General features: G+C 64.2%; 56 protein-coding genes (1 of these 56 running past the window's edge). 20 read left to right on the top strand and 36 right to left on the bottom strand.

The features are described from left to right. Window positions 1-515: 515 nt before the first annotated feature. The 8 genes from CKW40_RS07710 to CKW40_RS07675 all read left to right on the top strand — a co-directional run bounded on the left by CKW40_RS07710 (window position 516) and on the right by CKW40_RS07675 (window position 8,927). Window positions 516-2,297, top strand: coding sequence for a chloride channel protein (locus CKW40_RS07710; protein WP_095199358.1), 1,782 nt, complete (start codon window positions 516-518; stop codon window positions 2,295-2,297). A 171-nt stretch (window positions 2,298-2,468) separates the two neighbouring features. Further along, window positions 2,469-3,128: a helix-turn-helix domain-containing protein gene (locus tag CKW40_RS07705; protein WP_095199357.1), complete on the top strand. Its 660-nt coding sequence runs from the start codon at window positions 2,469-2,471 to the stop codon at window positions 3,126-3,128. Window positions 3,129-3,169: 41 nt separating this feature from the next. After that, window positions 3,170-4,246, top strand: a complete 1,077-nt coding sequence (locus CKW40_RS07700; RefSeq protein WP_095199356.1) for an extracellular solute-binding protein — start codon at window positions 3,170-3,172, stop codon at window positions 4,244-4,246. Window positions 4,247-4,268: 22 nt separating this feature from the next. Then, entirely contained in the window at window positions 4,269-5,141 is an 873-nt protein-coding gene (locus CKW40_RS07695) for an ABC transporter permease (protein ID WP_095199355.1), read from the top strand. Beyond that, the gene (locus CKW40_RS07690; protein ID WP_095199354.1) at window positions 5,141-5,938 is read left to right on the top strand and encodes an ABC transporter permease; all 798 of its coding nucleotides are present in this window, start codon (window positions 5,141-5,143) and stop codon (window positions 5,936-5,938) included. Before CKW40_RS07695 ends, CKW40_RS07690 begins: the two co-directional genes overlap by 1 nt. Continuing rightward, the gene (locus CKW40_RS07685) at window positions 5,935-7,050 is read left to right on the top strand and encodes an ABC transporter ATP-binding protein (protein WP_095199353.1); all 1,116 of its coding nucleotides are present in this window, start codon (window positions 5,935-5,937) and stop codon (window positions 7,048-7,050) included. Before CKW40_RS07690 ends, CKW40_RS07685 begins: the two co-directional genes overlap by 4 nt. 27 nt (window positions 7,051-7,077) lie before the next feature. Beyond that, the gene (locus tag CKW40_RS07680) at window positions 7,078-8,463 is read left to right on the top strand and encodes an NAD(P)/FAD-dependent oxidoreductase (RefSeq protein ID WP_095199352.1); all 1,386 of its coding nucleotides are present in this window, start codon (window positions 7,078-7,080) and stop codon (window positions 8,461-8,463) included. 95 nt (window positions 8,464-8,558) lie between these two features. Beyond that, window positions 8,559-8,927: a cupin domain-containing protein gene (locus tag CKW40_RS07675; protein WP_095199351.1), complete on the top strand. Its 369-nt coding sequence runs from the start codon at window positions 8,559-8,561 to the stop codon at window positions 8,925-8,927. A gap of 25 nt (window positions 8,928-8,952) precedes the next feature. On the opposite strand, the gene CKW40_RS07670 is transcribed toward CKW40_RS07675, so the two are convergent. The 32 genes from CKW40_RS07670 to CKW40_RS07515 all read right to left on the bottom strand — a co-directional run bounded on the left by CKW40_RS07670 (window position 8,953) and on the right by CKW40_RS07515 (window position 39,067). After that, a complete protein-coding gene (locus CKW40_RS07670; protein ID WP_095199350.1) occupies window positions 8,953-10,596 on the bottom strand; it encodes an MFS transporter in 1,644 nt (547 codons plus the stop codon). Window positions 10,597-10,758: 162 nt separating this feature from the next. Beyond that, entirely contained in the window at window positions 10,759-12,627 is a 1,869-nt protein-coding gene (asnB, locus tag CKW40_RS07665; protein WP_095199349.1) for an asparagine synthase (glutamine-hydrolyzing), read from the bottom strand. A 176-nt stretch (window positions 12,628-12,803) separates the two neighbouring features. Next, on the bottom strand, window positions 12,804-13,070 hold the full coding sequence (fliQ, locus tag CKW40_RS07660) for a flagellar biosynthesis protein FliQ (protein ID WP_010911298.1): 267 nt from the start codon (window positions 13,068-13,070) through the stop codon (window positions 12,804-12,806). Between the two features lie 13 nt (window positions 13,071-13,083). Further along, window positions 13,084-13,491, bottom strand: coding sequence for a flagellar hook assembly protein FlgD (flgD, locus tag CKW40_RS07655; RefSeq protein WP_095199348.1), 408 nt, complete (start codon window positions 13,489-13,491; stop codon window positions 13,084-13,086). After that, window positions 13,491-13,934 (bottom strand): flagellar biosynthesis repressor FlbT, encoded by a 444-nt coding sequence (gene flbT, locus CKW40_RS07650; protein WP_095199347.1) that lies wholly within the window; start codon window positions 13,932-13,934, stop codon window positions 13,491-13,493. Before flbT ends, flgD begins: the two co-directional genes overlap by 1 nt. Beyond that, window positions 13,931-14,278 carry a flagellar biosynthesis regulator FlaF gene (gene flaF, locus CKW40_RS07645; protein WP_095199346.1) on the bottom strand — a complete coding sequence of 116 codons (348 nt, stop codon included), beginning with the start codon at window positions 14,276-14,278 and terminating at the stop codon, window positions 13,931-13,933. Before flaF ends, flbT begins: the two co-directional genes overlap by 4 nt. Before the next feature lie 29 nt (window positions 14,279-14,307). After that, a complete protein-coding gene (locus tag CKW40_RS07640) occupies window positions 14,308-15,351 on the bottom strand; it encodes a flagellar hook-associated family protein (RefSeq protein WP_095199345.1) in 1,044 nt (347 codons plus the stop codon). A 3-nt stretch (window positions 15,352-15,354) separates the two neighbouring features. Next, window positions 15,355-16,809 (bottom strand): flagellar hook-associated protein FlgK, encoded by a 1,455-nt coding sequence (gene flgK / locus CKW40_RS07635; RefSeq protein ID WP_095199344.1) that lies wholly within the window; start codon window positions 16,807-16,809, stop codon window positions 15,355-15,357. Between the two features lie 27 nt (window positions 16,810-16,836). Continuing rightward, entirely contained in the window at window positions 16,837-18,096 is a 1,260-nt protein-coding gene (locus tag CKW40_RS07630; protein ID WP_095199343.1) for a flagellar hook protein FlgE, read from the bottom strand. Between the two features lie 79 nt (window positions 18,097-18,175). Beyond that, window positions 18,176-18,844 carry a response regulator transcription factor gene (locus CKW40_RS07625; protein WP_010911291.1) on the bottom strand — a complete coding sequence of 223 codons (669 nt, stop codon included), beginning with the start codon at window positions 18,842-18,844 and terminating at the stop codon, window positions 18,176-18,178. A 224-nt stretch (window positions 18,845-19,068) separates the two neighbouring features. Continuing rightward, a complete protein-coding gene (locus CKW40_RS07620) occupies window positions 19,069-19,656 on the bottom strand; it encodes a transglycosylase SLT domain-containing protein (RefSeq protein ID WP_179297873.1) in 588 nt (195 codons plus the stop codon). Continuing rightward, window positions 19,586-20,947 carry a flagellar hook-length control protein FliK gene (gene fliK / locus CKW40_RS07615; RefSeq protein ID WP_095199342.1) on the bottom strand — a complete coding sequence of 454 codons (1,362 nt, stop codon included), beginning with the start codon at window positions 20,945-20,947 and terminating at the stop codon, window positions 19,586-19,588. The genes CKW40_RS07620 and fliK overlap by 71 nt, the downstream gene beginning before the upstream one ends. Beyond that, window positions 20,944-22,314: a MotC family chemotaxis protein gene (locus tag CKW40_RS07610; protein ID WP_095199341.1), complete on the bottom strand. Its 1,371-nt coding sequence runs from the start codon at window positions 22,312-22,314 to the stop codon at window positions 20,944-20,946. Before CKW40_RS07610 ends, fliK begins: the two co-directional genes overlap by 4 nt. Continuing rightward, window positions 22,311-23,690, bottom strand: a complete 1,380-nt coding sequence (locus tag CKW40_RS07605) for a MotB family protein (protein WP_095199340.1) — start codon at window positions 23,688-23,690, stop codon at window positions 22,311-22,313. The genes CKW40_RS07610 and CKW40_RS07605 overlap by 4 nt, the downstream gene beginning before the upstream one ends. Further along, window positions 23,687-24,307, bottom strand: coding sequence for a hypothetical protein (locus tag CKW40_RS07600; protein ID WP_095199339.1), 621 nt, complete (start codon window positions 24,305-24,307; stop codon window positions 23,687-23,689). The genes CKW40_RS07605 and CKW40_RS07600 overlap by 4 nt, the downstream gene beginning before the upstream one ends. Window positions 24,308-24,310: 3 nt before the next feature. Continuing rightward, window positions 24,311-25,960 (bottom strand): flagellar basal-body MS-ring/collar protein FliF, encoded by a 1,650-nt coding sequence (gene fliF / locus CKW40_RS07595; protein WP_095199338.1) that lies wholly within the window; start codon window positions 25,958-25,960, stop codon window positions 24,311-24,313. A gap of 131 nt (window positions 25,961-26,091) precedes the next feature. After that, a complete protein-coding gene (locus CKW40_RS07590) occupies window positions 26,092-27,162 on the bottom strand; it encodes a flagellin N-terminal helical domain-containing protein (protein ID WP_095199337.1) in 1,071 nt (356 codons plus the stop codon). Window positions 27,163-27,438: 276 nt separating this feature from the next. Then, a complete protein-coding gene (locus CKW40_RS07585; RefSeq protein ID WP_095199336.1) occupies window positions 27,439-28,425 on the bottom strand; it encodes a flagellin N-terminal helical domain-containing protein in 987 nt (328 codons plus the stop codon). Window positions 28,426-28,670: 245 nt separating this feature from the next. Further along, the gene (fliP, locus tag CKW40_RS07580; RefSeq protein WP_095199335.1) at window positions 28,671-29,402 is read right to left on the bottom strand and encodes a flagellar type III secretion system pore protein FliP; all 732 of its coding nucleotides are present in this window, start codon (window positions 29,400-29,402) and stop codon (window positions 28,671-28,673) included. Then, complete coding sequence (locus CKW40_RS07575) at window positions 29,399-29,893, bottom strand: flagellar basal body-associated FliL family protein (protein WP_095199334.1); 495 nt, start codon at window positions 29,891-29,893, stop codon at window positions 29,399-29,401. The genes fliP and CKW40_RS07575 overlap by 4 nt, the downstream gene beginning before the upstream one ends. A 20-nt stretch (window positions 29,894-29,913) precedes the next feature. Then, window positions 29,914-30,621: a flagellar basal body L-ring protein FlgH gene (gene flgH / locus CKW40_RS07570; RefSeq protein ID WP_095199333.1), complete on the bottom strand. Its 708-nt coding sequence runs from the start codon at window positions 30,619-30,621 to the stop codon at window positions 29,914-29,916. After that, window positions 30,618-31,202, bottom strand: coding sequence for a MotE family protein (locus CKW40_RS07565; protein WP_179297871.1), 585 nt, complete (start codon window positions 31,200-31,202; stop codon window positions 30,618-30,620). The genes flgH and CKW40_RS07565 overlap by 4 nt, the downstream gene beginning before the upstream one ends. A gap of 3 nt (window positions 31,203-31,205) precedes the next feature. Then, window positions 31,206-32,447: a flagellar basal body P-ring protein FlgI gene (locus tag CKW40_RS07560; RefSeq protein ID WP_095199332.1), complete on the bottom strand. Its 1,242-nt coding sequence runs from the start codon at window positions 32,445-32,447 to the stop codon at window positions 31,206-31,208. After that, on the bottom strand, window positions 32,444-32,968 hold the full coding sequence (flgA, locus tag CKW40_RS07555) for a flagellar basal body P-ring formation chaperone FlgA (protein ID WP_179297870.1): 525 nt from the start codon (window positions 32,966-32,968) through the stop codon (window positions 32,444-32,446). The genes CKW40_RS07560 and flgA overlap by 4 nt, the downstream gene beginning before the upstream one ends. 6 nt (window positions 32,969-32,974) lie before the next feature. Continuing rightward, a complete protein-coding gene (flgG, locus tag CKW40_RS07550) occupies window positions 32,975-33,763 on the bottom strand; it encodes a flagellar basal-body rod protein FlgG (protein ID WP_095199330.1) in 789 nt (262 codons plus the stop codon). A gap of 11 nt (window positions 33,764-33,774) precedes the next feature. Continuing rightward, the gene (gene fliE, locus CKW40_RS07545) at window positions 33,775-34,098 is read right to left on the bottom strand and encodes a flagellar hook-basal body complex protein FliE (protein ID WP_179297869.1); all 324 of its coding nucleotides are present in this window, start codon (window positions 34,096-34,098) and stop codon (window positions 33,775-33,777) included. Then, a complete protein-coding gene (gene flgC / locus CKW40_RS07540) occupies window positions 34,095-34,511 on the bottom strand; it encodes a flagellar basal body rod protein FlgC (RefSeq protein WP_095199329.1) in 417 nt (138 codons plus the stop codon). Before flgC ends, fliE begins: the two co-directional genes overlap by 4 nt. A 2-nt stretch (window positions 34,512-34,513) precedes the next feature. Beyond that, window positions 34,514-34,894: a flagellar basal body rod protein FlgB gene (gene flgB, locus CKW40_RS07535; protein ID WP_019860948.1), complete on the bottom strand. Its 381-nt coding sequence runs from the start codon at window positions 34,892-34,894 to the stop codon at window positions 34,514-34,516. A gap of 86 nt (window positions 34,895-34,980) precedes the next feature. Then, window positions 34,981-35,814, bottom strand: coding sequence for a hypothetical protein (locus tag CKW40_RS07530; protein ID WP_095199328.1), 834 nt, complete (start codon window positions 35,812-35,814; stop codon window positions 34,981-34,983). Next, window positions 35,795-37,210, bottom strand: coding sequence for a flagellar protein export ATPase FliI (gene fliI / locus CKW40_RS07525; RefSeq protein WP_095199327.1), 1,416 nt, complete (start codon window positions 37,208-37,210; stop codon window positions 35,795-35,797). Before fliI ends, CKW40_RS07530 begins: the two co-directional genes overlap by 20 nt. 1 nt (window position 37,211) lies before the next feature. Further along, the gene (gene flgF / locus CKW40_RS07520; protein WP_019860945.1) at window positions 37,212-37,937 is read right to left on the bottom strand and encodes a flagellar basal-body rod protein FlgF; all 726 of its coding nucleotides are present in this window, start codon (window positions 37,935-37,937) and stop codon (window positions 37,212-37,214) included. A 2-nt stretch (window positions 37,938-37,939) separates the two neighbouring features. After that, on the bottom strand, window positions 37,940-39,067 hold the full coding sequence (locus CKW40_RS07515) for a DUF1217 domain-containing protein (protein ID WP_439330969.1): 1,128 nt from the start codon (window positions 39,065-39,067) through the stop codon (window positions 37,940-37,942). A gap of 156 nt (window positions 39,068-39,223) precedes the next feature. Here CKW40_RS07515 and motA point away from each other — a divergent pair, with 156 nt between their 5' ends. The 6 genes from motA to CKW40_RS07485 are packed head-to-tail and all read left to right on the top strand — an operon-like array spanning window position 39,224 to window position 44,057. Then, a complete protein-coding gene (gene motA / locus CKW40_RS07510; RefSeq protein ID WP_095199326.1) occupies window positions 39,224-40,099 on the top strand; it encodes a flagellar motor stator protein MotA in 876 nt (291 codons plus the stop codon). A gap of 32 nt (window positions 40,100-40,131) precedes the next feature. Then, on the top strand, window positions 40,132-41,079 hold the full coding sequence (locus CKW40_RS07505) for a FliM/FliN family flagellar motor switch protein (RefSeq protein ID WP_095199325.1): 948 nt from the start codon (window positions 40,132-40,134) through the stop codon (window positions 41,077-41,079). A gap of 17 nt (window positions 41,080-41,096) precedes the next feature. Next, window positions 41,097-41,483 carry a flagellar motor switch protein FliN gene (fliN, locus tag CKW40_RS07500; protein WP_010911266.1) on the top strand — a complete coding sequence of 129 codons (387 nt, stop codon included), beginning with the start codon at window positions 41,097-41,099 and terminating at the stop codon, window positions 41,481-41,483. Window positions 41,484-41,529: 46 nt separating this feature from the next. Beyond that, window positions 41,530-42,540: a flagellar motor switch protein FliG gene (locus CKW40_RS07495; protein ID WP_095199324.1), complete on the top strand. Its 1,011-nt coding sequence runs from the start codon at window positions 41,530-41,532 to the stop codon at window positions 42,538-42,540. 3 nt (window positions 42,541-42,543) lie between these two features. After that, window positions 42,544-43,626, top strand: a complete 1,083-nt coding sequence (flhB, locus tag CKW40_RS07490) for a flagellar biosynthesis protein FlhB (RefSeq protein WP_095199323.1) — start codon at window positions 42,544-42,546, stop codon at window positions 43,624-43,626. Next, the gene (locus CKW40_RS07485) at window positions 43,623-44,057 is read left to right on the top strand and encodes a BspJ family T4SS effector nucleomodulin (RefSeq protein WP_095199322.1); all 435 of its coding nucleotides are present in this window, start codon (window positions 43,623-43,625) and stop codon (window positions 44,055-44,057) included. The genes flhB and CKW40_RS07485 overlap by 4 nt, the downstream gene beginning before the upstream one ends. Window positions 44,058-44,081: 24 nt before the next feature. Here the strand turns inward: CKW40_RS07485 and CKW40_RS07480 are convergent, their stop codons facing one another. Next, window positions 44,082-44,852 carry a helix-turn-helix transcriptional regulator gene (locus CKW40_RS07480; protein WP_095199321.1) on the bottom strand — a complete coding sequence of 257 codons (771 nt, stop codon included), beginning with the start codon at window positions 44,850-44,852 and terminating at the stop codon, window positions 44,082-44,084. Then, window positions 44,849-45,559, bottom strand: coding sequence for a helix-turn-helix transcriptional regulator (locus CKW40_RS07475; protein WP_095199320.1), 711 nt, complete (start codon window positions 45,557-45,559; stop codon window positions 44,849-44,851). The genes CKW40_RS07480 and CKW40_RS07475 overlap by 4 nt, the downstream gene beginning before the upstream one ends. Before the next feature lie 521 nt (window positions 45,560-46,080). Here CKW40_RS07475 and CKW40_RS07470 point away from each other — a divergent pair. Both CKW40_RS07470 and CKW40_RS07465 read left to right on the top strand, forming a co-directional pair. After that, window positions 46,081-48,984, top strand: a complete 2,904-nt coding sequence (locus tag CKW40_RS07470; RefSeq protein ID WP_095199319.1) for a M16 family metallopeptidase — start codon at window positions 46,081-46,083, stop codon at window positions 48,982-48,984. A 71-nt stretch (window positions 48,985-49,055) separates the two neighbouring features. Next, complete coding sequence (locus CKW40_RS07465) at window positions 49,056-50,252, top strand: TMEM43 family protein (protein WP_095199318.1); 1,197 nt, start codon at window positions 49,056-49,058, stop codon at window positions 50,250-50,252. 65 nt (window positions 50,253-50,317) lie between these two features. Here the strand turns inward: CKW40_RS07465 and CKW40_RS07460 are convergent, their stop codons facing one another. Together CKW40_RS07460 and CKW40_RS07455 are read right to left on the bottom strand one after the other, a co-directional pair. Beyond that, window positions 50,318-51,349, bottom strand: coding sequence for a histone deacetylase family protein (locus CKW40_RS07460; RefSeq protein WP_095199317.1), 1,032 nt, complete (start codon window positions 51,347-51,349; stop codon window positions 50,318-50,320). 23 nt (window positions 51,350-51,372) lie between these two features. After that, window positions 51,373-52,026 (bottom strand): TetR/AcrR family transcriptional regulator, encoded by a 654-nt coding sequence (locus CKW40_RS07455; RefSeq protein WP_095199316.1) that lies wholly within the window; start codon window positions 52,024-52,026, stop codon window positions 51,373-51,375. Window positions 52,027-52,286: 260 nt separating this feature from the next. Here CKW40_RS07455 and CKW40_RS07450 point away from each other — a divergent pair, with 260 nt between their 5' ends. The 4 genes from CKW40_RS07450 to CKW40_RS07435 all read left to right on the top strand — a co-directional run. Beyond that, a complete protein-coding gene (locus tag CKW40_RS07450) occupies window positions 52,287-53,966 on the top strand; it encodes an amidohydrolase (RefSeq protein WP_095199315.1) in 1,680 nt (559 codons plus the stop codon). Between the two features lie 140 nt (window positions 53,967-54,106). Further along, on the top strand, window positions 54,107-55,201 hold the full coding sequence (locus CKW40_RS07445; RefSeq protein WP_095199314.1) for an ABC transporter ATP-binding protein: 1,095 nt from the start codon (window positions 54,107-54,109) through the stop codon (window positions 55,199-55,201). Next, on the top strand, window positions 55,201-56,121 hold the full coding sequence (locus CKW40_RS07440; protein WP_056578204.1) for an ABC transporter permease: 921 nt from the start codon (window positions 55,201-55,203) through the stop codon (window positions 56,119-56,121). The genes CKW40_RS07445 and CKW40_RS07440 overlap by 1 nt, the downstream gene beginning before the upstream one ends. After that, window positions 56,114-56,148, top strand: the 5' portion of a protein-coding gene (locus CKW40_RS07435; protein ID WP_095199313.1) for an ABC transporter permease. Its footprint extends 766 nt past the window's final position; 35 of the gene's 801 nt are visible here — the first part of the coding sequence; the start codon lies at window positions 56,114-56,116; its stop codon lies beyond the right edge, outside the window. Before CKW40_RS07440 ends, CKW40_RS07435 begins: the two co-directional genes overlap by 8 nt.

Raw genomic sequence — 56,148 nt, 5'->3', positions numbered from 1 at the left:
CATGTTTGTTGAATTGCGGTACCAAGGATAACCGCCAGGGCAGCAGACATCCTGCTGCGCAGTCCGAAGAAGTTCTTCTGTCGGCCGGCTCTGTTGTTCAGTATTACCTCCCGACAAAAGAGATATGGAGTATGAAATATTCTGCTTAACTGGCATATCTATGCTTGAGTGGCTTATTGCAGACGAACTCAAAAAAATCGTGCAAACAGCCAACGAAAACAACCCCCGCGCACTCATGTTTTCCTCCTTGAGGGAAATAGAGACGGCCCAAAATACCACTTCTCATGCGGTGCGTCGATTGCGCGGGCAAACTGGAGCAGGGGCATCGCTGCGAATCCGTTGTCGGATTTCGGACGGCCGACGGACTTGTGTCGCTTGGGCTCGGGTCTTGATCAAAAGAAGCCTCTAAACCGTGCGAAACGATCCCCACAGGGGTAGCCGGTATCGCGGTTGCCATGCCGTATCGCTGGGCGTATCAGCCTTCACGTCCCTTTTGATATCGGCGAGCCGCCCGGGTGCTTTCCAGAAACCAGCCACAAGTCTACGCCCGCCGGCTGCGCGCGGTGCTGCTGAGATCAATTCCGCTGCTCGAGGCGCGCGGCATCGCCGTGGTCATCCTGGCGGGCGTCGTCGGGGTCATGGCGGGCATACTGGTCACGGCGATGAGCCAGATCGTGCAGGATCTGCACAGGCTGTTGTTCGGCGTTCAGCCCGGCGGCCGGCTCTCCGGCATGTTCTCGCTCGCCAATCCCATGCAGGCGCTGATACCGGCGGTCGGCGGTGCCCTGCTCGGGTTGACGGTGATCTGGCTGCGGCTGCGTAAATTCCGCACCCCGGTCGATCCGATCGAAGCCAACGCGCTCTATGGCGGGCGCATGTCGCTGACCGACACCTTCATCATCGTCGGCCAGACGATGATCTCCAGCGGCTTCGGCGCCTCGGTCGGCCTGGAAGCCGGCTACACGCAGGTCGGATCCGGCCTGGCATCGCGGCTGGCGCGCATCTTCAGGCTGCGCCGCAACGATGTCCGCATCCTGGTCGGCTGTGGTGCCGCCGGCGCTATCGCCGCCGCCTTCGATGCGCCGCTGACCGGTGCCTTCTACGGTTTCGAACTGGTCATCGGCATCTACTCTGTCGCCAATGTCGCGCCGGTGATGACAGCGGCGATCTCGGCCTCGCTGACGGCGGAGATGTTCGGCGGCGTGCCGTTTCCGCTGGAGCTTTCAGGGCTGCCAGCGCTGACGCCCAGCCAGTACGTGCCGTTCCTGTTGCTCGGGCTGCTGGGCGGTGCGGCTTCGATCGCCATCATGCAACTGGTGACGCTGATCGAACGTGGTTTCAACAGGCTGTCGGTCGATGCCTCGCTGCGCCCCGTCATCGGCGGCGTCCTCGTCGGCCTGCTGGGGTTGATCACGCCGCAGGTCCTGTCCAGCGGCCATGGCGCGCTGCATCGCGAATTCGCCATGAATTATGGGCTGACCGTGGTGGCCAGCGTCTTCGTGCTCAAGCTCGCGGCGTCGGCCATCTCGCTGGGCTCGGGCTTTCGCGGCGGCCTGTTCTTTGCTTCGCTGTTCCTCGGCGCGCTGCTTGGCAAGGCCTTCGCCGGCGTGATGGCGCTGGTCTCGCCGGCGACCGGCATCGACCCTTCGGTCGCCGCCGTCGTCGGCATGACGTCACTTGCCGTCGGTGTCGTCGGCGGCCCGCTGACCATGACTTTTCTGGCGCTGGAATCGACGCGCGACCTGACGCTCACCGGCGTCGTTCTGGCCGCCTCGATCATGGCGGCGATCCTGGTGCGCGAAACCTTCGGCTATTCGTTCTCAACCTGGCGCTTCCATCTGCGCGGCGAAACGATCCGCAGCGCCCATGATGTCGGCTGGATGCGCAGCCTCACCGTCGGCTCGATGATGCGCAAGGACATCAAGACCATCGATGCCTCGACGACGCTGGCCGACTTCCGCATGCAGATCCCGTTGGGTTCGGCCCAGCGCGTCATCGCCGTCGATCCGGGGGATCAGTATGTCGGCGTGCTGATCGTGGCCGAACTGCACAGCGACCCCACCGGCGGCGAGGTGCCGGTGCGCGATCTCGCCCAGTACAAGGATGCCGTCCTGGTGCCGAGCATGAACGTGCAGGCCGCCGCCGCGACATTCCAGCGCGCCGGCGCCGAGGAACTGGCCGTCGTCGAGGATTTCACCGACCATATCGTGCTCGGACTGCTGACCGAGGGCCATCTGATGCGGCGCTATGCCGAAGAACTCGAAAAGGCGCGCCGGGATTTGTCGGGCGAGGGGTAGAGGATTCTCCTCCACGTTCCCTTTGTCGACCGGCAGGCACGGCCTGCTCCCATGGACACACCCTCTGATTTGAGCAAGCCGCCCGGGTATTGGCGCGCTCCTGGCGCCGTGCGCGGCTTGCCAGATGTACAGTGGTACTGTACATAGTGTTAAGTGCGGTGAGGAGACGGCATGCGCAAGGGGTCCGACCAGGCTTCCGTAAAGACCGGTGAAGTACCGGCCGCGACGCATGCGCATCAGGTTCTGGGCATGCGCCTCAAGAGCCTTCGCCTCGCCCGCCGGCTGTCCTTGCGGGAGCTTGCGGAGGCGACCGGGACGAGCGCCAGTTTCATCAGCCAGCTTGAACGCGGCCTGACCGGGGCCAGCACCGCCTCGCTCAACCAGATGGCTTCGGCGCTCGGCGTCAGCGTCGCCATGCTGTTCGAGGAAAGCAAAGCGCAAAACCATGGTGTTCTCAGACGAAGCGAGCGGCCGAGCCTGCCGCCCAGCGACGGCTGCCGCAAGATGCTGTTGTCGCGTCCGCCGCTGAGCGACATGGAAGTCTATGTCGGGGAATTCGACATTGGCGGTTCGACTGGGCCCGATCGCTACACCCATGGCGACGCGCACGAGATGCTGGTCGTGCTGCGCGGGATCGTCGAGGTCTCGCTCGGCGAGGCGCGCCACGTGCTCGAAGAGGGCGACAGCATCGAATACACGACGTCGACACCGCATCGCTCAGAGAACATCGGCAGTGGCCGAGCCGAAGTGATGTGGATCATCGCGCCGCCGACCTCGGTGCGCGCCGAGCTCGATCAATACACGGCCTGGAAACCGCTCGCGGCCAGGTAGGTCCTATCCAAAACGCGGGCATGAATGGGAGAGTTAGCGTGATGTTTAAATCGAGATTTGCAGGCCTTGGCGCCATTCTGGCGCTTGGCGTTGTGGCCGGCGCGGCCTTTGCGCAGGAGAAGCCGGTCGCCGGCGAGGTGAAGGAAGGCTCGCTCAAGGGCAAGACCCTGACGTTCGTCTCCTATGGCGGCATCTACCAGGACGGCCAGGCGGCCGCGCTGAAGGAGTTCGTCGACAAGTCCGGCGTCAAGCTGCTTAATGACGGCCCGACCGAGATCGCCAAGCTGCAGGCGCAGGTCGAGTCCGGCAATGTCACCTGGGACGTCGTCGATACCGACGACCTGCCGCCTTACGTCTATTGCGGCAAGCTGTTCCAGAAGCTGGATCTGACGAAGCTCGACGTCTCGAAAATCCCGGAAGGTCAGGTCGGCGAGTGCTCGGTGCCGGCGATGAACTACGGCGTCGTGCTGATGTACAACAAGGAGAAATACAAGGACAATCCGCCCAAGAGCTGGGCCGACTTCTTCGATACGGCAAAGTTCCCGGGCGTGCGCGGGATCGACGGCTCCGGCAGCCCGACGGGCGGCCTGCTCGAACAGGCGTTCAAGGTTGCCGGCGGCGACCCGAAGGCGATGACGGTGGCCGATATCGACAAGGCCATCGATGTGGTCCGCAAGCTCGGCCCCGATACCATCTTCTGGAAGACGGGTGCTGAATCGCAGCAGCTCGCCGAATCCGGCGAGGCCGACATGCTGATGATGTGGACCGGCCGCGCCATGACCGCGGTCAAGAACGGCGCCAAATACGCGCCGGCCTGGCAGGACTGGCTGGTGGTGATGGACCAGATGACGATCCCCGTCGGCGTCAAGGATACGGACGCATCCTACGCGCTGCTCAATGCCTATCTCGGCAAACAGTCGCAGGAAATCCTGGCGGAGAAGACCTCCTACACGCCGATCAACGGCGACGCGCAGCCCAAGGTCGACGCTTCCGTCGCCGCCTTCCTGACCAACACGCCGGATCGCCAGAAGCAGGGCTACAAGCAGAACTTCAAGTTCTGGGTGCCGAACTTCGCGGTGGCGCAGGAGAAGTGGTCGGCGCTGATGGCCGGCAACTGAACCAGCGAACGAGAGGCAGATCGTGAGCGCGTCCGAGCTTCCGACCCAACCCGCCGCCGATGTGCGGCCGGGACGGGCATGGCGGCCGTTCGCGCTCACGGCGCCGGCGCTGATCCTGCTCGTCGCGGTGATCGGCTATCCGCTGTTCACCATAGTGCTGCGCAGTCTGTCGGAGCCGGAATGGGGCGTGCAGAACTACGTCTGGTTCTTCGGCGCGCCCATCAATCTCACGGTGCTCCAGCGCACTTTCACCATCTCGGCCTGGGTAACGATCGTCTGCGTGATCTGCGCATATCCTTACGCCTATCTGATGACCGCCGTCGGGCCGCGCGTGCGGCTCGTCCTGGTGCTCTGCGTGCTCATCCCGTTCTGGGTGAGCGGGGTGGTGCGCACGCTCTCCTGGGTGATCCTGCTGCAGGATTCGGGCGTCATCAATTCGCTGCTGAGGTTGGCCGGTTTTGACGGCATCCGGCTGATCCGGACCCAGACCGGCGTGGTGATCGGCATGGCGCAGGTGCTTCTGCCCTTCATGATCCTGCCGCTCTATTCGGTGATGAAGGGCATCGACCTCAGGCTGATGCGGGCTGCGCAAAGCCTGGGCGCACGACCTTCGCGCGCGTTCTTCACCGTCTACCTGCCGCTGTCGCTGCCAGGCGTCTATGCCGGCGCGATCATCGTGTTCATCCTGGCGCTGGGCTTCTACATTACGCCGGCGCTGCTCGGCGGACCGCGCTCGACCATGCTGTCGACGCTGGTGCAGACGCAGGTGCTCAGCCTGCTGCAATGGGGTCGTGGCGGCGCCATGGGCGTGGTGCTGCTCGTCACCACATTTGTGCTTCTGGCGCTCGCAGCACCCGTGATGCGCTCGCGGTACCGGGAAGCGGGGCGGCGCTGATGGAGATCAAGCCGCTCACCCGCGTGATCCTCGGCCTCGTTTGCCTGCTGGTGGCGATATGGCTGGTGGCGCCGACGCTGGTCGTCGTGCCGATGTCGTTCAACGAGAACAAGTCGCTCGCCTTTCCGCCGCAAGGCTTCTCTTGGCAGTGGTACCAGAACTTCTTCACCAATCCGGACTGGTCGTCGAGCTTCCTCAACTCGCTTAAGGTCGCCTCGGTGGTGGCGGTGCTGGCGACGGTGCTCGGCACGCTCGCGGCCTTCGGCCTTGACCGCATGAAGGCCGGGTCGGCCAATCTTTTGCGGATGCTGATGCTGACGCCGATGGTGGTGCCGGGCGTGGTGCTGGCGATCGGCATCTATGCCGTCTATCTCGACACCCACCTCGTCGGCACGCTGCTGGGCTTCGTGCTTGCCCACACCATCCTGGCACTTCCCTTCGTGCTGATCGCGGTCTCGGCCAGTCTCGAAGTGTTCGACAGGCGCCTCGAGACGGCGGCGGCGAGCCTCGGCGCCGGAGCGCTGACCGCGTTCCGCACGGTGACGCTGCCGTTGATCCTGCCCGGCATCCTGTCCGGCCTGCTGTTCGCCTTCGCCACCTCTTTCGACGAGATCGTCGTGTCGCTGTTCATCACCAACCCCTACCTCAAGACCTTGCCCGTGCAGATATTCTCCTCCATCACCCGCGACGCCGACCCGACGGTGGCCGCGGTCGGCACCATCCTGTTGTTCGCCACCACGATCCTGATCGGCGGCGGCATGCTGCTTCTTGGTCGCGAGCGGAAAGGACGCCAATGAAGCCGGCACAGCAGAGCAAGGGTGCGGCGATCGATCTCGAATCGGTCAGCAAGGCCTATGGCGGCTTCAAGGCGCTGGACGGCGTTTCGTTGCGGATCGAGCCCGGCGAGTTCATGACGCTGCTCGGCCCGAGCGGCTCCGGCAAGACCACGACGCTGAATGTCGTGGCCGGCTTCACCGATCTGACGAGCGGCAAGCTGCTGGTCGGCGGCAAGAACGTGGTTGGCGTGCCGGCGCACAAGCGCAATATCGGTGTCGTCTTCCAGCACTACGCGCTGTTCCCGCATATGAGCGTCGGCCGCAACGTCGCCTATCCGCTGACGCTGCGCGGCGTCGACCAGGCGACGCGGCAAGCGCGTGTCGCAAGGGCGCTCGACATGGTCAAGATGGGCGACTTCGCGCATCGTTATCCCAGCGAACTGTCGGGCGGCCAGCAGCAGCGCGTGGCGCTCGCCCGTGCCATCGTCTTCGACCCGCCGCTGCTTTTGATGGACGAGCCGCTCGGCGCACTCGACAAGAAGCTGCGCGAATGGCTGCAACTCGAGATCAAGCGCATCCACCGCGAGCTTGGCACCACCTTCGTCTATGTGACGCACGACCAGGAGGAGGCGCTGGTGCTGTCGGACCGGATCGCGGTGTTCAATCGCGGGCGGATAGAGCAGGTCGGCACCGGCCGCCAGCTCTATGACGAACCGGCGACGCTGTTCGTCGGCCGCTTCATCGGCGACTCCACCGTGTTGCGTGGCGAGGCGCGAAGCGATGGCACAAGCACCGCACTTACCATAGCCGGCGAGACGGTAACGGCATCGACGCGCATCAATGGGGATGCCAGGCCGGTGATGCTGCTGCGTCCTGAAAAGCTCGCCATCCGCCGGCCCGGCCAAAGTGCTGCCGATGGCGCCAACCGCCTGTCGGGGACGATCGCCGAGGCCATCTATCTCGGCTCGGAATCGAAATATGAAGTGAAGTTGGCCGATGGCTCCGCCGCAATCGTGCGCTCACCGCTGACCGGCGAAAGTTTTGGCCTGGGCGAACCAGTGGAGCTTTGCTTTCACGGCGCCGACGCCAAGCTGCTGGCCGACGACAGCACCGCCGACACCACGCTCACTTGATCCCGCTCCCCATCTGAAAGTCATCCCATGCAAGCCAAGCGAAACGGCGACATATCGTTCTGGGATGCGGATCTGGGCGGGGTCCCCGCGCCCCGGCCGCCTTTGCCCGGCGACATCGAGGCCGATGTCGCGATCGTCGGCGCCGGCTATACCGGGCTGTGGACCGCCTATTATCTGAAGAAGGCCAGGCCTTCGCTGCGCATCGCGGTGATCGAGCGCGAATTTGCCGGCTTCGGCGCTTCGGGCCGCAATGGTGGCTGGCTGTCGGGTGGTTTCTCCTGGTCGCGCGAAAAATATCTCAAGACGTCGAGCCGGCAAGGTGTCAGCGCCATGCAGGCGGCGATGGCGGGCTGCGTCGACGAGGTAATCCGCGTGGCGACGGAAGAAGGCATCGACGCCGATATCCGCCGCGTCGACAATCTGACGGTGGCCACCAACCCAGCGCAACTCGAACGCGCGCGTGAGGAGTGCGAAGCGATCCGCGCCTGGGATGTCGATCCGGACCGCGTCGAAATGCTGGATCAAGCGGCGACGCGGGCACGCATCAATATCCGCAATGTCATGGGCGGCTTCGTCGTCCACGGCCAGGCGCGGGTGCAGCCGGCCAAGCTGGTGCGCGGGCTTGCGGCCACCGTCGAGCGCCTGGGCGTGCCGATCTACGAACAGACGACGGTGACGTCTATCACCAAGGGCAGCGTGACGACGAACCGCGGCACGGTGCGGGCGGAAACCATCATCCGCGCGACGGAGGGTTTTACTGCAGGCATTCCCGGCGAGGAGCGGACCTGGCTGGCGCTCAACAGCGCGCAGATCGTGACCGAGCCGCTGTCGGAGGCGCTTTGGCGCCAGATCGGCTGGGAGGGGCATGAGCTTCTCGGCAACGCCGCCCACGCCTATTGCTATGCCCAGCGCACGCGCGAGGGGCGCATCACCATGGGTGGCCGCGGTGTTCCCTATCGCTACGGCTCGCGCACCGATATCAACGGGCAGACGCAGCAGGCGACGATCGACCAGCTGCATCAGATCCTGACGACGCTGCTGCCGCAGACGGCGAACTGCCGCATCGAGCACGCCTGGTGCGGCGTGCTCGGCGTGCCGCGCGACTGGTGCACGACCGTCGGCCTCGATCCCGCGACCCGTATCGGCTGGGCCGGCGGCTATGTCGGGCTTGGCGTGTCGAGCTCCAATCTTTCCGGGCGCACGCTGGCCGATCTGGTCCTTGGCCAGGACACCGAGCTGACGAAGCTACCCTGGGTCAACCGCAAGGTCAGGCCATGGGAGCCGGAGCCGTTCCGCTGGCTCGGCGTGCATTCGATGTACCAGCTTTATCGCATCGCTGACGGGCGCGAAGCCGCAGGCCTTGCGCATACGTCGAAACTGGCCGCGCTCGCCGACAGCATCACGGGCCACTGAAGCGGTTCAGCGTTCGCTGAACCGCTCCAGCAATTTGTATTTACGCAATTCCGGACGGAAAACCGCTGGACACTTTTCCTGGAATTGCTTTGTTCATGGAGACCAATTTGATCGACCTTTCGACCTTCCACGACCTCGCCAAGGCTGATATCGGCGCGTTCTCACCCAAGCCGACTTCCATCGAGGGAAATCAGGTCGAGGCGGTGCGCTCGTTCTTCCAGTCGCCGGACGGAACCGTCGATATCGGCATCTGGGAATGCACGCCCGGCCGCTTCACCGCTGACCGCACGGGGTCGTCGGAGATATGCCACATCATTTCGGGGCGGGTGGAGGTGAGCCGCGCCGATGGCGAGGCGCGCGAGCTGGGGCCGGGCGACCTCCTCGTGCTGCCGCAGGGATGGAAAGGCGAATGGCGCATCCGCGAGACCACGCGTAAGCTCTACATGATCCAGTCGGCCGGCTGACAGGCGACGATCGGCTCTGACGAAATCAGTGCTCGATCGGCCCCTTGGCCATCACCAGCGCGGTGCCGGCGGTGGTCGGGCGCTCAATGACGCGACGCACGCGCGGCGGCTCGTCGCCGCTGTGCAGCGCCCGCAAGCGGTCGCCGACCATGGCATCAGCATGGGTGATGCGGCCATTGTGCCTGACATATTCGAGCCAGGTCGGCGTGTGGTAGTGCTCGATCCAGATCGTCGGATTTTCGAGATCGCGCGCCAATGTCCAGTTGCGGGCGCCGTCGCGGCGGCGGATGCGGCCGCGCTCAGCCATGGTGGCGAGGAATTCCGTCTCGTCCTCGTGGCGGATGATGTATTCGATCATGATGGCAATGGGACCGCTGCGCGGCTTCAGGTCGAGCGCGAGGTGTGGCTCCTTGAAACGGTTGAGCGGGTCGAGGTTGAGCACCTGCTGCTGCGGCAGCGGCAGTATGAGGCCGATGGCGCCGCCGGCCAGCATGGCGATGGCGGCGGCGATCAGCGCCGTCTCGGCGCCATGCGCATCGGCGACGACGCCCCAGATCCAGCTGCCCAGCGCGATGCCGCCGAAGGTCGCGGTCTGGTAGACTGACAGCACCCGGCCGACCACCCAGCGCGGCGTCGCCATCTGCACGGTGACGTTGAAGTGCGAGAGCGCGATCACCCAGCAGGCACCGCCGACCAGCAGGCCGAGCGAGGTCTGCCAGGAGTGATGGCTGAGCGCGGCATTGAAGGCGCAGACGGAGAAGCCGGCGAAGGCACAGCGCACCATCGTCTCGCTGGAGAGCAATTGCCGCAGTCGCACGCTGATCAGCGCGCCGCCGACGGCACCGATGCCGAAGGCGCCCAGCATGATGCCGTAGGTCAACGCATCGCCCTTGACGACGTCGCGCGCCACCAGCGGCAAGAGTGCCAGCACCGCGCCGGCGCTGAAGCCGAAGGCCGCCCCCCTGACCAGCACCTTGCCGATGTTGGGCGACATGGCGACATACCGCAGGCCGGCGCCCATGGCCGCGCCGAGCGATTCGCGCGGCAAGGTCGATACCGGCACGTCGCGCTTCCAGCGCGCCATCACGATGATGAGGCCGATATAGCTGACCGCGTTCGCCGCGAAGGCGGCCGCGGCACCGGCAGCCGCGACGATGATGCCGCCGATCGCCGGACCGACGCTGCGTGTCAGGTTGAAGCCCATGGAGTTCAGCGCAACGGCCGCCGGCACCTTGTTGCGGGGAACCATGTCGCCGACGGACGCCTGCCAGGACGGGCTGTTGAGCGCGGTGCCGCTGTCGATCAGGAAAGTGAAGGCCAGCAGCGTCCAGGGCGTGAGCAGATTGTAGTAGGTGAACACGGTCAGAAGCAGCGAAACGACCAGCATGAAGGTCTGCGCGACCAGCATCACCTTGCGCCGGTCGAAACTGTCGGCGATGGCGCCGGCGACGAGCGCGAACAGCATGATCGGCAAGGTGGTGGAGGCCTGGACCAGGGCGACCTGATAGGGCGAAGTTGCGATCGTCGTCATCATCCAGGCGGCGCCGACACCTTGGATAAGGCCACCGAAATTGGAAACGAGACTTGCGGCCCAGACGGCACGGAAAATGCCATGCCGGAACGGCGCCAGCGCCGAAACGCCTTCGCTGTCCGGTTTCTCGTCAATCATGGATGGATTCCTGCCACGGCGTGCTGATCCTTGCGGTTTCTCCGCATCGTTAGCCGAAACTATAGCATCGCGCCGCAAAGGGCGAATGTCATGCACGCAAGATCATGGGCCAACGAGGGGATAGAAGAGGGCCACGTCTGTATTGGCCCGGCCGACATGGCTTCAGCGCGCATCCCTCGCGGCGGCATGCAGCGCTTCGGTGAGGTGGCCGGTGGTCTGGCCGTCGGCGTGCAGGCGAAGGAAAAGCTCCATGCCGACCAGCCGCAACCGCGACGGCTGGTCCCGCCTTGCGAGATCGATCAGGTCTTCGACGGAAGCGGCCGGCCATTTCATCACGTCGCGCAGCAAGCCTGCGCGCAGCAGACCCTCTGTGCCCGCGGTGAAGTTGGCCGATACCTGGAAGCCGTTCTTGCGGGCGTTCACGTTCTGAAGCGGAATGTGTTTTTCCGCGACTTTCTTCAAAAGCCATTTTCCTTGGCTGTGGCGGTATTTGTGCCGCCTCGGCAGGTGGATGGCGAAGTCGATCAGCCGGTTTTCGAGGAACGGCACCCTGAGCTCCACCGAAGCCGCCAAGCTGAGCCGGTCATGCCTGTTCAAGAGATCCTGGAGATGCGCATACAGGTCGTGAAGGCAGCAGCCTAGGAAGGCGCGGTCGCTGAGCGACGCGACCGGCTCGAGCCGGTCGAAGATCTTGGTCTGAAGGAAATTCAGTTCCGGCGACAGCGCCCTGAGCACGATGTTGCGGTCCCAGCCATGGCCACCGGCGATCGATGTCCGGAAGGGGGCATGGCGCTGGCGCTCGAACCTTCGGGCAAGCCGGGCCTTGGAGCGGAACAGCCGTCCCGGCCATGCCCAAGGCCGCCACGGCCGCATGCTGGCTTCCTGCCAGTCGTAGCCGCCAAACAACTCGTCGGCGCCTTCACCGGTCAACAGCACCTTGATGCCGTCAGCCCGGCATTGCTCGGCAAGCGCCAGCAGGCAGGCATGGCTTGCGTGCCAGCCATCGCTTTCCAGGTGCCAGATGGCTCTTGGCCAGAGTTCGAGGAACCGGTTCTTGTCGACGGGCACCCTGTTCAGCGGCACACAGGCATGGCGGGCGGTGCGTGCGGCGTCTTCCGCCTCGCTGTGACCGAGGCGCGGATCGACGACATAGGCTGTCATCTCCGGCCGGAACCGTTTCGCCAGTGTCGTGACGAGACCGGAATCGACGCCGCCACTGCAAGCCGCTGCCAGCCTGGTGTCGGCAATGCAGTGCAGCCTGACACTGTCTTCGATCAGCGCTTCCAGCGACGCCATGTGCTCGGCGTCGGTGGCGGTGTCGCCGGCGATGCGGGCGGCGTCGAGTACATCGAGGACATGCCAGAAACAGCGCTTCTCGATGCCGGCGTCGGTGACCTTCCACAGGCCCGCGGGCGGCAGCCGCTCTATGCCCGCGAACAGGCTGGAGCTGGAGTCACGGCTTTGCCAGGCAAAACGCAAGGTGATCTCGCGCGCATCGATGGTCCGCGCGAGACTGTCGCAAGCCAGGATCGCCTTGTCCTCTGAGGCGAAGAGGATTCGCTCACTCGTCTCGGCCACCGACATCGGCTTGATGCCGAGGCGATCGCGCGCCAGCCAGAGCGCTCCGGCTCGTGCATCGAAATAGGCGAGCGAGAACATGCCGTCGAACAACGGAATGGCCATGTCCGGCCCCCAGTGATGCAAGGCCTCGAGGACCACTTCGGCATCCGAGACCGTACGGAACCGCCTGCCTTCAGCCTCAAGTGTCGCGCGCAAGGATTGATAGTTGTAGACCTCGCCATTGTAGACCAGCACGCCCTGGCCACAGGCGGTGAGCATGGGCTCGCGCGCCTGCGCCGAACGGTCGATGATCGACAGCCGCCGGTGACCGAGCGCCAGCCGGCTGTCATTCCAGCTGGCATGATCGTCGGGGCCGCGATGCGCCAGTGCCTGCATCATGCGGCCGACATCGGCGAGATCGCCGCCGCCGATCGGGTTCCGCTTGCGCCAAACGCCGGCTATGCCACACATGGTCCGCCGGTCGGTCTGGGTTGGTTCAGGGGATTTCGACAGGCCATTGGGACAGAAGGATCGCCAGGCCGGGAGTGGCCTGCACGGCAATCTAGCCGGAACCGGGTCAACCGCAAGCAGGCCGCTGGTTTCGGGCAATTCCGGATGGAAGCCGCCGCGCGCTCCCTCGCTGGGTTTCAGAACCCGTTCTGGATGCGCTGGAAGATGACGTTGGTGAAGGCCGATATCTGGCCGCCGATGAACGGGCCGGTGAGCGCCACCACCAACATGATGGCGACGATCTTCGGCACGAAGGTCAAGGTGATTTCCTGGATCTGCGTCAGCGCCTGGATGAGGGCGATGCCGATGCCGACCGCCATGGCGACCAGCACCACCGGAGCGGACGCGGTCAGCACCGTCCACACCGCATACTGGACGATGTCGAGTGCGTCGGCCTCGTTCATGTCGGAGGTTGGCCTAGCTTGCCGGCTTGATCGACACGCCTGCGCCGACGGGGACCTGCGTGCCATCCTGCAGCACCGCGATCAGTCCGCTGCTGGCGAGCGTCACCGAAGCCACTGTTCCGGTGGTCTTGCCGTCGGCCGACGTGATCGTTCGGCCGATAATAGCATCGGCCTGCGACAGCGCCGAGGACTGCATGATCTGGTCGAGCTTGGTGTTGGTCTGCACCGACTGCTCGACCTGCGAGAAGGTGGCGAGTTGGGCGACGTATTGCGTCGAATCCATCGGCTTGGTCGGATCCTGGTTCTTCATCTCGGCGATCAGAAGCTTCAGGAAGGACTGGTAGTCGACAGCGGTCTTGGAGGTCGACGTGGTGGTCGAGTTGGCGCCAACCGGTATCGTCGTCGTCATATCCACGGTCATTAGTAGCGTGCTCCCACGGCCAGCGGGCGCGGTGCGCCCGGAACATCGTCATTGCCGCCAAGCGCGCGGCGTTCGAGAGGATAGAGCGAACGGATCGCCTTCAATGCCTCGTATATATGATCCTCGCCGACCATGCGGTCGATCTGCTTCAGTGCGCTGCAGATCTCGGCGTCCTCGAAACTGGCAATGAGCAGCGGCAGCGAGCGGCGGAACATTTCGCGGGCCTCATCGGCGCCAGCCGGATTGATCAGCATGACCTGCACGATGAAGTAGAGCTGCCTGAGCGGCGTCGATGCCTGGTCGGCCTGGATCACATGGCTTTCGAGCAGGAACTGCACGTCGTTCATCAGTTCGATGGTGACCTTGCGGTCGACGCGGATGACGGCGCCGTTGATGTAGATCTTCTCGTTAGGCTTCAGCGATATCTTCAGCGTGTTGGTCATTGAATGCCGTCGCGGATGATCTGGGACACTTCGATCAGCCCTTCGAAATTGTTGGTGCGGCCCTGGCGGATGTCCTCCGCCTCGCGCAGCAGCCACAGGCCGATGGAAATCAGGTTGGCGCGCAATTCCTTGGGAAGCGCATTGTCGCTGGAGCCGAGATCCTCGACGAAGACGGTCCAGACGCGGTTGGTGAAATTAAGCGCCTCCACGGCCTCCATCGAATCCTGGCCGGCCGCGGCGGCCGCCGCCAGCATGTCGATCGAGCGGGTCAGGAGTTCGCGCTCACGGTCCTTGGCGTCCGAGACGGAGGTGCTTTGGACGTCGGCGTAGGAGAATTGGTACATCGTCGGCTCTACCGTTCCGCTGGAAGTTGTCAGGTCAGGTAATTCAACAGGCTGAGCTGTTGCAGGCGCGCTGTCAGAGCGAAGGACGTCTCGATATGCTGCGTCAGGTCCGCGACCTTGGTGGCGGCCGTAGCCGGATCGACGGCTTCGAGATCGAGGATATGGCGTTCGAACAGGTCGATCTGCGTCTTCATGCGGTCGCTGGCATCGGAGACGCGCTTCTGGACGATGCCGGTTTCGGACTGAACCTGGGCGATGCCGCTCAGCGCCTCGCCGACCAGTGTCTGCGAGTGGCTGACGATGCTGTCCTTGGCCGCCTGGCTGATGTTGGTGGACATCAGGCTTGAGACCATTGCGGCGGCCATGGCGAGCTTCTTGATGCCGTCGCTGTTGGCGCTGGTCGACGTCTCGGTGGTTTCGTTGAGCGCGATGCGGCTGACGATCTGCTGGTCGGTGGCGTTCGACATGTTGGTCTGCCAGCCCGTGCCGAGGAACTGCGGCGTGACATAGTTGGTGATGAAATCGTCCATCTGGGCGGTGGTGATGTTGGCCGCGGCCGGGTCGCTGGGCGTGAAGCCGAATTTGGCGACGAAGGAGGCGTCGAAGGCGGCCTTGGCCGGTGAGCCGGCGGCGGTGAAATCGTTGATCGGCTTGACGTCAGTGTTGGTGCCGGCAAACAAATATTCGCCGTTGACGCTGGTGTTGAGGATCGAGGTAAGCTGCTGGATGGTCGTCTGGCCGGTCGATTGGGTCAGGCTGTCGGAGTTGTCGCCCGACGACGCGGTGGTCAGGGCGGACAGGAAGGTCTGCGCCACGCCGGAGAGCTGGCCGAGCGAGGTCTGGGTCGACGCTAACCTTGCGGTGACCAGCCCGTTGGAATCGACAATGACGTTCAGCCGGTCGAGGTCGCGCTGGAAGGTGACGGACTGGGCGGTGCGTCCCCCCAGCGCCAGGCCGACATCGGCGACCTTGCCGGTCGAGGATTCCTTCGTGGCTTTGACGAGGTCGGCCTGCATGCGCATCTGTTGATAGCGCATGGCGTTGGTGAGGGCGGCCGAAGAGACTGAAGTCATGGATTATCCCACCGCGTTCAACAGGGCCGTCATCATGTCGTCGACGGTCTTCATCATCCGGGCCGATGCCTGATAGGTATGTTCGAGGTCGAGCATCAGCGACATTTCCTGGTCGACATTGACGCCGGTCGCGTTGGACAGCGCCTCGGAGCTGCGCTGTGCCAGCGCTTCCTTGGCGTCGGCGGCGGTCGAAGCCTGCTGGCGCATGCCCTGGAGCCAGCCGATCGAATTGGCGGCGTAGTCGGAAACGCTGGACGTTGCCGAAATCCCGGCTGCGGGGTCGAACGTCATCGGCTGGTCGAGCCGGTCGCCATAGGCAACGAGAAGGTTGGAATAGGAAGCGCCGCCGGTGGTGTTGGCGACGTAGGCAGCGCCATTGGCGCCGCCGTCGCGCAACAATGTCGGATTGCCGCCGGCGCTTGGATCCATCGCCGTATTGATGCTGATCGTGCCGGCCAGGCCATTGACCAGCGTGCCTGCGGCCGGCACCGCCGGGGCGCCGGACCAGGTGAACAGACCGGCGGCGTTGGGCATTGAGGGCGCGGTCTCGGCAAAGGCCGTGATGAGGCCGCGCGCGGTCTCGTCGAGCTGGCTCTGCATGGTCGAGGCGACGCCGTCGCGCAACTGCAGCAGGCCGGCAAGCTTGCCGCTGGCGGTGGTGTTGCCGCCGCTTCCCGCCGAGACCGGCACGTTGTCGATATAGACGGTGTTGCCGGCGGCGCCGGCGGCATAGCCGGCCGATGGCGTGAAGCTCACCGTGCGCGGTATCGTCTCGAACAGCGTGGTGCCGTCACCGGTGGTGATGACCATGTCATTGTCGCCGCGCGTGAAGGTCGATATCGGAACGTAGTCCGCGATCTTCTTCAGCAGCGCGTCGCGCTGGTCGAGTGCATCGGAAACATCGGTGCCGGAACGGGTGCCGGAAATGACCGCCTGGTTGGCGTCCTGGAATTGGCCGAGCAGCGAGTTGAGGTCCTTGACCGCCGTGTCGATCTGGCCGTCGGTCTGGGTGCGGAAATCCTGAATGGCCTGGGAGCCTTCATTCAGGGAGCGCACGACCTGCTTGGCGGCGTCGATGACGCTGGAGCCGAGATTCTGGTTGGACGGCGAGGTGGCGTAGAGCTGCAGCGCCTGCTGCAGATTGGCGATTGCCGTCGAGGGCGAGGAGGCGTTGTCGACGCCGTTGACCGAGACGTCCAGCTGATCCATGCCGCTGTAGAGCGCGTTCTGGCCGCTATAGGCCGACAAGGCGCTGAGATTCTGCCGGAACAGCAGGTCGTTGGTGACGCGCTGGATATCAACTGAACGCGCGCCGGGCGCCGTGCTGGTGACGGCGGCGATGCGGCGCGTATAGTCCGGATTGGAAGCGTCTGAGACGTTTCGCGTGACAACGCTGGTCTGCCGCGCCGTACTCATAAGCGCTGATTGGGCGATGCTCAATGCGGAAGATAACGACATGCTGGTCTTTCACGGGCCACGCCCGGTTTATCTCTTCAGGTTGACAAGGACGTCCATCAGGTCGGAACCGGTCTGGAAGACTTTCGAATTGGCGGTGTAGCTGCGCTGCGCCGCGATCATGTCGGTCAATTCCTCGGCGATATCGACGTTGGAATTTTCGAGCGCGCCGGAGATGATCGAACCGGCCTTGCCTTCATTGGCAAAGCCGACACGGACCGCGCCGGATTCGGTGCCTTGCGCGTAGACGTTGCCGGGCAGGGCCTTGAGCTGGTCCGGGCTCTGCACGTCGGCCAGCGGGATCTTGTAGAGCGGCTTGGTGGACCCGTCCTTGTACTGGGCGTAGATGGTGCCATCCTTGCTGATCTGCACCTTGTCAATGGTGCTCGGCGCGTTGCCGTTGACTTGCGCGTCGGTAACGGTGAAGCCGGTGCCGAGCTGGGTCAGTGTCGACAGGTCGAGATTGAGGCTGGCGCCCCCTGGCACGGTAAATGAAACGCTGGTGGGCGTGCCAGTGAGTTTGCCGGTCGTGGTGTCGAAAGTCAGGTTGGCCGTGCCGAGTGAGCCGCCGGCGGCGTAGGGGAACGATGTTCCGGCCGTGGCCTTCGACTGATCGAAGACCGATACCTCCCAGGTGCCGGTGCCGGTGTTGGTGAAATAGACGTCGAGCAGCTTCTTGTTGCCGAGATTGTCGTAGGCGACCATCGAGGATTTCGAGGTGTATTGCGCGCCTGCCGAGTTGGTGGAGGGCAGGTTGGCGGCGACGACCGGTGTCGCACCTGCCGGCAGATTGCCGCTGAAACTACCCGTCGTGCTCGGGGTCGCGGTCAATCCCTGGTCGGAGATGACAACCGGCTCCAGGCCTTCGAAGCCGTTGACCGTCGCCGCCGGCGTGCCATTGGCGTAGCTGTAGGCCATCAGCTGGAAGCCAGCCGCGTTGACCAGCCTGCCCTGTGCATCTGGAACAAAGGCGCCGGCGCGGGTCAGGAAAGGTGTGCCGCTCGGGTCCTGGACGACGAAGAAGCCGTCACCGCTGACGGCGAGGTCGGACACCGAGGTGGTGTATTGCAGTACGCCCGGATCGCTGACCGCCTGCCGGATCGTCGTGGTGACGCCGCCGGAATTGTAGGCGCCACCCGTCGACGGCATGATCAGCGTCGAGAATTCGGCGGAGGACCGCTTGTAACCGGTGGTGTCGGAATTGGCGATGTTATCGGCGGTTGTCGACAGGCGGTTGGCCTGGGCGTTCATGCCGGAAACGCCGGTCCGCATCATTCCGTAGAGGCTCATCGAGATGTCTCCGCAATATCCATGCCACTGGCAGCGAGGCTACGCGTCCTGTCTTGCGCGAGGCTGGCGCGGCGCGGCATTAGAAGACGAGCCGGTAGCCGAGGAAGCGTTTGGAATCGATCGGGTCTGTGCCCAACTTCTCGCGCAATTTCTTGCGCAATTTGCTGATGTGGCTTTCCACCACGTTCTCTTCGACCTCTTCGTCGAAAATGCCGTAGATGGCGTTGAAGACCTGGGTCTTGGTGACGCGGCGGCCGCGGTTGCTCGCCAGATATTCGAGGATGCGGCGCTCGCGGCGCGGCAAGGGCAGTGGCTGGCCGTCGATCTCGGGGTCGCGGCCATCCATGAAGATGCGCATGGCGCCGATCTCGGTGTAGGCGACATCCTCATGGGCGCGACGGCGGATGGCGGTGATGCGGGCCAGGATCTCTCTGATATGGACGGGCTTGCGGATGACGTCATCGACGCCGCTCTCGAACAACCGCAATGTGTTCTCCAGGGAATGCTGCTCGCTGAGCGCAATGACCGGAGCGCCGGTGCGGTCGCGGATCTGGCGCGGAGAGATGGCGCCGTCGCGGCAGTCGCCGATCAGGAAGGCGCGCACTGAACGCAAATCGGTGTCGGCGGCGGAGTTCACCCACTCGCCGAATTCGCCGGGGGCGAAGCCCGCGCAGGCGACGCCCTCGCGATCAAAAAGTGAGTTGTATCCCTCAGTTACGAGCTCTCGCTCGTCAACGATCACGATCATCGGCCCCGCCTTCCGAATCAGCACATCTGCCCCGTGGGGAAAGGCGTAACCGCTGGTGAGAATCCTGAACAACCGTCATTTCTTGTAACTAGTTTCTTGGGAGTCTGGAATCGTACCGGTTGCATTAGCGTGCAGCCAGATATGCTTGGCGTGGGAAGTTCTGGGCAAGTCGAACCGGCAACTCCAAAGCAGCGCGATGAGCGTATTAGAAGCAGAAAATACGCTTACGGGTTGCAGAAGGCGCGGGCGTTGGTTGTCCACTTGCCGAAACCGGTGGCGATCATGTTGGCAATCACCCGGCAGACATAGACCTTCTGCGCCGGGTCGTTGTCGGGACCGGCATGATAGCGGGCGACAGCCATCGACCAGGTCTCGTGGCGGGCATGGAGACTGGCCAGGAAACGCGCCGCGTAGTCGACATTCTGGCGCGGGTCGAGCATGTCCTCGACGCTGCGGAAGTGCGAAGAATGATAGTGATGGTTGATCTGCATGCAGCCGAGATCGATCAGCGTCTTGCCCTCGCGCTGCGCATTGGCGAAGGTGGCAAGCGCCTCGGCGCGGCTTTTTGGGAAGACGGCTTTTCCTTCTATATTCAATGCGTTGGGCTGAAGGCTGCCTTTGTTGCCAGTCTCTGTCAGGCCGACGGCATAAAGGATGCCGGCGGGCACGCCATAGCGGTCGGCGGCGCGCAGGATCTCGGGCTCGCAGGGATTGGTGGCGGCAGCCGCGGTGTTGGCGAGGCTAGATAAACATATCGCCGCCAGCGCGCTCGCGAGAAGGCGAAGCGGCGCGGCCGAGTGCTTGCGCGTCATCATGGTTGCCCCTTGCGGACTGCTGGCCTGGTTGCTGACCGCCGGCTCCGCTGTTGCCGCCGCTGGAGTTTCCGGGCTGAAAGGCAGACTGGTCGCGGCCAGGTGCGGTGGAGAGAGTGGCGGTTGCATCCGTCCGGGTTGTAGCCGGAACGGCCACTGACGGTTGCATGATGGTAACCTTATCAACCTCGAAGCCCAGCCCGCGCAGCGACTTGACGATTGCTTCGCTGTCGCTGGAAAGCCGGCGGTAGGCATCGTGTGTTTCGGGCTTAAGTTCAATCGAGAGTTGTTCTCCGGAGAGGCGAAGATGGGCCGTGACCATGCCCAGTTCGGCCGGGTGAAGTTCGATCTTCAACACATGTGTCGGAACGGCAACAGGGCCGGCCAGCTGGCTGGTCGCGGAGGCGGTCGAAAACGCCTGCTGAGGGCTAACATCGGCCGCTACGGCATTGATTACGTTGAGTGCTGCCTGGCTGATCGGTGCCTGCGGCGGGGCAGGGAAGCTGCGCTCGGAAACCACGTCGACGCGCGCCTGCGCCGAGGGCGGTTTTCCTGGCTCCGACCGCAACGAGGACTGGACGTCGGCGATGGAGTTCAGCTGCGGCGCCGCCTGCTTCGGTTCAACGCCCGGCACCTCGGCGGCCGACGTCTCGGGCAGCGGGCTGGCGGCGATAGCATTGTCACGCCGCGGCGTGCCTGCGCCGGCGTCGCGGACGGACTCGAGCTTCGTCAGCGGCCCGTCGACGAGCGAGACCCGCTCGGGCTTCGACATCGGTTCGAGGTCGTCCTGCCCGGCGGCGGATGTCGCCCGATAGGCCTTCGGCAGGACCTGCCCGCCGAGCACCGGTTCCTGTCCGGCTTCGCCTGCATCGGCTGATTTGGCCGATGTCGAGAAATGACGCAAATCATGAAACGCCATCAGCAAAGGCAGATGGTCGTCGAGCGGCGTTGCGCCGGTTGCCGGCGTTTCGGTATCGATGTCCTCGTCCGCCCCAACGTCCTTGCCGTCCTTCGTGGACTTCGCAGCCGTCAATCCGGTCGGTGTGGTCCTCGTCTTGCCGGCCGGCAGCGGTTCGTCCTCGCCTGCCTGTGCCGCAAGACCGGCGGCTAGCTTGCTCCAGCGCGGATCGCGCCCACCGGCCTCGGTGGTCGGCTGCTTTTCCGCCTGGCTCGCGCCGCCATGCACCATCTTGCCGAAACCGGAATCATCCTTCTTGCCGGGCGTGGCCGGCTGCTCCGCCGTACGCGCGGCGGTAAATCCTGGCAGGGCCGGGCCGAGGCTGGGGGTCATTTCGGGGCGGCTCCAAGCATCTGGTCGATCAGGTCGAGCTGTCGACGGGTTTTCATCATGGCGGCGTCGGTCGGATCGGTCGTGTTGGGACCCGCAGAGGTCGCCGGCGCCGATGCCGGCAGGACCGTCGCCGAATCGGCTGTAGGCGCCGGCGCGTTCGGCGCAGCGGCCGCTGTCCCGCCGGACGGCGCGACGGCAGGCTGTTCGGCGACGGCGCCCTCGACGGGCGGCAATCCGGCCTCGTCGGCCGCCTGTGCGGCGGCGACCTCGGGTTTGGGCTGTGGTGCAGTGTCCGCAGACGCCGGACTTGCGGCTGGAAGGGAAGCCGGCGGCGCCACCACCTCGCCGGCGATCGCCTGGGCGGCATCGAGCAGGGCACGGTCACCGTCCGACAGTTTGCTGCGGTCGATCTTGCCGAGCTTGGTGCGCACGTCCTCGATCGTACCGGAAGTCACCGTGGACAGGCTGGAGTAAAGCTCGGCGCGCGGATCGCCCTGGTTGGTGTTGCCATCGCGGCCGTGCTCGGCCCGAGCCGAGGCGAAGGCCGACAAGTCGCTGAGACCGTCGATCGCGGCGCGGCGGGCGATGCGCAGATAGATCACCTTCTCGCGCTCGGGATCCATCATCGCGGTGATATCGGCCAGCTTGTCCTGGCTGATCGACATGTGCAGCGTGATGACGCCGGAGACGAAGGAATCGGCGAACTGGCTGGCATAGGGCGAATAGAGGTAGCGCTCGACATACTGGGTGGAGGCAAGCGCGAACCGTGCCGCGTCGCCTTGCGCCACGGCGATGCCGACCGAGCGCCGCAGGGCGGCTTCCTCGACCAATGTGCCAGGACTGAGCAGCTTGGCCTCGTCGAGCAGCGTCAGCGCCGCCGCCGGCTGATCACCGGCAAGCAGCGACCCTTTGACCAGGGCAAGGAACGCGCCGAGATCGGCGGGCAGTGTCATCGGATCGATCGGCCTCAGGGCTTCGATCGCTTCGCCGGGCCGGCCGTTCAGATAGTCGATCACACTCTTGGCGATGGCAAGGCTGCCCGGATCCGTGGTGGCGCGCGACACCGCCGCTTCGACGGTCACCGGATTGCCGCCGCTCATGCCGTAGACCAGCAGCGCGCGAAAATTCTTGGGGTCCTTGAAGTCCTCCGCATCCGCTTCGCGTAGGCGCGTATCGGTCATCTCAAGCAGCTTGGCCTGCATCGGCATCGCGGCGTGATCGCCGGCGGCGATGCGGTCCTGGACGAGCTGCAGCGAGCGCACCAGCTGGTAAGGCTGCAGCGTGTCCTGGGCGAAGCCGGCCGACGGATATCCGGCGGCCAGCAGCAACAGGCCCATTAGCCGGCTGGTGACGGCCGCCCGCATCATCCGCCGCTCGTCATCAGGATCTCGATGCGGCGGTTGGCCGCCGACATGGGGTCGGCCGGATCCTTCGGCTGGCGGTCGGCGAAGCCGGCGACCTCGGTGATGCGGCGTTCGTCGACGCCGCCGCGCACGAGCATGTAGTAGGCGGAATGCGCGCGCGCCGTCGACAGCCGCCAATTGTCGTAGCTGGCGCTGCGGAACGGGCGCGCATCGGTGTGGCCGTTGATGCTGATGGTGCCTTTCTGGCTGTTGACGATGCGGCCGATCTTTTCCATCGCCAGCACCAGTTCGCGGCTCGGCACCGCCGACCCGACTTCGAACATGCCGAAGTCGAGCTGATCGGTAATCGAAATGACGACACCCTTGTCGGTGGCTTCGACCGAGACGCCGTCGTGCAGCTTGTCGCCGGGCTTGAAGGCATCGGCCAGCTGCCGCTTGACGTCGGCCGCCGCCTTCACGGCTGCGGCGGTCGGCGGCTTCTCCGCGGCTTCAGGCGGGGTCGTCTCTTGCGCAGCTGCGGCGGCATCCGCCTTGGCGGCAGCCGCGGCCTTGCCGTCTCCAGCCTTGGCCTCATTGGCCTTGGCATCGCTGGCTTTGGTTTCGCCGGCCTTGGCCATCGTCGCGGCGGCGGTCTTGGCATCCTTCGCCAGAGGCTCGAGCGGTGCGTCGGTGACTGGCGGTGCCGGCGGCACGGCCTTGACCTTGGCGACCTGCGTCTCCGCAGCCTTGTCACCTGATTTGAGCGGGTCGCCCTCGATCTTGGGGCGCTGGGCACTCGCCTCGGCGGCGGGTGCCGCGATCTGCTGCGACCAGAAATCCGGCTCGAAGGGATCGCGGTAGGACGCGCCGCCGGAGGCGCCCGTCGCCGGACCGGCGTTCTGCGTGCCGCCATCGCCCTTCTGGCTGACATTCTGCATGACGCCGGTGTCGGTGGCGATTTCGGAGAGCACGGCATAAGGGTCGGCGAACAGATGCTCATCCGACTGCTCAGCCTTGTTCGGCTCCTGCTTGTCCTGCTTGCGGTTGGATGAACCAGCCGCGCCGATGCCGTCCTGTCCGGACTTTTTTGTCGCCTCCTGCGGGTCGTCGGCCGTCATCCCGGTCGCGCGCGGCCCATTGCCGAGATCCTCCAGGCCCTTGCGGCTCGACTCACGGTCGACGAGCTTGACCGGGTTGAAGTAGCTGGCGACGGCCGCCTTGGTCTGTTCGTTGGCCGCGTTGATCAGCCACATGACCAGGAAGAAGCACATCATAGCGGTCATGAAGTCGGCGAAGGCGATCTTCCAGACGCCGCCATGATGGGCTTCGTCATGGTCGTCATGAGCCCGCCGCACGATGATGATCTCGTGCCTGCCGTGATCGGCCTCGGCGACACTCATGACAGGACCTCGGAAAGAGTTGCCGACCATTCGGCGATCCGTGTCTCGAACACGGCCTCGTCAATGGTTACCGTCAGATCGAAGCCGGGCGCCTCGATGAAGTCGAGATTTGCAATGCGTGGTCCAAGCGATGTCTTCAGCGTTTCGAACAGCGACAGCGGCCCACGGATGGCGATGCGCACCGCTTCACCATCGCCGACGGCCTCGCGAATTGCGCCGGCGAGCGCCTCGAGCGAGCGCTTCTGCAGATCGTCGCTGACAACGCCGCCGATGATGCGGGCGACCGTGGCGGCGACGAGGTCCGTCACGCGCGTCTCCATGGCGTCGATGCGCAGCGAGACCGCCTTGCCGATATCGCCGCCGAAGCTTTCGAGAAAGCTCCTTGCTTCCTCGGCATTCGCCTGACGCTCCGCTTCCAGCGCCGCGTCGTGGGCGGCGACAAGCCGTTCCGCCAGCGTTGCCTCCGCCTGGGCAACCGCCTCGGCGATCAGAGTGCCGATATCGGCCGGCGGTGCGGATGCTTCCGTTCTGTGCTCGGACGCGGCCTGCGGCTGGCTGACGCGTGGCGCGCGCGTACCGAAATCAGGGAGAAGATCGAAAAGGGCTGCGGAGGCCATGGTTTACGCCGCGACTTCCTGGGCCGCCCATTTGCGCAGGATCTGCGCGGTGCGCTCCTCATTGAGGTCGACCATGCGGGCGAGCCGCTCCTGTGGCGCTGGCCTGATCTTCTGGCGAAGATCATCGAGCGGCGTGATGCCGGGCCGCGAGCCGGGCAAGGCGCCGATGGCGGCACCCGCATCGGTGGAAGCGGCTGCCTCCGGTGTCGGCAGCGAACGCTGGACTTCATCGAAATTGGGGCCCGACAAAGCGGGCGTCGCTCTTGCCGTCAGCGCCGCCGCCATCGGCCGCAGGCCGAAGAAGGCCACCAGGAACACCACGACGATGAAAGCGCCGGCGTTGATCAGCGTGCCGGCGTGCTGGCCGATGGAATCCAGCATCCCAGCCTGCGGGATCGCCTCGCCGTCCAGCCCGTCGATGAATTCGACGGCCGAGACGTCGATGACGTCGCCGCGCTTGTCGTCGAGGCCGGTGGCGGAACTTACCATCTTCTGGATCTCGGCGACGCGCTTGGCGATCTGCTCCGGGGTTGCGTCCTTGCCCAGGATCGTCTTCAGCCGGTCCTGATTGACGACGACGGCGATCGACATCTTGGTGACGGTGTAGCCGTTGGAGACCGTGGCGATCTTCTTGGAGTTGATCTCGTAATTGGTGATCTCTTCCTTGCGGTCGTTCGCAGAAGTGGTCTGCGGACCCTCGGTGCTGGTCGCCTGGGTCTCCGGCAGGTTCTGTTCGACGCTTGCCGGGGTCGAAGCCTGCTTCTGGTTGCTGTTTTCATTGGCACGCACCGACTGCACCGAGCGCTCGACACGTGAATTCGGATCGAAAATGGTTTCTTCAGTCTGGCGGGTGTCGGTGTTGACCTCGGCCTTCACGCTGGCGCGGAAATTGTCGGGCCCGAGATAGGGGGTGAGCGCGCGGCGGATGTTGTCGCCGATCTGCGCCTCCACGGTCTGCTCGACACCGAGCGTGCGGGCCGCGCTGGTGTTGGAGGGATCATCGCCCGCGGCCAAGAGGTTGCCGTTGGAATCGAGCACCGTCACCTTGTCGGCCGACAGGCCGGGCACGGCGGCGGCAACGAGATGGCGGATCGACTGGGCGCTCTTCTCGGCGTCGATGCCGGCATAGCGGATGACCACCGATGCCGAGGGCTGCTGTTCGTCGCGGCGGAAATTGGCGCGCTCGGACATGACGATGTGGACGCGCGCCGCCTTGATGCCAGATATGGACTGGATGGTGCGGGCGATCTCGCCTTCCAGCGCACGCACGCGGGTGATCTGCTGCATGAACGAGGTCAGGCCCATCGCGCCGACATTGTCGAACAGCTCGTAGCCGGCATTGGCGCTGGTCGGCAGACCCTTTTCGGCAAGCAGCATGCGCGCTTGCGCCGTGGTGCCGGCCGGCACCAGCACGGAGGTTCCGTCGGCGCCGACGTCGAAGCCGATGCCGGCCTCGCCCAGCACCAGGCCGATCTGGTTCACGTCGGAACGGTCGAGGCCGACATAGAGCGTGTCGTAGGCCGGGCGGTTGAGGTAGACCGAGGCGATGCCGATGACGCCCATCACCAGAACGGCGATGCCCGCCAGCATGGCGAGGCGCTTCACACCAAAACCGCGGAGATTCGAGATGATGCTCTGGATCTGTTCCGGCACGATAGAGCGACTCCCAGCATGATTGTCCGCCGGAACATTAGCCCTCGAAGCTTGTGCGAAAATGAAATCGGGCCGCGCTTGCGGCGCGGCCCGTGAATTGAAAGGAGGGGTATCTGTCCGCTACGGCTGGATTAGCCGTTCTTGAACAGCGACAGGATCGACTGCGAGGAGCTGTTGGCGATCGACAGCGACTGGATGCCGAGCTGCTGCTGCACCTGCAGGGCCTGCAGGCGGGTCGATTCCTTGTTCATGTCGGCATCGACGAGCTGGCCGACGCCGCGGTCGATGGAGTCCATCAGGCTCTGCGTGAAGGTCTTCTGCAGGTCGATGGAGCTCTTGGCGGCGCCGAGGATGGTGGCCTGGTCGGTCAGCTGGCTCATGACCTTGTCGATCTTGCCGATCATCTGGGTGATGATGTCGTCGGTCACGCCCGCTGCCGTGATGTCGAGATTGAAGGCGGAAACGTTGTCGATCCTGGGGACCACCGCGCCCGCGGCCGTCTGGCCAGCGGTGTTGGCGGCGATGTCCGTGCCACCACCGGCGATCGAGGTCGCATAGGCATTGTCGTAAAGGGTCTGGGCGGCCGCTGTCGCGTATACGGACGTCTGGCGGTCGAGTGTGCCCTGGTTTTTGACGGCGGTCGCGAGACCGTTGTCGAACAGTTTCGTGCTCTCGACGTCGATGTCGATCGTTCCGAGCGAGATGGCGCCCGAGGAGGAGCGGTTGAAGGACGAGACGATCTTGGCGTCGGCTTGAACGCCGTCATTGGGGGCCGCGACTTGCGTCGACGTCACCGAAAGATAGTTCGAGCCCGAGAAGGTGGCGGCATCGGCAAAGGACTTCATCTGCGCCTGAAGCGTGGTGATTTCCGTCTGCGTCTTTGCCTTGGCCGCGGCCGTCTGGCCAATGGTGGAGAGCAGCTTGGTCTTGAGCTGGCCGATCGACGTCAGAACATTGTTCATGCCGGTATAGGCGGTGTCGACCTTCGAGGCGCCGAGGCCGAGCGCGTCCTGCACCGTCGACAAGGCTGCGTTGTCGGAGCGCATCGTCGTGGCGATCGACCAGTAGGCGGCGTTGTCGGAGGCCTGGGAGACCCTGTAGCCCGTCGAGATGCGGGCCTGTGTCTGCTCAAGCGATTTGTTGGTGGCGTTGAGGCTTTGAAGTGCAGTCAACGCCGCAGCGTTTGTCATGATGCTCGCCAAGAAACTCGCTCCTTTTTCCGGGCCGGTCTTTCTCAAAAACCGGCATTGCCCTCGCGAGCCAGTCGCCCGCCCATCGATTGCCGTCGTCCCGACCGGGCCGTTTCGCCAATCCGTTGTAAGCTATGGTTAACCATGACTAGCTCGTTATGGTTAACGGCCTGTTAAAGGCTCGCTTTCGAGGGTTAAGAAACGAGGGTTGCGCGGGGCTGGAGCAAACGCAAAACGGGCCGCGCTTTTGGCGCGGCCCGTTTGTCTGATGTAGCCGTTTGAGAGCGATCAGCCGCGGAAGAGCGACAGGATCGACTGCGACGAGCCGTTGGCGATCGACAGCGCCTGGACGCCGAGCTGCTGCTGGACCTGCAGCGCCTGGAGGCGGGTCGATTCCTTGTTCATGTCGGCGTCGACGAGCTGGCCAACGCCGCGGTCGATGGAGTCCATCAGGCTCTGCGTGAAGGTCTTCTGCAGGTCGATGGAGCTCTTGGCGGCGCCGAGCTTGGTGGCGGCGGTCGTCATATCCTTGAGCGCGGCGTCGACGACGTTCATCATCTGCGAGATCTGAGCGTCGCTGGCGGCCGTGGTGCCCGAGAAGATCGACAGGCTGGCGACCGAATACGTGTCGCCGGCCGCGGGAGCAGCACCCAGGGTCGGGACCTGTGCCGTGGCGGTCGTAGCGCCGGTGGTGCCGAGGCGAGCCGCATCAAGGATGCCCTTGGCGGTCGGCGCGGCGCCGGAGTCATAGAGCTTGATGCTCTCCACGTTGACGTCGATCGTCGAGAGCGAAACGGCGCCGGTGGAGCTGCGGTTGAAGGCCGAAACGACCTTGACGTCGGCGGCCGTGCCAGAAGCGGTGGACACCGACAGCATGTTGGTGCCGGAGAAGGTGGCGGAGTCGGCGTAACCCTTCAGCTGTGCCTGAAGGGCGGCGATTTCGACCTGGGTCTTTTCCTTGGCGGCGTCGGTCTGACCATAGGAGCCGGTCAGCTTCTGCTGGATCGCGTTGATGGTGGTGATCGCGCTGTTCATGCCGGTGTAGGCGGTGTCGACCTTCGAAGCGCCGAGGCCGAGCGAGTCCGAAACGGTGGACATGGCCTGATTGTCGGAGCGCATGGTGGTGGCGATCGACCAATAGGCGGCGTTGTCCGAAGCCTGGGAGACGCGATAGCCCGTCGAGATGCGGGCCTGGGTGGTCGAGAGGTTGTTCTGGGTGGCGTTAAGGCTCTGCAGGGCCGTCAATGCGGCGCTGTTGGTCATGATACTGGCCATGGCTACTCGTACCTTGCTTTTACAGGTGTTTTTTTGACATACCGGTTTGTCCGGTATGACGGAGCGGCATCATGCCAATGACCGTTGCGTTTGGGTCACCCGCCATCTGCGAGCGACTATGGCGGCGAGTTCCTACCAAAGACCTAAACTGGACGGTTAAGCAAAAATAATTGGAGAAAAAATCGACGCCTCGCGCACTGCGCGATCCTTGCGGGCAATCGTCGCTTCGGGCCGAGACGGCGAGGTCAGTTGAAGGATCGCACCAGGCTGCCGACGAGCAGGTTCCAGCCGTCGATCAGGACAAAGAAAAGGATCTTGAACGGCAGCGACACCACCGTGGGCGGCAGCATCATCATGCCCATCGCCATGGTGATGGTGGCGACGATCAGGTCTATGACCAGGAAGGGCAGCACGATCAGGAAGCCGATCTCGAAGCCGCGGCGGATCTCGGAGATCATGAAGGCGGGAACCAGGATGCGCAGGTCGACCGTCTCTTTGGCAACGACCTGGCCGCGCTCGCGGGCGAGATCGGCGAAAAGGTCGAAGTCCTTGTCGCGCACATTGTGCAGCATGAAGGTGCGGAACGGGTCCGAAATCTTCTCGAACGCCTCGGTCTGGCTGATCTGGTTGTCCATCAGCGGCTTGACGCCGGTGTTCCAGGCCTGATCGAAGGTCGGAGCCATGACATAGAAGGTCATGAACAGCGACAGCGAAATCAGGATGAGGTTTGCCGGCGTCGACTGCAGGCCGATGCCGGCGCGCAGGATCGAGAAGGCGATGACGAAACGGGTGAAGCTCGTCACCATGATCAGCAGCCCGGGCGCCACCGACAGCACGGTCAGCAGGCCGAACATCTGGATGATGTAGCCGACGGTGGTGCCGTCGGCCTTGCCGATGCCGCCCAGGTCCAGCTGCTGCGCCGCCGCGACGGAGGTGGCGGCGCCGATCAGCGCCGCGGCGAGAAGGAACTTCTTCATTCGAGCAGCAATGTCCTGATGAGAACTTGTTTGGCGTGCCCCTGGCTGCGGATCGAGGCGCGTTCCTCGATATCGGCTTTCAGGTGCTGATAACCGCTGGCGCCCTCGACCTGATGCATCTTCAGCGTGCGCACGAAGGCCAGAAGGTCCTGATGGATGTCCTCCGTCATCGCCGGTGGCTGCGGCGCGTCATAGACCACGGATACTTCCATCCTGATCCAGGTGTCGGCGGGGGATGCGATGTTGGTGGTGATCGGCGCCAGCGCGACAAGCGTCGGCCCCATGCCAGGCTGTTGCGCGGCAGCGGGTTCGGTGACCTTGCCCTCATTTTCAGGCGCAGCCGGCACCGATGACGGTGCGCCGACGCCCTTGAGATAGCCGCCGGACATCCAGCCCATGCCGATGGCGGCGGCCGTCACCACCAGCAGCGCGGCGCCTTGCACGACAAGGGAAGGACCCTTGCGAGGCTGAAGCTGTTCGACATTGGCCACGGCGCTCTGTTCCCCAATCCCTAGAACGGAAGAACCTGGTCGAGAACCTGCTGGCCGTAGGCCGGCTGCTGGATCTCGGTGATGCGGCCGCGTCCGCCGTAGGAAATGCGTGCCTCGGCGATGCGTTCGTAGGGGATCGTGTTCTCGGCGCCGATATCGGCCGGCCGCACGATGCCGGCGATGGTCAGCACCCTGAGCTCGGCGTTGACGCGCACTTCCTGCGACCCTGTGATCATCAGATTGCCGTTCGGCAAGACATCGGCGACTATCGCCGCGACATTGAGCTCAAGCGTTTCCGATCGCTTGATCTCGCCATCGGCCGTTGTATCCGTGGCGGAGTTGAGCGCTCCAGCACCCTTGCCGGCGGTGCTCCACTTGTCCCATTGCGCGCTGAGGTCGAAGCCGAGCTTGCGGTTGGCGGTGCGGCTTCTGTCATTCTGGTTCTTGAAATTGGCGCGGTCGTTGATCTTGATCTTGACGGTCAGGATGTCGCCCTGCGAGAGCGCCCGGGGATCGGTGAAGAGGCGGCTCTGGCGATCGTCCCACAGCGAGAATTTCTTCACCGGTGCCCGAGGTGGCTCGGGGTATTTGTAGAGGGCCGATGTGTTGCCGCCGTCGATGCCGGAACCGACCGGAGACATCGCCGGATCCTTGCCGACCTCCCTGAGGTTGGTGCCGCAGCCGGACAGCGCCGCGACCGCGCACAGGATGAGCATTCTGCGGATCATGACGGATCTACCCTTCGGGCTGCGCTGGCCATGATGCCGGTGAGCGTCGCCGCCGCCTTCTGGTCCATTTCGTTGAGAATGACACTGGCCTTGCGTGAATCGAGCTTCATCAAGATGGCCGCGGCCAGGTCGGCATTGACGATTGCCAGGCGTTCGGCCGCGGCGTCCGGCTTCATGCCGGCATAGATCTTGACGACGCCGTCCTCGGCCCGGGCCAGAAACACCTCGCGCCGCTTCAGCCAGGTCTCGTATTCGGCCTTTTTCGCGTCCAGCGCTTTCATGCGCTCGTCGATGCCGGCCTGCAGCTGCTTCAACTCCTCGGCCTGCAAGGCATAGCGGCGATCGCGGGCGGCGTCGGCGATGTTGGAGCAGAAGCGCTCGATCTCGCTCTGGTCCGGCGCCTTTTCCCGGGTCAACTGTTGCGGTGCCACCGCGGGCTGCGCTCCGGGCAGAACCTGGCGAACGACATCCTCGCCATGTGCGTTGCCGGAAACGGCCATGGCCGCGAGAGCCGCGGCCGCCAACAGGATTGCGCGGGGAGGGCGTCTTTCATGGGATGAGGGGGAAGAGATCATCGGCATCGCCTATTGGAGAACCAGATCGGCTTGCAGGGCGCCGGCCGACTTGATGCCTTGCAGGATGGCAATGATGCCGTCCGGCTTGACGCCGAGGCGGTTGAGGCCGGAAACGAGGGTTTGCAGGTCTGGCCCGTCGAGCACGGCGACGCGGCCATTGGGCCGGCTGGCGTCGATGGCGGTGAACGGCTCGACGGCGGTTTCGCCCTTGGAGAAGGGTTCGGGCTGCACGACGCGCGGCGCTTCCGTTATGCGCACCGTCAGCGTGCCGTGGCTGATGGCGACGCGCGAGATCTTGACATCGTTGCCAATGACGATGGTGCCGGTGCGCTCGTCGATGACGACGCGGGCCGGCGTATCGGATTCTACTACCAGGTTTTCGATCTCGGCATAGAAGCGCGCGGCCGAAACGCCCTTCGGCCTTCTGATCTGCACCGTGCGGGAATCGCGCTCGCCCGCCACGCGCATGCCGAAGCGCTGGCTGGTGTAATCGTTGATCGCGTCGGCGATGCGGATGGCGGTCGAAAAATCGGGATTGCGCAATTGTAGCGTCAGCGTCGACTGGTCGTCGAATTCGGCCTTCACCGAACGCTCGACAATGGCGCCGTTCGGCACCCGGCCGGCGGTCGGCACGCCTTGCGTCAATTGCTGGGCCTGACCCTGGGCGATGAAGCCGGAAACGATGACCGCGCCCTGGCCGACGGCATAGATTTCACCGTCCGCCGCCTTCAGCGGCGTCATGATCAGCGTGCCGCCGGCAAGCGAGGTGGCGTCGCCCATCGAGGAGACGTCGATGTCGATGCGGGCGCCCGATTGCACATAGGGCGGCATGTTGGCGGTGACGATAACGGCGGCGACGTTCTTGGCGCGCGCACTGCCGCCTTCGGTGGCGATGCCGAGGTTTTCGAGCATGGCGCGGATCGACTGCTCGGTGAACGGCGAATTGCGCAGGCTGTCGCCCGAGCCGGCGAGGCCGATGACCAGGCCGTAGCCGACCAACTGGTTGTCGCGCGAACTCTGCAGCTGGGCGATGTCCTTGATGCGCGAGGCGACCTGGCCGGGCGGCAGCGAGCTTGGCCCGGGCGAAACGCGGAACATGCGGGTGGTGGTGGCCGGATCATATTCCGGATCATTGTCGACGCCGCCGTTCCTGGCGGCGAGCTCGCGCTTGGCCTTGGGCGTCAGGCCGTCGGCCAGGGCCGGCTGCAGGCCGAGCGTGGCCGCGAGCAGAAGGGCAAGCAGGCGCATCATGAAGCGCTAACCTGGATGGTTCCGTCGGCCATCACGGTGCCGGAGAGGATCTTGCCGCTGTCGCTGTTGCGAACCTTGATGAGGTCGCCGGCCGAACCTGGCTGCAAGGTCACCGCAGTCGCCGATATCGTCAGTCCACCGGCGATGAAGAACACCTGCACGGCAGCACCCTGCTCGACCAGCCAGGCTTCGCGGATGGCGGTGGAGGGAATGTAACGGCCGGGCAGCAGCGTGCGCTTGGCGACCTTGCCCTGGAGTTCTTCGGCACGGGTCGCCATGGCGTCAGGCTTGTGCTTGCCCGGGATGAGGGTCACCTGCTTCAGGGCGGTGAGTTCGATGGTCTCGCCGGGATAGATGACGCGGTTGGGGATCAGCACAACCTCGCCGGCGGGCTGATTGCTGGCGATCTGCGTTGCTGACTGATTTGCCGATTCCTGGGCGAAAGCCGGCATGCCGCCGGCCACCAGCGCAAGGATCAGCGCGGTGCGGCGGAATGCGGAGCAGGAGATCGGCATGGCCATCATCCCTTACCTGATGTTCTTGGAGACGACCGAGGCCATGTCGTCGGCGGCCTGGATTACCTTGGAATTCATCTCATAGGCGCGCTGCGCCGAGATCAGTTCGGTGATTTCCTTGACCGGGTCGACGTTGGAAGCCTCGAGATAGCCCTGCTGGATGGTGGCGAAGCCGGGGTCGCCGGGCACGCCGACATTGGCCGGGCCGGAGGCCGTGGTTTCCTGGAAGAGATTGTCGCCGAGCGGCGCGAGGCCTGCCTCATTGGCGAAGTTGGCGATCTGAAGCTGGCCGAGGCTCTGCATGGCTGTCTGGCCGTCGATGCGGGCAAAAACCTCGCCGGTCTTGTTGACGATGACCTCAACGGCATTGACAGGTACCGTGATGGCCGGAATGACACTGGCGCCATCCACCGTCACCAGCTGGCCGGTGGCGTTGGTGTTGAAGGCGCCGGCGCGGGTGTAGAGCGTGCCGCCATCGGCCCCTTCGATCTGGAACCAGCCCCTGCCGGTCAATGCCATGTCGAAACTGTTGCCGGTGCTGGTGAGTTCGCCCTGGGTGTGCACATTGCGCACGGCCGTCGTCTTGACGCCGAGGCCGATCGAAACGCCCTCCGGCACCAGCGAGGCATTGGAGCGGTTGGGCACGCCTTGCGTGCGGTCGACCTGGTAGAGCAGGTCGGAGAATTCGGCGCGCGCCCGCTTGTAGCCGGTGGTGTTGATGTTGGCGATGTTGTTGGCGATGACTTCCAGATTTGTCTGCTGGGCATTCATGCCGGTGGCGGCGATGGCAAGTGCTTTCATGCCCTAACTCCTCAAATACCCATTCGACTGACTTCGAGATAGGCCGAAACGACCTTGTCGCGGATGGCGACGGCGGTCTGAAGCGCCTGCTGAGCGCTCATCACGGCATCGACGACCTGGCGCGTGTCGGCATCGCCCTTGAGCGCCTGGAGCGACACCTGCTCGGCATTCTGCAGCGTGTTGACGGTCTTGGAGGCTGCCTGGCTCACCGCTTCGGCGAAGGAGGTGCCAAGGTTGCCGGCTGTCGCCGGCGCGACACCGCCCTGAAGCATGTCGGTCGCCGTATCGCCCAGCCCGGGCTTCAGGTTAAGCGCGCCGATGCCACTCACGATCATTGGTTCCTCATCAGGTCGATGGTCATTGAAATGAGGTCGCGCGCCTGCTTCACGACTTGCAGGTTGGCCTCGTAGGAGCGGTTGGCCTCGGTCATGTCGGCCATTTCGATCAGCACGTTGACGTTGGGCATCTTGACGTAGCCCTTCTCGTCGGCGGCTTCGTTGCCGGGCTGAAATTCGACGGGAAAGATACTCGGATCGCGGTCGATCGAGTTCACTTCAACCGTCGAGCTGCCGGAGGCCCGGTCGAGCTCGGAGACGAAGCTGATGGTCTTGCGGCGATAGGGGTCGGCGCCGGGCGTGGTGCCGGTCGACTGGGCATTGGCGAGGTTTTCCGAAACCACACGCAGGCGCTCGGACTGGGCGCCGAGGCCGGATGCTGCGACTTTCAGTGCTGCGGTCAGTGCGTCCATGGTCAGCTCTTCACCGCCATCATCATCATCGAGTGGAAGGCTTTGACGATCGCCGTGTTGAGCTCGAAGGAGCGGCGCACCTCGCCGGCCTTGAGAAGCTGGTCCTCAAGCACGACAGTGTTCTTGGACGGCATAACCACGCCGTCATCTTCCTGCGGCTTGATGGTGAAGCCGGCATTGGTCGCCGCGCTGCCGAGATGGCCGGCCTCGGTGGTTTGCAGCGACACCGCGGTACGGTCGAGCACCTTTTCGAAGGGCTCGACATCGTTTGCCGTGTAGCCCGGCGTGTTGGCGTTGGCGATGTTGCCGGCGATCGCCGACTGGCGCACGGAAAGCCACTGCGCTTGCTTGGCGGCGAGATCGAAAAGGGAAACAGGCTCCATGGGAATCTCCGGGCATGTGCCCAAAGACTAGGCCGCCAGTCTTGCGCGGACCTTGCGGGCGACCGCAAGGCCGTACCGCGACGACCTTACCTGGAAAGCTGAATCACCTGGTTGGCACTGGTCAGCATGACCCATTTGCCGTTGCGCTGCTCGATCGACGACACCGTGCTTGAATCCGGCAGCGTCGAGCCGCGCTGGACGATCCACAGGCCGGTGTCGTCCTCGATCATGGCGCGGCCGTTGGCGACATGGACCATGCGGAATTTCGCGACATCGGCGGGGAAGGGCTGGTCGCCGGGTGGCTGTGCCGGGGGGGCGTCATCCTGCACCGTTCCGGTGGCGAACAGGTCGATGCTGGTGTTGGGAAGGTCCTTGGCCGTCAGCGGCGCGCTGCGCGAGGCGACCACGCCGCCGCCCTCGCGTCCAGAATTGGTACCGGTGCCGCCAAACTTGATCGCCTGAACGCCGAACTGCTCCTGGTTGAAGAAGATATACCAGGGAAACAGCGCGCAGATCAGGCCGAGCGTGACGCCGAGCGCGGCGATGACGAAGTCGCTGCGCCGGTCTGGCTTCTTGCTCAATTTTGGAAATTGCGCCTTTGGCGGTTGCGGCCATTCGGTGACCGGAAAAAGGTCGTCGATCATTAATTCGCGGCTTGCCTGCGTTGTCCCGGCTGCCTCGACACCGGGAGCCAAAGGCATGGTGGGCACGGCAGCCCGAGCCACAGGCTCGGATCGGGGTAGAACCGGCTTGGCGGCCCTGGCCAGAACAGCCGCGGTCTTGGCAGCTATGGCGCTGGCGGCCTTTGCCTTGGCGGCCCTCTCCTCCGCGGCCCGGGCTTCCTCGGCGGCGTTCGCCTCGGCGATCATCTCGTTCAGGATGCGCTCGGTATATTGGCGTTCAGTCTCCTGATTCGGCATTCAGCTTTCCCTTGAGATGGCGGGCGAGATCGGAGAACGGATCGGCCGACGGGCGGTCCCTGGGCGATTGCGTCAGCGCCTCGTAGATCAGCGGCACCTGGCGCACGGCAATGTCGAGCTCGGCGTCGGCGCCGCCCTGATAGGCGCCGAGCAGTCGGATGTCGCGCGTGTCCTCGAAGCGGGCGATCATCGACTTCAGCCGCGTCACCAAAGCGCGCTGTTCGACACTCCAGGCCTTGCCTGCCAGGCGCGATATGGACGACAGCGGATTGACCGGCGGATAGCGGCCCTGTTCGGCGATCGCGCGGTCGAGCACGACGTGGCCGTCGAGGATGCCGCGCACGGAATCGGCGACGGGATCGTTGTGGTCGTCGCCGTCGACCAGCACCGAAATGATGGCGGTGATCGAGCCCTTACCTTCAACCCCGGGGCCCTCCACGCCCGGCCCGGCGCGTTCGAGCAGCTTGGGCAGTTCGGTGAAAACCGAGGCGGGATAGCCGCGGGCGACCGGCGGCTCGCCGGTTCCCGTCGCCACCTCGCGCAACGCATGGGCGAAGCGGGTGATCGAATCCAGCACCAGGAGCACACGGTGGCCCTGGTCGCGAAAGTGCTCGGCGACGCGCATGGCGGTGTCGGGCGCGCGCCGGCGCATCATGGCGCTCTCGTCGCTGGTGGCGACGACGGCCACGGTCTTGGCCATGCTGTCGCCGATCGTGTCCTCGAGGAATTCGCGGACCTCGCGGCCGCGTTCGCCGATCAGCGCCACGACGACGGTGTCGAACGCGTCGGCGCCGGCCAGCATGGCGAGCAGCGTCGACTTGCCGACGCCCGAACCGGCAAAGACGCCCATGCGCTGGCCGAAGCACAGCGGCGTGAAGATGTCGATGACCTTGACGCCGGTCATGAAGGCAGTACCGACGCGTTGCCGTGCCATGGCACCGGGCGTCGTGGCACTGCCCGACAGGTCGTCGCCCCTGATCAGCGGCGGACCGCCATCGATCGCCCGGGTGAGCGCGTCGATGGTGCGGCCGCGCCATGAGCCGTGCGGCGCGACCGCGAGCGGTCCCCGGCGGAACACGGCGTCACCGATACCGGCATCGGCGCTGCGTTCGAAGGGCGCGACGACGATCTCGTCACGGCTGATCTTGACGATCTCGCCGCGGCGCGCGCCGGCCTGGCCGCGCTGTTCGACCATGTCGCCCAGCCTGGCGAAATCGGAAAGGCCGCGCACCTTGTAGTGCGTGGGCGTGACTTCGGTAACGAGACCGCCACGCTTGACCAGCCCATCGGCGTTGCTGAAGCGCCTGATAACCCGTTCCAACGCGGCCAGCCGATCTTCCGGCGCCGGCTGGATCTGTCTTTCAGGTGCACGGATGGAGGACCGGCCTGATGACATGCTACGACTTCGAGCCGAGCGTCTTGATCGCCTCGTCGGTGGAGGAATCCGTCTGCCGCATCAGGGCGGCGGTGTTCTCGAAGGCACGCTGGACCATGATCAGCCGGGTCATCTCCAGCACCGGATTGACGTTGGATTCTTCGACGAAGCCCTGGGCGATGCCGACATCGGAACGATCGGTGACCGGCTCGGGGGTGCGCGCAGGCACGATGCCGGAATTGCCGTAGCGCACGAAATTCTCGCCCGGATCGAAATTGTAGAGGCCGATCGAGCCGACAAGCTGGTCGTTCTGGCGCAGCGAGCCGTCGGCGCCGGCCTTGGGCGGGCCGTTGCGGGGATCGAGCTGGATCGGCGCGCCGCCGGCATCGAGCACCGGATGGCCTTCGATCGACATCAGCTCGCCATTCTCGTTCATCGAGAAGCGGCCGTCGCGGGTCATGACGGTGCCGGCCGGCGTGTCGATGGCGAACCAGGCGTCGCCCTGGATGGCGAAATCGAATGGATTGCCGGTCTCGGTCAGGGAGCCATGGGCGCCGGAAAGATAGGTCTTGCCCGACGAGGCGAAGGACACCGATTTCTGCCCGGTGCCCGACACCATGTCCTCGAATTTCACGCCGGTGGCGCGAAAGCCGACGGTGTTGGCGTTCGCGACATTGTCGGCGATCGTGTCGAGCCGGCGCTCGAGCGCCATCTGCGCGGAAAGGGCGACATAGAGACTGTCTTGCATGATCAGAACTTCAACTTCTGCATGGCCATCATCAGGTCAGTGGAAATGCCCACCGTGACCGGCTGAGCGAAGAGCACGCTGACCGACGTCACGGCCGTCGAGGTTGGGTTGTTGATCTCGTACATGCTGGTGAAGCGGGTCAGGAACTTGGTGAGCTTCGCGGGATCGGTGAAATCCGTGAGGTCGAGTTTCTGCTCGAACAATTGCGCCTGCTTGTCGATGTCGGCGGTGGCGAAGGAATCAGGCAGCCCCAGAGCGGTGCGCACGACGCTTGCAAGGGCCGTGTCGGCCAGCACGTCGTACCAGCTGGTGATGTCGGGCGCCTTGCGCTGGAAATAAAGCGCCAGCCGCACGCCCTCATTGGTCTGACCGGCATCCTCCTCAAGGGTCTGGCGCAGGTACTTATCGACGGTCGGCTGCTGCGCAGGATTGATGGTGGTGGCGTTCTCGCCATTGGCTTCGAAATTGAAGGCCAAAGCCAGTCCCGCGTAAGCTGGGTTGGTCTGCTTGTTGGCGACGCTGTCAGGGTCGCTCACCTTACTTTGCAGGACCTGCTTGATCAGGTCCTTGTCCTCGGTCGCCGAGTCCAGACCGTATGCGGCCAGGGCATAGGTGTAGAGCCGGCTGTTCGACATCAGGTCGTCGACGGACTTCACCTTGGTGATGTTGGCGAGGTAGTAGGTCGTCTCGCCCTTTACATAGTCGGAGTTCGGATCGAGGCCGGCGATTTGCGCCTGCGTCGCGTAATTCTTCGTCACCAGCTGCTGCGCCTTGTTGTAGATTGTGGCGTCGGCGCCGTTGGCGGCGAAATTGAAGGCGCTGACGAACGCGGCATAGCGCTTGTCGGTCAGCTTGTTGGCGAAGCTGTTGGAATCCGAAACGCCTTCCTTGAGCGCTTTGACCATGAAGGCCTTGGCGTAATCCATGTCCTCCAGCCCGTAGGCCTTCATGGCATATTTGAACAGCCGGTCATTGTTGACGAAATCGTCGATCGATTTCACCTTGGTGATGTTGGCGAGATAGTATTGGGTATCGCGATCGACCGTCGGCTGCTGCTCGATGCGGTCGATAGACTTGGCGATGTCCTTGGTGATCAACTGATAGCTGGTAAAGGTACTGAGCAACGTCATGCCTCCGGCCGAAGCTTAATGTCGCGACAATAACCTCACTTCCTTGCGCGAAACTGAATCGCCCAACATTCGGTTCCATGGCAGCCCGGATTCAAGCCTCACACAAGGCACGGGGACTATCCCTTGCAGCTGACGTGAAATGCGGAAGGACCTGCCGTGGGCATTCTCATTGGACTTGTGGTGACGCTCGGCTGCGTCCTTGGCGGCTTCATGGCCATGGGCGGGCATCTGCACGTGCTGGTCCAGCCTTGGGAAGCCGTGGTCATCTGCGGCGCCGCACTGGGCACCTTCCTGGTGGCCAACCCGATGAAGACGGTCAAGGATACCGGCAAGGGCATCCTCGAGGCTTTCAAGCAGGCGGTGCCGAAGGAACAGGATTATCTCGAAACGCTCGGCGTGCTGCACAGCCTGATGCGCGAATTGCGCTCGAAGTCGCGCAGCGAGGTCGAGGCGCATATCGACAATCCGGAAGAATCAGCCATCTTCCAGGCCTTTCCGACGGTGCTCAAGAATCACGATCTGATGAATTTCATCTCCGACTACTGCCGCATCATCATCATCGGCAATGCCCGCTCGCACGAGATCGAGGCGCTGATGGACGAGGAGATCCAGACCATCCGCTCCGACAAGATGAAGGCCTATCACGCGCTGGTCGCGGTCGGCGACGGCCTGCCGGCGCTTGGCATCGTCGCCGCCGTGCTTGGCGTGGTCAAGGCGATGGGCGCTCTCGACCAGTCGCCGGAAATCCTCGGCGGCCTGATCGGCGCGGCACTTGTGGGCACCTTTCTCGGCATCTTCCTGTCCTACGCCGTAGTCGGGCCCGTCGCCACCAAGATCAAGACGGTGCGCGAGAAGAAGAACCGCCTCTACATCATCGTCAAGCAGACGCTGCTCGCCTACATGAACGGTGCGCTGCCGCAGGTGGCGATCGAATTCGGCCGCAAGACCATCTCATCCTATGAGCGGCCGACCATCGACGCCGTCGAGCAGAGCACGATGAACACCGGCAGCGCCGAGAAGAAGGCCGCTTGAGCGATGCACGACAGATCGGTGCCGACACTGTCATGACCAGTCCAGGCAGCCCCGCGCAAGCGCGCTCGTTGATCATCGAGCGTCTGGTCGGCGACAGCGGCGAGGCCGCCCAGGTCATCGGTACTGGCCGGGCCATGGCCGAGCGCGCCGCGCCGCTGTTGCAAAAGAGCCTGACCAGTGAGCTCGGCGTTCCGGTCACCGTCGATCTCAGGGCCGTCGAGGTCAGCCGCGTCGCGGAGGCGCGCTCGCGTGCCGGCGATACGTTTGCCATGACCATCGTGGCATCATCCACGTCCTCCGATGCCATGACCCTAGTGATCGATGCGCCGGCGATAGCGATCATGGTCTGCACGCTGTTCGGCGGCGACCCGGAGACGCCGGCATCACCGATCGAGCGCGAGCTGTCGCAGATCGAGGTTGATGTCTCGACCATGCTGTTTCAGCAGGTCGCGCAGGCCCTGAACGGATCGGGGCGGCGCTCGCTCGACCTGCGTCTGCCCATACCGCGCGCTATGTCGGGCACCGAAGCCAAGCGGCACGTTTTGCGGGATGGCGCGGCACTGCGCATCGTTCTTGGCATCTCGACGCCAGCCGATAGCGGCACAGTCACGGTGACGATGCCGCAGCGCATCGTGCTGGCCAGCCGCGACAGCGCCGCGAGCACCGGCGGGGATGACCACGGCCCGAGCTGGCGGGAGCGCTTCTCGGAAGAGGTGATGCGCTCGACGGTGGCGCTCGAAGCCACCATGCCGCTGGCGCGGCTGACGCTTGGCGACCTCGCCAATCTCGAAGTGGGCCAGGTCATCGACTTCGACGAAACGGCGCAATCACGAGCGCGCCTCAGCGCACGCGGCCAGACGCTGTTCGTATGCGAGTTCGGCAAACTGGGGCAGAATTACACCGTCCGAATCAGGCATCCTTTCGATGCCGGGCAGGATTTCATCGATGGGCTCATGCCGGCCGGTGCCGGGCGCGCCTGAGCTATTGGAGACAACGCATGGCCAAGACCAAAGTGGAAGCAGAGATCGATCAGCCGGACGAGCAGCTCGATCGCGCCATCGAGGAATTGCGCGGGGTCCTGCACGAAGAAGAGCAGCGCCCCGACGCGGCGTTCAGGGCCGCGGCAGGCGCCAATTCCAACGTCATCATGAACATCCCTGTCGATGTCCAGATCATCCTCGGCAGCACCGAGATGGCGGTTGCCGACCTGATGGCGCTGCAGAAGGGCTCGACGGTGGCGCTCAACCGCCGCATCGGCGAACCGGTCGACGTCGTGGTCAACGGCCGCAAGATCGCGCGCGGCGAGATCACGGTGCTTGAGAGCGACCCGTCGCGCTTCGGCATCAGGCTGACCGAAATCATCGCCGGCACGAAGGGCGCCTAAACATGGCTGGTGGGGCTTGCCGGTTGCAGCGGAGGCGAGAGGCAGCATGACGCCGCTGACGACCCTGACGCGCGCGCAGAAGGCAGCCGCCATATTGGTGGCGATGGGCAAGCCGTCCGCCAGCCGTCTCTTGAAATTCTTCAAGCAGGAAGAGCTGAAGGCGCTGATCGATGGCGCCCGGCTGCTGAGGACCATTCCGCAGAGCGATCTCGAGCGCATCGTCGCCGAATTCGAGGCCGAGTTCACCGAAGGGGCCGGCCTGCTCGATTCCGCCGACAGGATGGACACCATCCTCAACGAATCGCTGTCGCCCGAAGAGATGAGCGCCATCATGGGCAACAAGAAACCGGAAGCGGCGCCTGAAGGGCCGCCGCCGATCTGGCCCGATCTCGAAAAGCTCGAACCCTCGCGGCTGGGCACCTTCCTGACCGGCGAACATCCGCAGACGGCCGCCATGGTGCTGTCGAAGCTGGCTCCGCAGGCGGCGGCGAGCGTGCTTTTGACGCTGACGAAGCCGATGCGCGGCGAAATCATCAAGCGCATGGTGACAATGGCCAATGTTCCGGACGCCGCCGCCCGGATCGTCGAGAACCGGCTGCGCGCCAGCGTGCTGGCGGAAACCTCGACCAAGGACACTTCGGCCGGGCAGGCGCGCGTCGCCAGCGTGCTCAACGAGCTGGACAAGCCGCTGCTCGAGGAGGTCATGCAGGATCTGGAAGCCGCCGGCACGCCCGACCTCGACGGTGTGCGGGCGCGGCTGTTTGCCTTCGACGACCTGCCGCTACTCACCCAGAAGGCGCGCGTGCTTTTGTTCGACGGGTTGTCGACCGAGCTCGTCACGCTGGCGCTGCGCGGTACCTCAGCGGCGCTCGCCGAAGCGGTGCTGTCGGCGATCGGCGCGCGGTCGCGGCGCATGATCGAAGCCGAACTCGGACAGGGGTCGGAAGGGATTCCTCTCGCCGACATCATGACGGCGCGCAAGACGATCGTGACGACGACGATCCGGCTGTCGCGTGAAGGCGCATTCGAACTTCCCGCGACGCAGAACGCCGCCTAAGGCATGTCCGACGCCACCGACAAGGACTCGAAAACCGAAGAGGCGACGGAAAAGAAAGTCCGCGACACCATCGAGCAGGGCAAGCTGCCCCATTCGAGGGAAACCGCGATCCTCGCTTCCTTCGTCGCCATACTGGTGTTCACCGTCTTCTATGCCAAGGACGCCGTCATCAACCTCGGCATGTTCCTGTCGATGTTCCTCGAGAAGCCCGAGGCCTGGCCGATGGACACCGAGACCGATGTCATCGAGCTCTACAAGATCGTCATGCTGGAAGTGGGCCGCGCCGTCGTCAGCCTGCTGGTGCTTTTGACCGTCGCCGGCATCGGCGCCTCGGTGCTCCAGAACATGCCGCAATTCGTCGGCGAGCGGATCAGGCCGCAGCTTTCGCGCATTTCGATCACCAAGGGCTGGACCCGGATGTTCGGCGCCCAGGGCTGGGTCGAGTTCCTGAAATCCCTGGCAAAGGTCGGCTTCGCCATCGCCGTGCTCACCTTCACGCTGTCGGAGGATCACCGCAAGCTGCTCGCCGGGATGATCACCAATCCCGTCGCTTTCGGCCTCGTCATCCGCGGCATTGCGGTCGACATACTGGTGGCGATCGTCTTCGTCATGGGCCTGATCGCGGCGATCGACATCGTCTGGTCGCGCTTCCACTGGAAGCAGGACCTGCGCATGAGCAAGCAGGAGGTCAAGGACGAGTTCAAGCAGTCCGAGGGCGACCCGATCATCAAGTCGCGGCTGCGCTCGCTGGCGCGCGACCGTGCGCGCAAGCGGATGATGACGGCGGTGCCGCGCGCGACGCTGATCATCGCCAACCCGACCCACTTCTCGATCGCGCTGAAATATGTGCGCGACGAGGATTCGGCACCGCTGGTGGTGGCCAAGGGGCAGGATCTGGTGGCGTTGAAAATCCGCGAGATCGCCAAGGAGCACAACATCCCGATCTTCGAGGACGTGGCGCTCGCCCGCTCCATGTACAAGCAAGTTTCGGTCGATAATGTGATCCCGTCGCAATTCTACCAGGCCGTCGCCGAACTGGTGCGGATCGTCTACTCGAAAAAGGCTGAGCGCAGACAGATTTCATGAACCGCCAACCGCACGCAAAATCCCGCGAGATCATCGTCGCCAGCGCCATCGAGCAAGTGGTCAGCGAACTGAGGCTGATCGATGTCGCCGACTACATCGCCTTCATCCGGCTGGAGCATTTCGCCTGCCTGTCGGATCTGGTCGATTCAGCGGTGGAGCTGTTCTTCATGCCCGGCACGCTCAGGCTCGGCCATGGCGGCGAGGCGCATGTCGACTGGAGCGGCAGCCCGCGCATCGTGCTCGACCTGGAACTCAGGCCACCCGGTGTGACTGTCTATTTCCAGCTGACGCTGAGCGATACCGGCAACTCGGTCGCGGTCAATTACGTGTCGTTCGAAAAGCCCGGCGAGGACCCCGAGCACAACACGGCGCTGCTGGAGGCGGTGATCGAAGAGGCCCGGATCCGCAAAGTCGAGCCGCTGGCGTTTTGAAGCGTCTCCGTCAGGAGACAGCAATTACTCGATCAGACCGAGCCGCAGCGCCTTGGCGACCGCCTGGTTGCGGTTGACGGCGTTGAGCTTCTGCGTCGACTGCGTCAGATACTGGTTGGCCGTGTGCACCGACAGCTTCAGGAGCCGCGCGATCTCTTCGCTGGTGTTGCCATTGGCGGTCAGCTTCAGGCATTCGAGCTCGCGCTTGGAGATGGCGCGCATCCTGCCGGTGTCCCCTGGACGGATACGCGCGACAGCGGCGAACAGGGAAAAGCAGCGGGCGTGGATTTCGTAGAGCGTATCCTGCGGCAGCGCGATTTCCGATCCCAGGAAGACGACGAGGCCGCATTGGCCGCGATCGGCGTGGACGGGAAAGGCGATGCCGCTGGTGCCGGGCGCCAGCGGCGCCATCTGTGCGGTCCAGGCGAGGTTGCCGAACATTTCAGCCATCGCCGCTATGCCGTCATCCGTCCACCAGCGCGGCTCTGTCGAGTTGTGGGTGTGGCGCACGATCTCCTCGCCATTGGCGCCCGAGATGAACTTGCTCGCCACGGCAATGCCGGGATAGTCGGAATCGAAACACGGGACCAGCCGCGCTCGTTCCGGCGACGGGCTGACGAAGTACAGGCCGAAGGCCGAGGCGTTGATGTCGACGGATATCCAGCGGCAGCGGCGCACGGCATCGGGAACGGTGACGGCATGATGCGTTTCGGAGCCGAGCGAGAAGGCGCCGAAGGGGCTGCGCTGCTCGTTGAAAAGGGCTTCCGCGGCGTCCTTGATGTCGGCGTGTTTCAAATGATGCCACTCCTGATCGCCGTGGCGATGGCCATCGCACGGTTCGAGGCCGCGAATTTCTGGATGGCGTGGGTGATGTAGCTGTTGACGGTGTTGGACGACACGCCAAGGATGACGGCCACCTCGTCGGTGGTCTTGCCTTCCGAAACCCAGAACAGGCATTCGCGCTCGCGATCCGACAGCGGATCCTGCATCGCAGCCGCGGCGATCAGCTGCGGGATATGCGAGAGCGCGTAGCAGCATTTCAATTGCGCCTTCATCAGCGACGGCTGGTCGATCTGGCCGGCCGTCGCTGATGAGAACAGGGCGAACAGGCGCTGGCGGCCGACATTCAGCCTGAGCGAATAGATCTCGGCATGGCCGAGCACGTCGAGAAGGCGGGCCTCTTCGCCGGAAACCAGCCCGTCGGCATCGGGTGCCTCTGCCGCCACAAGCGGTCTCGGTCGGATGCCGGGCGCGACGGTGAGGGCCCCCTGGGCAAGGCTGGCGATCAGCCGCTTGCCGGTCAGTTCGATGGCGTCGAAGATCCAGTTCGACGAGACGATGCGCGCGTCGTTGCGATCCTGGTCGTGGACGATGGCAACCAGCATGTAGCTGTCGGCGCCGATCTCGGCGGTCAGCTCCATGAAGAAGCTGGTCAAATCACCGCGCGACGTCAGGCGCGAGCCCAATGTATCGGATTGAAGAAGCGCGGCGGGACTGCTCATTCTTGTTGCTTTTGGCCGGAATCGTTTCTGCTGCCCGGATGCTGGAGGCCAGCCGCCGAACCCTAAAAACGCGTTACTTTCACGAGACGCACACGAGGCGCGGGGCCGCGCCCAACCAGACGGAATCCGTTCAGGGAACGCGAAGACATCCGCGTCTGGCGCCGGAACATTCCGGAACGTGAGACTTTGGGTGGTCGCCGCGCCCCCCGAGGACCGGCTGATTCGGGTCTAATCTACCCGCAGATGAATCCGACATCAAACGCGATTTGACAAAATCGAATCCGGTGGCCTCGCGTGCGACTCAGAAGCAGGCGAGCGGGCCGGTTTCATTGTTTCAGGACACTTCACTCGCCGACATGAACCCGACATCAAAAAGCCAGAGGGTGTTGTGAGACTGCCGTATCGAGGGCCGATCGATTCCGATAGGTTTTCGCCGATCGGCAGGAGGGTGGGCTTCCCTTCGATCGGACTGGGCTAAGGTGGCGGCGCTTGTTTCGCAGCCATCCGCATGGGGGGTGATCATGAAGCAGGTTTTCCTGGCGTTCACGGTGATGCTTGTGGTTTTTGCCGGTGCGGCAGCGCCCGCCAAGGCCGAGCCAATCGTCACCTATACGCTCGACAACGGGCTGCAAGTGGTGCTGGTGCCGGACCATCGCGCGCCGAAGGTGGTGATGAACCTGCGCTACCGCGTCGGGTCGATGAATGAACCCGCTGGTCGCTCTGGCTTCGCACATCTGTTCGAGCATCTGATGTTTTCCGGAACGCCGGCCTGGCCGAACGTGTTCGGCGCCCACGCCGCATTGGGCAACGAGATCAATGCCTGGACCACCGAGGACGGCACCGTGTTCTATGTCGACGGGTTGTCGTCGTCGCTGCCGATGATCCTGTCGCTGGAGGCCGACCGCATGGCCAATCTCGGCCGCTCGGTGACGCAGGCTAAGCTCGACCTGCAGCGTTCGGTGGTCAAGAACGAGATGCGCCAGAACGTGCTCGACAAAGCCGGCGCATCCGGCTGGGAAGCTTTCTGGTCCGGGCTGTTCCCGAAGCCGCATCCCTACAGCCGCATGGTCATCGGTTCGGTCGCCGACCTCGATGCGGCGACGCTCGACGATATCAGAGGCTTCTTCAACGCCTACTATCTGCCCAACAATGCCGTGCTGGTGCTGGTCGGCGACCTCAAGGTCGATGACACCAAGGCGCTGATTGCCGACACGTTCGGCCGGGTAGCGCGCGGCGCCGATGTGGCGCGGCCCGCCATTCCGGAGCCGACCCAGGCGCGGCTCAAGCTGGTGCTCGAGGATCGCGTGCCGAGCCCCGTCGTCGTGATCGGCTTCAGCGGCCCGGCGGCGCAGTCACCCGACAATGGCCCGCTCAGCATCGCCGCCGAACTGCTCGGCAATGGCGACTACGGATTTCTGCGCAACCGGCTGGTCTCGCAACAAGGCATCGCCACCTATGCCAGCGCGAACTGGACGGGCGGCCTGCTCGGTGGCCGCTTCACCTTCGAGGCGGGCGCGGCGTCCGGTGTGACGCCCGAAGCGCTGGAGAGCGCGATGAAAGCCGCGTTCGCAGATTTCCAGAAGACACCGCTCGATCCGGCTGATGTCGAGCGCGCGCGCAACGGCATATTGCAGGCCGCGCGGCTGGGCAACGAAGCGCTGAAGGATCGCGCCGGCACTGTCTCCTACAATGCCGACATTCTCGGCGACGCGCAGAGCGCGCTGGTCGACGATCCGCGCGTCAAAAATGCCAGCGTGGCGGAAGTCGAAGCGACGATCAAGCGGCTCTTGAAACCGGAAGACGCCAGCGTGCTGGTGCTGAAGCCCGGCCCGCGCGGCGGTTATCCCGACGCGCTGATCGGTTCGTCCGGCACGCCGCAGCCCTTCACCGCACCGGAGCGGGTGGCGATCGACATCCCGAAGCATCCGGCCGGGCAAGCGCCTTCGGCGGTGCTGCCCGCCATGGAAACGGCGACGCTCTCCAACGGCATCAAGCTCGTCCACTACACCATGCCGGAAGCGCCAATGGTCTATGTGGCGGCCAGCGCCGAAGGCGGCTGGAACAGTGTGCCGGAAGGCAAGGAGGGGCTGCTGGAACTTGCCGTCAGCATGGCGACGCGGGGTGCGGCCGATCGCGGCGCGGCCGACTTCGCCAAGGCAACCAGCGATATCGGTGCGGGGATCGGCTATCAGGCCGGCGCGCTGGCCACGACGATGACGCTTGGCGTGCCGCCGGAGAAACTGGATCAAGGTCTCGGCCTGCTTGCCGACGCGGTGCTGAAGCCGCGTTTCGACAAGACCGAATGGACGGTGCTGATGGCGCAGACGGTCGACTGGCTGAACGGGCGCGAGGCGGATTTGCCGGGCGTTGCCGGCCGCGCGGCAAAGACAGCACTTATTCCGCAGGTGCCCGGCAAGGCGGCGGTCGACTGGTCGGCAAAGGCGCTGGCCTCGATCTCGCTCGACGAGGCGAAAGCCGCTTTCAAGGCGGAGTTCACGCCCAAGGCGGTGACCTTCTACAGCGTCGGCCCGATGCCGGTCGCCACCGTCGCGGCCAGCCTTGAAAAAGCATTCGGCACATGGACAAGCGATGCCACAGGCTATGCCGTCGAACCGTCGCCTGCCGCGCATTTCAAGGGTGGCCAGAAAGTGCTGCTGGTGCCCGAACCCGGCGCCAGCCAGTCGGCGCTGTTCGTGGCGCGGCCGGCGCCCGGCACCGACGAAGGCGAGCGCGCCGAATCGACCGCGGTCGCCAATCTGCTTGGCGATGATTTCTCCAGCCGGCTGAATTCGGTGATCCGCGAGGAGAAGGGCTATTCCTATGGCGTGTCGAGCTATCTCATGAACCCGATGAAGGCCGGATCGGGACTTGTGGTGGCGACCACCGTCGAGCGGGCCAACACCGGTCCGGCGATCACCGAGATCCTCAAAGGCTTCGCCGGCCTGACCACCTTGCCGGTGGCGCAGGACGAGGTCGACCGCACGGTGACCGTCTATCGCCGGGCACTGGCCGGATCGGCCGAGACCTCGGCCGGCCTGTTCGGCTCGCTGATTTCAGTCGTCGGCAGCGGCTCGACGCTCGAGGATCAACAAAACCGCATGACGGCGCGCACCCAACTGACGCTCGATGCCGTGCAGAAACAGGCGCTGGCATTGTCGTCGCTGGAGCCGTCGCTGATCGTCGTTGCCGGTGATCCCGACGTGGTGATGCCGCAGCTTGCCGCGATCGGCGTCAAGGATGTCGAGATCGTCAGGCGTGACGAGGCTGGCGAGCAGACGGCCATGCGGGCGCTCGACCTTCTCGGCGCCAACAGCCAGGCACCGCTGTCGGCTTCACCGTGGCGGGTCGGCGATGGCGGCACGACACGGGCCGTGCACTCCTGCGCCGGCGGCAAGGACTGCGGCGCGCAAATCCACGCCGATTGATCGGCTCGATACGCGGCCGCCGGCCGCGCTTAAATCTTGTTATCTTTTTATCTATGGTTTCGGGGGAAACGATGAGTGATTCATTTCGGGAAGTTACTTCAGTCTCGTGGTTCGGGCGGATCAAGCGTGCGGTCGGCGGGGTCATTTTCGGCCTGCTCTTGATCGTGCTGATGGTGATCGGGCTGTTCTGGAACGAGGGCCGCGCGGTGCAGACGGCGCGTTCGCTGGCCGAAGGCGCCGGCGCCGTGGTCTCGATCAATGCCGACAGCGTCGATGCCGGCAATGACGGAAAGCTGGTGCATGTCAGCGGGCCGGTGACGGCGGATAGTGGCCTGTCGGATCCGGATTTCGGCATCGCCGCACAAGGGCTGCGGCTGTCGCGCAGCGTCGAGATGTACCAGTGGAAGGAAGAATCCAAATCCGAGACCACCAAGAAGCTTGGCGGCGGCGAGGAGACCGAGACCACCTACAGCTATCCGAAGGTGTGGGACGACAAGCAGATCGACTCGTCGGACTTCAAGAAGCCCGACGGCCACCAGAATCCGCCAATGGCGATCCACAGCCGTGCCTTCCAGATTCCACAGGGCAAGCTCGTCGCCTTCGATCTGGACACGCCGGTGCTCGACCGCATCGAGGGCGACAAGGACTATTCACTGTCGGCCAGTCAGTCGGCGGCGATCAAGGCAGCCTATACCGGGACGAAGCCGCTCAGCATCGTTGACGGCAAGATCTATCTCGGCAGCGACAACACAACGCCCGCGCTGGGCGACTACCGTATCGGTTACGAACTGGCGCCGCTCGGCGTGGTCAGCATCGTCGCGCGGCAGGCCGGCAGCCGGTTCGAGCCCTACCAGACGCAAGCCGGCGATGCGCTGCTGATGGTCGATACCGGCCAGGTGCCGGCCGACAAGATGTTCGCCGAGGCGGTCAGCGCCAACACGCTGATCACCTGGCTGCTGCGCGCCGGTGGCCTTTTGCTCCTGACCATCGGCTTTGCCCTGTTCCTCAGCCCGATCGGCGTGATCCTCGACGTCATCCCGTTTCTCGGCAGCATGGCGCGGATGGGAACCGGCATCATCGCCTTCTTCCTGGCGATCCTGGTCGGCACGACGACGATCGCGATTGCCTGGTTCTGGTATCGGCCGGTGCTGGCGGCGGGCATATTGGCGGCTGGGGTCATCGCAGCGGCGGCGGTCTATTATCTCGGCCGCTCACGCAAGGCAGCCGCACCAATGGCCACGCCGAGCACCGGTGCTGCAGCAACGTAACTTGCAAAGAAGGGCGGCCATGCCGCCCTTCTTCTTTGCTATCAACCTTTGGTCTGCGAGCCGGCTTACCGGTCCTCGAAACCGGTCAGCACGCCGACGGCGTTGATGCCGATCTCCTCGACGGCGTAGCCGCCCTCCATGACGAACAGCGTCGGCGGGCCGAGCTTGGCGACGCGGCGGCCGATCTTGGGGTAGTCGGGGCTTTTCAGCTTGAACTGGCTGATCGGATCCTTCTCGAAAGTGTCGACGCCAAGCGAGACGATGACGATGTCTGGCGCGTAGGCGGCGAGCCTCGCGCAAGCATCCTCCAGCGAGGCGTTCCAGGCGTCCCAGTCGGTGCCGAACGGCATGGGATAGTTGATGTTGAAGCCTTCGCCCGCGCCCGCGCCGCGTTCATCGGCATGGCCGAGGAAGAAAGGATACTCGACCATCGGATCGCCATGCAGGTTGAGGACCTGCACGTCGGCGCGTTCGTAGAAGATTTCCTGCGTGCCGTTGCCGTGGTGGTAGTCGACGTCGAGGATGGAGATGCGTTTGGCGCCCTGATCGAGGAACCATTGCGCGGCGACGGCGGCGTTGTTGATGTAGCAATAGCCGCCCATGAACCCGGCGCCGGCATGGTGGCCAGGCGGACGGCAGAGCGCGAAGGCCGACCTCTCGCCGCTCTTGACCAGGCCGGCGGCGGTCAGCGCCACATCATAGGACGATTTTATCGCCGCCCAGGTGCCTTCGACGAAGGTGGCGCCGGCATCGAAGGAATAGTAGCCGAGCAGCGCATCGACACGCTTCGGCGGCACGTCGCCGCGAAGGCCCCGCGTCGGCCAGGTGAAGGGCATGGCGGTGCCCTCGTGACCGGACGCTATCCATTGCGGCCAGACCGTCGGCAGGAAGTCGATATAGTCTGGTTTGTGGATGCGCTTGGCGGCGGCAAGGTCGTGCTCGAGCGGCAGGACGATCGGGCCGAGCTTCTCGCTTTCGACCCGCGCCTTGATGAATTCGGCCCGCGAGGGTTTTTCAAAACCCGGCACGATGGCTGATGTGACCAGTTCCATCTGGCCGGCATGACCGGCATGAAGCGGCGAATAGACAGTCCTCATAAAGTTCCTCTCGAAATGCGAAATCAGTCAAGGTTGAGATAGGGGTTCACCAAAGCGAGCCACATGGCTTCGACATCGTCCTCGATGAGGTCGAATGTCCTGCGATCTCTCTTCAGTCCGACAAGCCGGCAAGCGTGCCCGACCTCCATCATCACCAGGCCGAGCCGCTTGGCGATCTTGTCTTCGAGAGCAGGATTCACATGCCGCAGCCAGGCGGCGTAGAGCGCGATGATCTGCTCGTCATATTCGTCCTGGATAGGCCTGAGATCGGCGTTGCCGGATATCGCCTCGATCACCGGCATCAGGGTCGCGTTCTCGAGATAGATACTGGACGTGTCGATGAAGAGCTTGCGCACTTCCCGCCGGAATTCTTCGCGGTTGGTGGGTCGGGGGACCTTGATGCGCTTCTCGATCACCTCGGGAAAGGACGACAGCCAGCGCCGGGCGAGGTCGAGAAGAATGGCTTCCTTGTTGGGAAAGTATTGATAGATCGAACCGACCGACAGGCCGGCGCGCTGGGCGATGGCGAGCGTCGTCGGCGTCCTGGTTCCTTGCTCCCGCGTCAGGATCAGCGCGGCGTCGAGAATGCGGTCGACCACCTTGCTCGACCGTTGCTGCCGCGGCTGCTTGCGCGGCTCGAGCGCTATTTTGGTTTTGCGATCGAGACTGCGCTTCACGGCTTGATGTCCTCGTTCCCCGCCCGGTCTGAACACAGGCGGAGGATGCTGTCCACAATACATTCTAAATTCGGCATGTTGACAAACGCGAATAATCAGTCGCATTCTTTATCCACGCTGTCCCCAGGGATAACAAGGGGAATTTCGAGGGCAGCGCGCTGGCATTGATTTTTGTCCGATGGCGCCACTCCGCTGGAGTGGCAGGCCGTTGGGGCGCAGGATTGCCGGTTTCAGTCAGTCGTCAAAAGCGCGGAGTCGCGATGTCTGTCACGGGTGCGGGTCGCAGTGTGGATCTGATCGTCATCAATGGTCGTGTGCTGACCATGGACGATGACAATCCCACCGCCGAGGCCGTTGCCGTCAAGGACGGCGCCGTCGTCGCCATCGGCAGCCGCGCCGCCATCGAAGAATTCAAGGGAACGGCCACACAGGTGATCGACGCCAGGGGCGGTTCGGTCCTGCCCGGTTTCGTCGAAGCCCATATGCATCTGTTCTCGGGAGGGGCCGAGCTCGCGCATCTTCAGCTTGGCGGTGTCCACGGCTTCGAGGCGCTGCAAGAGGCGATCCGCGACTATGCGTCGGCTAAGCCCGAGGCGAAGATGCTGGTCGGACAGGGCGTCGACTACACCGTGCTCGGCAGTGAGCGGGTGACGCGTCACCATCTCGACGCCATTTTGCCCGATCGCCCCTTCTGCATGGCGGCGCCCGATCACCACACAATGTGGGCCAACACCAAGGCGTTGGAGATGGCCGGCATCCTGCATGGTCGCACGCTCGGTCCGGGCAATGAGATCGTCATGGGCGACGATGGTCTGGCGGCCGGCGAATTGCGTGAAGGCGAAGCCTTCGGCCCGGTGCTCGACCTTGCCGGCGAAAGCCGGGTGCGGCTGGGATTGGCGACCGGCGGCGAGCCCGACCCGATGCCGTCAGCGGCCGAGCGCGCCGCCGACCGCGACATCATGCGGCGCGGCCTCGCCTGGTGCGCGCGCCACGGCATCACCTCCATCCAGAACATGGATGGCAATCTCTACCAGCTCGAACTGCTCGCCGAAATCGAGGCCGAGGAGGGTTTGCCCTGCCGGGTGCAGATCCCCTTCCACTACAAGAATTTCATGACGCTCGACATGCTCGACAAGGCCTCCGTCATGGCCGAGCGCTACAACAGCGAGTGGCTGTCGTCGGGCATGGTCAAGGTGTTCTATGACGGCGTGCTCGATTCCTGGACGGCCGTCATGGTCGAGCCCTACGCCGACCGTCCCGACTGGGTCGGCGAGCCGCTGTTCACGCCGCAGCAGTTCATCGATCTTGCCGTTGCCGTCGACAAGCGCGGCCTGCAGATCGCGGTGCATTCGATCGGCGACGGCGCGGTGCGTGCGGTGCTCGACGGCTACGAGGCGGCGCAAAAGGCCAATGGCAAGCGCGACAGCCGCCATCGCATCGAACATATCGAAGTCACCACCACGGCGGACGTGCCGCGCTTTGCCGAACTCGGCGTCATCGCTTCGATGCAGCCGCCGCATCCGCCCGGCGCCATGGATTTCCCGCTGGAGCCGACCGTGTCGCGCATCGGGCCGGCCCGCTGGCCGCTGAGCTACGCCTGGCGCACCCTGAAGAATGCCGGCGCGCATGTCGTCTTCGCTTCGGACTGGCCGGTGTCGCCGATCGACCCGATCCTGGGCATTCAGGCGGCATTGATGCGCAAACCATGGGCAGAAAGCGATCCGGACCAGAGTTTTTCGCTGCAGGAATCGATCGCCGCCTACACGGTCGAGGGCGCTTACGCGGAATTCGCCGAGCACCGCAAGGGCACGCTGAAATCGGGCTATATGGCCGATCTGGTGGTTCTGTCGGCCGACATTGAGAAGACGGCGCCGGCCGACCTGCACAAGGTGCGGCCGGTGACGACGATTTGCGGCGGCAAGGTTACCTATCAGGCCTGACGATGGCATGAGGCTTGCTGGCTAAATGACGGACTGAACTGTGATTCAATGCCGGGCTTGCCAACCTACCGGGCGTGTGGTCACATCGAACAGGGGAACAGCTCCGCCAGCAAGAGCGGGGTCAACAGTGAGGCGTAATCGTGCCGGACAAACCGGATCGGAATGCGATTGAAGTAGTAAACGTCAGTAAAATTTTCGGATCGGGTGAGGGGCAGGTCGCTGCCCTAGACAAGGTCTCGGTATCCATTCGCGAGAACGAGTTCTTCACGCTGCTGGGACCGTCCGGCTGCGGCAAGACCACCCTTTTGCGGCTGATCGCCGGCTTCGACTTTCCAACCGCCGGTGAAATCCTGCTCTACGGCCAGGACATCGCGCCGCTGCCGCCCTTCAAACGGCCGGTCAACACCGTCTTCCAGTCCTATGCGCTGTTCCCGCACATGACGGTGGCCGACAATATCGGCTTCGGCCTGGAGATGCTGGGCAAGCCCAAGGCCGAGATCAAGGCGCGCGTCGCCGAGATGCTCAAACTGGTCAAGATGGAAGCGCTGGCGGGCCGCCGCACAGCGCAGATTTCCGGTGGCCAGCAGCAGCGCGTGGCGTTGGCCCGGGCACTGGCGCCGCAGCCGAAAGTGCTGTTGCTCGACGAACCGCTCTCGGCACTCGACTACAAGCTGCGCAAGGAGATGCAGATCGAGCTGAAGCGGCTGCAGCACGAGACCGGCATCACCTTCATCTTCGTCACCCATGACCAGGAAGAAGCGCTGACCATGTCGGACCGCATCGCGGTGATGTCGTCGGGCAAGATCCTGCAGGTCGGCTCGCCCTGGGATATCTACGACAAGCCGGCGGAACGCTTCGTCGCCGACTTCATCGGCGAAACCAACTTCCTCACCGCCGCCATATCGGGCACCGGCAACGGCAAGGCGCGCGCGACGCTCAAATCCGGCACGACCATCGAGGCGACCGTTGCCGAAGGCTTCCAGCCGAAGGACAACGCCACCGTGGTGGTGCGGCCCGAGCATGCCAAGCTGACGAAGGACAAGGGCGACCTGTCGGGCACGGTCGAAAACATCGTCTATTTCGGCACCGACACGCATATCCATGTCCAACTCGACAGCGGCGAGGCCTTCACGGTACGCCAGCAGAACACGCGCAGCGCAGGCTGCGGTTTCGAGCGCGGCGACAAGGTCGGCATCCTGATCGGCAACGACGCCGCGCAAGTGCTGAGGGACTGATGGCCACCGCGGAAGAAGTCGCCAAGGCCGCGGAACGGCGTGATGTCCGTGACCGCTGGCTGTTGTCAGCACCAGCGCTGCTGGTCATCTTGCTCGCCGCGACCGGCCCGTTGCTGATCGTGCTCGTCTATTCGTTCCTGACGCCCGGCGCCTATGGCGACGTGAAATGGCAGTTCTCGTCCGACGCCTGGACATCGGTGTTCCTGGAGCGCGACATTTTCGACGACACGCTTTCGCTCGCGGCGGCGCATGTCACCATTTTCTGGCGCTCGATCAAGCTTGCGATAGTAACGACGCTGGCGACCTTGGCGCTCGGTTTCCCGACCGCCTATTTCATGGCGACGCGCAGCGAGAAGACCAGGGATCTCTGGCTGTTCCTGATCACCATCCCGTTCTGGACAAACCTCCTGATCCGCACCTTTGCCGTGCTGCAGATCATCCGCAACGAAGGCATCATCAACACGATCCTGCTCAAGCTCGGCATCATCTCGGCGCCGATCCAGATCCTCTACACCGACACCGCGATCCTGATCGGCATGGCCTATGTCTACCTGCCGCTGATGGTGCTGCCGATCTACGCCAGCATGGAGAAGCTCGATTTTCGCCTCGTCGAGGCGGGATATGATCTCTACGCGACACGCTTCAAGGTGCTGCGCAAGATCATTTTCCCTCTGGTCAAACCGGGCGTCATCGCCGGCTCGATCCTGGTCTTCATTCCGGCACTCGGCGCCTATGTGACGCCGAGCGTGCTTGGCGGCGGCAAGAACATGATGCTGTCCAACCTGATCGAACTGCAGTTCGGGCAGGGCCGCAACTGGCCGCTCGGCTCGGCGCTGTCGATCACGGTGATGATCATCGTCATGGTGGCGCTGCTTGCCTATGTGCGCAATGCCGGCAAGTCGGGGGTGCGTCATGGCTAGCAACTTCTCCATCAAGCACCAGCCCGG

Origin of the sequence: Mesorhizobium carmichaelinearum, from assembly GCF_900199455.1 — a bacterium.
Lineage (GTDB): Bacteria > Pseudomonadota > Alphaproteobacteria > Rhizobiales > Rhizobiaceae > Mesorhizobium > Mesorhizobium carmichaelinearum.
This window is presented reverse-complemented; position numbering and strand designations above follow the sequence as displayed.

What these genes read in the sequence shown, in the direction of transcription:
- CKW40_RS07705 (WP_095199357.1), top strand. Translation starts at nt 2,469, where the DNA reads ATGCGCAAGGGGTCCGACCAGGCTTCCGTAAAGACCGGTGAAGTACCG.
- CKW40_RS07700 (WP_095199356.1), top strand. Translation starts at nt 3,170, where the DNA reads ATGTTTAAATCGAGATTTGCAGGCCTTGGCGCCATTCTGGCGCTTGGC.
- CKW40_RS07690 (WP_095199354.1), top strand. Translation starts at nt 5,141, where the DNA reads ATGGAGATCAAGCCGCTCACCCGCGTGATCCTCGGCCTCGTTTGCCTG.
- CKW40_RS07685 (WP_095199353.1), top strand. Translation starts at nt 5,935, where the DNA reads ATGAAGCCGGCACAGCAGAGCAAGGGTGCGGCGATCGATCTCGAATCG.
- CKW40_RS07680 (WP_095199352.1), top strand. Translation starts at nt 7,078, where the DNA reads ATGCAAGCCAAGCGAAACGGCGACATATCGTTCTGGGATGCGGATCTG.
- CKW40_RS07675 (WP_095199351.1), top strand. Translation starts at nt 8,559, where the DNA reads ATGGAGACCAATTTGATCGACCTTTCGACCTTCCACGACCTCGCCAAG.
- CKW40_RS07670 (WP_095199350.1), bottom strand. Translation starts at nt 10,596, where the DNA reads ATGATTGACGAGAAACCGGACAGCGAAGGCGTTTCGGCGCTGGCGCCG.
- asnB (WP_095199349.1), bottom strand. Translation starts at nt 12,627, where the DNA reads ATGTGTGGCATAGCCGGCGTTTGGCGCAAGCGGAACCCGATCGGCGGC.
- fliQ (WP_010911298.1), bottom strand. Translation starts at nt 13,070, where the DNA reads ATGAACGAGGCCGACGCACTCGACATCGTCCAGTATGCGGTGTGGACG.
- flgD (WP_095199348.1), bottom strand. Translation starts at nt 13,491, where the DNA reads ATGACCGTGGATATGACGACGACGATACCGGTTGGCGCCAACTCGACC.
- flbT (WP_095199347.1), bottom strand. Translation starts at nt 13,934, where the DNA reads ATGACCAACACGCTGAAGATATCGCTGAAGCCTAACGAGAAGATCTAC.
- flaF (WP_095199346.1), bottom strand. Translation starts at nt 14,278, where the DNA reads ATGTACCAATTCTCCTACGCCGACGTCCAAAGCACCTCCGTCTCGGAC.
- CKW40_RS07640 (WP_095199345.1), bottom strand. Translation starts at nt 15,351, where the DNA reads ATGACTTCAGTCTCTTCGGCCGCCCTCACCAACGCCATGCGCTATCAA.
- flgK (WP_095199344.1), bottom strand. Translation starts at nt 16,809, where the DNA reads ATGTCGTTATCTTCCGCATTGAGCATCGCCCAATCAGCGCTTATGAGT.
- CKW40_RS07630 (WP_095199343.1), bottom strand. Translation starts at nt 18,096, where the DNA reads ATGAGCCTCTACGGAATGATGCGGACCGGCGTTTCCGGCATGAACGCC.
- CKW40_RS07625 (WP_010911291.1), bottom strand. Translation starts at nt 18,844, where the DNA reads ATGATCGTGATCGTTGACGAGCGAGAGCTCGTAACTGAGGGATACAAC.
- CKW40_RS07620 (WP_179297873.1), bottom strand. Translation starts at nt 19,656, where the DNA reads ATGACGCGCAAGCACTCGGCCGCGCCGCTTCGCCTTCTCGCGAGCGCG.
- fliK (WP_095199342.1), bottom strand. Translation starts at nt 20,947, where the DNA reads ATGACCCCCAGCCTCGGCCCGGCCCTGCCAGGATTTACCGCCGCGCGT.
- CKW40_RS07610 (WP_095199341.1), bottom strand. Translation starts at nt 22,314, where the DNA reads ATGATGCGGGCGGCCGTCACCAGCCGGCTAATGGGCCTGTTGCTGCTG.
- CKW40_RS07605 (WP_095199340.1), bottom strand. Translation starts at nt 23,690, where the DNA reads ATGAGTGTCGCCGAGGCCGATCACGGCAGGCACGAGATCATCATCGTG.
- CKW40_RS07600 (WP_095199339.1), bottom strand. Translation starts at nt 24,307, where the DNA reads ATGGCCTCCGCAGCCCTTTTCGATCTTCTCCCTGATTTCGGTACGCGC.
- CKW40_RS07585 (WP_095199336.1), bottom strand. Translation starts at nt 28,425, where the DNA reads ATGGCCAGTATCATGACCAACAGCGCCGCATTGACGGCCCTGCAGAGC.
- fliP (WP_095199335.1), bottom strand. Translation starts at nt 29,402, where the DNA reads ATGAAGAAGTTCCTTCTCGCCGCGGCGCTGATCGGCGCCGCCACCTCC.
- flgH (WP_095199333.1), bottom strand. Translation starts at nt 30,621, where the DNA reads ATGATCCGCAGAATGCTCATCCTGTGCGCGGTCGCGGCGCTGTCCGGC.
- CKW40_RS07565 (WP_179297871.1), bottom strand. Translation starts at nt 31,202, where the DNA reads ATGCCGATGATCTCTTCCCCCTCATCCCATGAAAGACGCCCTCCCCGC.
- CKW40_RS07560 (WP_095199332.1), bottom strand. Translation starts at nt 32,447, where the DNA reads ATGATGCGCCTGCTTGCCCTTCTGCTCGCGGCCACGCTCGGCCTGCAG.
- flgA (WP_179297870.1), bottom strand. Translation starts at nt 32,968, where the DNA reads ATGGCCATGCCGATCTCCTGCTCCGCATTCCGCCGCACCGCGCTGATC.
- flgG (WP_095199330.1), bottom strand. Translation starts at nt 33,763, where the DNA reads ATGAAAGCACTTGCCATCGCCGCCACCGGCATGAATGCCCAGCAGACA.
- fliE (WP_179297869.1), bottom strand. Translation starts at nt 34,098, where the DNA reads ATGATCGTGAGTGGCATCGGCGCGCTTAACCTGAAGCCCGGGCTGGGC.
- flgC (WP_095199329.1), bottom strand. Translation starts at nt 34,511, where the DNA reads ATGGACGCACTGACCGCAGCACTGAAAGTCGCAGCATCCGGCCTCGGC.
- flgB (WP_019860948.1), bottom strand. Translation starts at nt 34,894, where the DNA reads ATGGAGCCTGTTTCCCTTTTCGATCTCGCCGCCAAGCAAGCGCAGTGG.
- CKW40_RS07530 (WP_095199328.1), bottom strand. Translation starts at nt 35,814, where the DNA reads ATGCCGAATCAGGAGACTGAACGCCAATATACCGAGCGCATCCTGAAC.
- fliI (WP_095199327.1), bottom strand. Translation starts at nt 37,210, where the DNA reads ATGTCATCAGGCCGGTCCTCCATCCGTGCACCTGAAAGACAGATCCAG.
- flgF (WP_019860945.1), bottom strand. Translation starts at nt 37,937, where the DNA reads ATGCAAGACAGTCTCTATGTCGCCCTTTCCGCGCAGATGGCGCTCGAG.
- CKW40_RS07515 (WP_439330969.1), bottom strand. Translation starts at nt 39,067, where the DNA reads ATGACGTTGCTCAGTACCTTTACCAGCTATCAGTTGATCACCAAGGAC.
- CKW40_RS07505 (WP_095199325.1), top strand. Translation starts at nt 40,132, where the DNA reads ATGACCAGTCCAGGCAGCCCCGCGCAAGCGCGCTCGTTGATCATCGAG.
- fliN (WP_010911266.1), top strand. Translation starts at nt 41,097, where the DNA reads ATGGCCAAGACCAAAGTGGAAGCAGAGATCGATCAGCCGGACGAGCAG.
- CKW40_RS07495 (WP_095199324.1), top strand. Translation starts at nt 41,530, where the DNA reads ATGACGCCGCTGACGACCCTGACGCGCGCGCAGAAGGCAGCCGCCATA.
- flhB (WP_095199323.1), top strand. Translation starts at nt 42,544, where the DNA reads ATGTCCGACGCCACCGACAAGGACTCGAAAACCGAAGAGGCGACGGAA.
- CKW40_RS07485 (WP_095199322.1), top strand. Translation starts at nt 43,623, where the DNA reads ATGAACCGCCAACCGCACGCAAAATCCCGCGAGATCATCGTCGCCAGC.
- CKW40_RS07475 (WP_095199320.1), bottom strand. Translation starts at nt 45,559, where the DNA reads ATGAGCAGTCCCGCCGCGCTTCTTCAATCCGATACATTGGGCTCGCGC.
- CKW40_RS07470 (WP_095199319.1), top strand. Translation starts at nt 46,081, where the DNA reads ATGAAGCAGGTTTTCCTGGCGTTCACGGTGATGCTTGTGGTTTTTGCC.
- CKW40_RS07465 (WP_095199318.1), top strand. Translation starts at nt 49,056, where the DNA reads ATGAGTGATTCATTTCGGGAAGTTACTTCAGTCTCGTGGTTCGGGCGG.
- CKW40_RS07460 (WP_095199317.1), bottom strand. Translation starts at nt 51,349, where the DNA reads ATGAGGACTGTCTATTCGCCGCTTCATGCCGGTCATGCCGGCCAGATG.
- CKW40_RS07450 (WP_095199315.1), top strand. Translation starts at nt 52,287, where the DNA reads ATGTCTGTCACGGGTGCGGGTCGCAGTGTGGATCTGATCGTCATCAAT.
- CKW40_RS07440 (WP_056578204.1), top strand. Translation starts at nt 55,201, where the DNA reads ATGGCCACCGCGGAAGAAGTCGCCAAGGCCGCGGAACGGCGTGATGTC.